We start from the raw sequence: 57339 nt of genomic DNA, 5'->3' as shown, positions 1-57339 counted from the left end.
CCGTGGTCGGCCATGTACTCGTGGGCCACCCGGTCGATCTCATCCGTCGTCACTCCGGGGGCGATGATCTCGCCGACCGCGGCCAGCGCGTTCGCGGCGATCGTCCCGGCGGTGCGGACGCGCTCGATCTCCTCCGGCGTGTAGTGGTTGCCGCCGCGGCCCTCATCGGCATCGGCGCGACCGACGTATTCGGGGCGGGTGATCGAAGCGGGGACCCGACGTTCGGGAGAGAGCGTTCCGGGCGTGATGAGGCGAGGCTGGACAGTCATGATGGTCACGATTCTAGAGCCCCGGCGTGTCGATATTCCACCGCGCACCCGCACCCGTGACCCCGGGTGGAGGCGCGGAAGCATAGACTCGAGGGTGAGCAATGACGACGGAATCGACGCAGGAGGTGTGATGAGCGAGCGTTCGGATGTGTCCGGTGGGGAGTTCTCCGGACTGAGCGAGGTGGTGAGCCTGACGAGCGCCCCTCAGCAGATCGCCGACCACATCCTCTCCGGCATCGCGGTGGGAGCCCTGCCGGAGGGCACCCTGCTGCCCGGCGAACGGGCTCTGGCCGCTGACCTGCAGGTGTCGCGCTCCAGTGTGCGGGCGGCTCTCGAGCGGCTCGAGCGCCTCGGGGTCGTCGAACGTCGTCGAGGTCGCGGCGGCGGCACCTTCGTCGCCAACGTCGAACCGGCCACCCTGGCCCCGATGGCCGGACGCATCGAGGAGTTCTACGCCGAGCGCAAGAATCTCCTCGACGCTCGCGCCGTGTTCCAGAACGGTCTGGCCGCGACGGCGGCGACGCGGCGGACGGAGGACGAGCTCGCCGAACTCCGGGAGCTCGCGGCGGTGTACTCCGAACGCGCCGAGGCGGCCGCCGCCCGCACGGCCGATGCGCGGTTCCATTTCGCCATCGCCCGGGCCGGACACAATCCCGAACTCGTCCGCATGGCCATCGACATCGACACCCGGATCAACGCCGGCTTCCGCCACGACCCCTTCTCGCACGAGCTCTTCGACCGTGCGGTCATCGACCATGCCGCGATCGTCGAGGCGATCGCCAACGGGGACGCCGAGGCGGCCGGGCGGCTGTGCGAAGAGCACTTCCGCTCGACGACGATGCCCGACCAGGGCTGACCGCGCCGCCGGAATACTGCGGACATCCTCGGGGCGCCGCCGAGTGCGCCGGCGGAACGCCGTAGAGCGCCGCCGAGTGCGCCGCCGGACCTCCGTGGGTCGTCGCGGACAACCTCGGGGCGCCGCCGGGACTACGCAGAGCGCCGCGGACAACCTCGGGGCGCCGCCGGGACTACGCACAACCTCGGGGCGCAAGAACAACCCTGAGCGCGCCGCACACCCCATCGCTCGACACACACCCCTGAGCACAGCGAAAGGCACCCGCAGCTCCACATCCACCGCGTGCACGGGGAGGGTGTGGAGCCGAGGGTGCCTTTCGGGACAACCGCCGCCGGACCGCGCGCCGCTGTCGGGCCCGAGCGAGGCCCGACGCCGGCGCGAGCAGCCTTCGCCGCGCCGTCAGCCGGCGCGCAGCCTGAGGCGACCGCTCAGCCGGCGAACGCTCAGTTGGCGAGTCGTCAGCTGGCGAACGCTCAGTTGGCGAGTGCGTGCTCGACGGAGACGGCCTCGAGGCCGAACGCCTCGGCGACGTTGTCGTTGGTGACGTGACCGTTGTGGACGTTGAGTCCGCGGGCGAGGCCGGCGTCGTTCGACAGTGCCTTGTGCCAGCCCTGGTCGGCGAGCTTGACGGCGAAGGGCAGGGTCGCGTTCGTCAGGGCCGCGGTCGCGGTGTTCGGCACGGCGCCGGGCATGTTCGCCACGCAGTAGAAGATCGACTGGTGGACGACGTAGGTCGGGTCGTCGTGCGTCGTCGGGTGCGAGCCCTCGAAGCAGCCTCCCTGGTCGATGGCGATGTCGACGAGCACCGAGCCGGGCTTCATGCCGGCGACCATCTCGTCGGTGACGAGCTTGGGAGCCTTCTTGCCAGGGATGAGGACCGAGCCGATGACGAGGTCGGCGGTCGAGAGCGACTTCGTGATCTCGTACTTGTTCGACACCTTCGTCGCGATCGCTCCGCCGAAGGTCTCGTCGATCTGGCGCAGACGCGGGATGTTGATGTCGATGACCTCGACGTTGGCGCCGAGTCCGAGGGCCATGCGCGCGGCGTTCGTGCCGGCCACACCGGCGCCGATGACGACGACATTGGCCTTGTCGGTGCCGGGGACGCCGGAGAGGAGCACGCCGCGGCCGCCTTCGGCCTTGAGCAGGCTGTGAGCGCCGACCTGCGTCGAGAGGCGTCCGGCGATCTCGCTCATCGGCGCGAGCAGCGGCAGGCCGCCGCCGTCGGGCTGGACGGTCTCGTAGGCGATCGCCGTGGTGCCGGCCTCCATGAGCGCCTTCGTCAGCGCTTCGTCGGCGGCGAGGTGGAGGTAGGTGAAGAGGATGAGGTCCTGGCGGAGGAAGCCGTACTCGGAGGCGATGGGCTCCTTGACCTTGAGGACCATGTCACCGGCGGCCCAGGTGGCGGCGGCGTCGGGGGCGATCTTCGCGCCGGCTGCGATGTACTCATCGTCGGTGATGAATGATCCTTCGCCGGCTCCGGCCTGGACGGTGACCTGGTGACCGCGGGAGACGAGCTCGTGGACGCCGGCGGCGGTGATGGCGACGCGGAACTCGTTGTTCTTGACCTCTGTGGGCACTGAGATGCGCATTGGGATTCCTTCTTTCATGGCGCCCCATGGGACGGGACAGATTCGGCTCTGCGGGGCAGCGACCGAGGGTACATCTCACTCTAAGCTCGTGAAGGTTCGCGAGGCAAACCTTTACGTGCCCATTTCGTCATCAATCTTGCGGAATCGGTTGTCCACAATGCGAAAGAATGGGGAAATCCGCGGAACTGGTACCACCTCGAGGCATCCTCGGTGGACCCCTCGCAGCCGCCGGGGCACTCCGGGGAATCGGCAGCGGTCACCGGCCGACACCTCGGCGAACTCCCTGTCAGGAGGCCCGTGAACCGGTAAGCTGGCCGGTGTCAGGGCATCATCTCACCGACGACGAAAGGCCTGTCATGGGACTGTTCAAGGATATCGACGAAGCGAACGCGAAGTGGTACTTCAACACCGCGACCGGTGAGGTCGAGCAGGGGCTCGTCAGCGATTGGACCCATCGCATGGGCCCCTACGACACCGAGGCGGAGGCCCGCGACGCCCTCGAGCAGGCGAAGAAGCGCAACGAGGAGTGGAACGAAGCCGACGAGAAGTGGAACGGCTGATCGATGTCGAAGCAGGAAGAGTTCGTCCTCCGCACCGTCGAGGACCGTGACGTCCGGTTCATCCGGCTGTGGTTCACCGACGTCCTCGGCGGTCTGAAGTCCGTGGCCGTCGTCCCCGCCGAACTCGAAGGCGCGTTCTCCGAGGGCATCGGCTTCGACGGGTCGGCGGTCGAGGGGCTCTCCCGAGTCTATGAGGCCGATATGGTCCTCAAGCCCGATCCGTCGACGTTCTCCCTGCTGCCGTGGCGCGGGGAGACGGAGCCGACGGGCCGGATGTTCTGCGACATCCACGTGCCCGGCGGGGAACCGGCGAAGGCAGACCCCCGCTACGTCCTCAAGCGCACGCTGGAGAGCGCCGCGAAGAAGGGCTTCACCTTCTACGTCCACCCCGAGATGGAGTTCTACCTCTTCCGGTCCGGCAACCTCGACCTCGGCAACGGCACGCTCGGCGCCCCGGTGCCCGTCGACACCGCCGGATACTTCGACCACGTCAACGGCGGGACCGCGAACGACTTCCGGCGCTCGGCGGTGACGATGCTCGAGGCGATGGGTCTCTCGGTCGAGTTCTCCCACCACGAGGCGGGTCCGGGACAGAACGAGATCGACCTGCGCTACGCCGATGCGCTGACGATGGCCGACAACATCATGACCTTCCGCTCGGTCATCAAGGAGGTCGCGATCGCCCAGGGCGTCTACGCCTCGTTCATGCCCAAGCCGCTCGCCGACCACCCGGGCAACGGCATGCACACCCACGTGTCCCTCTTCGAGGGGGAGAACAACGCGTTCTTCGAACCGGGTGCGACCTATCAGCTCTCGAAGATCGGACGCCAGTTCATCGCCGGCCTGCTCCACCACGCGGCGGAGATCACGGCCGTGACGAACCAGTTCGTCAACTCCTACAAGCGCTTGTGGACCGGCCACGAAGCCCCGTCCTACATCTGCTGGGGACACCGGAACCGGTCCGCGCTCGTGCGGGTTCCGCAGTACAACTCGGGCAAATCGTCTTCGGCCCGCGTCGAGTACCGCGGCCTCGACTCCTCGGCGAACCCGTACCTGTCCTACGCGCTGCTCCTCGCCGCCGGGCTCAAGGGGATCGAGGAGGACTACGAGCTGCCGGAGGAGGCCGAGGACAACGTCTGGCTGCTCTCCGACACCGAACGCCGGGCGATGGGCATCCGCGCCCTCCCCGCGAGCCTCGCCGAGGCACTCGAGATCATGGAGGGCTCCGACCTCGTCGCCGAGACCCTCGGCGAGGAGGTCTTCGACTTCTTCCTCCGCAACAAGCGACAGGAATGGGACGGCTACCGCGCTCAGGTGACTCCGTACGAGCTCAGCAAGCACTTCTCGTCGATGTGATCCCATGGCGCGCCTGACCTCCCGCACCCCGGCGACGACCGCCTCGGCGAATCGCTTCCTCGGCGACATCGACGACCTTCTCGGCCAGCCCCTGGCCACGGATTCCCGCTTCGTCGATCTCCTCGAGGCCACACCGGATCCGCACGCCGGCGCGCTCGGTCTCCTCCGGGTCCTCGAGGAAGCCGAGAAGGACGCTGAGAAGAATGCGGCGACCGACACCGACGTCCCGGGGCCGGAGACGACGACCGCCGAGGCGGAGGCGGGTTCATCCGTCGGCGCCGAGGCGGGGGAGGGCTCGCCCGCTGGCACCGAGGCGGCGGCGAGCGGGATCGCCCGCTTCGTCGACGCGGCCCGGGTCGACGGCACGGGCACGGTCGCCGAGGACGAGCTCGACCGGCCGATGCTCGCCCGCCTGCTCGGGGTCTTCGGCACCTCGGAGGCGATGGTCGACCACCTCGTGCGGCATCCGGATTCGCTGCCGCTGCTCCTCGAACGCTCTCCGTACCTGATGATCTCGACCCCGCAGGCCTCGGCGAGTGCGCTGCGGGCGACCCTGCTCGAATCCGTCGGCGCCGATCCCGACTCCGACGCGCCGGTGGCCGCCCGGACGGGCAATGAGGGGATCGCGCGGATGCGGCGGGCCTACCGCGACGTGCTGCTGCGGCTCGTCGCCGATGACCTCTACTCCGATCAGCCCGAGCAGATCGTCGACCTCGTCACCGCGGTGCTCTCCGATCTCGCCGCCGCGGCGATCGAGACCGCCCAGGCGATCGCCCGGGCCGAACTCGACCCGGAGTCGACCGTACGCATGGCGGTCATCGCGCTCGGCAAGACCGGGGCGCGGGAGCTCAACTACGTCTCCGACGTCGACGTCGTCTTCGTCCAGGACTCCGAGGCGACCGAGGAGCAGCGGACACTGGCCACCGAGGTGGCCCAGCGGATGCGCTCGATCCTCTCCGATCCCGAGGCCGAACCGGCCCTCTGGGAGCTCGACACCGCCCTGCGACCCGAAGGCAAGGCCGGGGCGCTCGTGCGCACGCTCTCGGAGTTCGAGCACTACTACACCGACATCGCGAAGAACTGGGAGTTCCAGGCCCTCCTCAAGGCCCGGGCGGTCGCCGGCGACCCCGCGGTCGGCGCCGCGTTCACCGAGACCCTCTCACCGCTGGTCTGGGAGGCCGCCGGGCGGGAGGGCTTCATCGACGGCATCCGGGCGATGCGCCGTCGTGTCGTCGACCTCATTCCCGCCGCGGAGGCGCCGAGGCAGATCAAGCTCGGCCGCGGGGGACTGCGCGACGTCGAGTTCTCCGCGCAGCTCCTCCAGCTCGTCCACGGGCAGAGCGATGACGAGATCCGCTCGCCGAACACCCTGCGCGCCCTCGACGAGCTCGGGGAGCACGGGTACATCGGCCTCGACGACGCCCTCGTGTTCTCCTCGGCCTACCGGTTCATGCGCGTCGTCGAACACCGGGTGCAGATCCCGCGGATGCTGCGCAACGCCCTCATCCCCGATGACGAGGCGAAGCTGCGGACCCTCGCCCGCTCCGTCTTCCCCTCCGGCTCGCGCACCGGCACCCGACTCGAGGAGAACCGGCGCGACTTCGCCAAACAGGTCACCCGGCTCCACGAGCAGATCTTCTACCGACCGATCCTCGACGCCGCCGTCGGCATCCACGGCGAGGTCGTCGACGCCCACCACCGCGGAACGAGCCTCAAGGCGGCCGCCGACCGCCTCCGCGCGTTCGGCTACCGCGACCCGCAGGGCGCGCTCGGCCACATCAAGTCCCTGACCACGGGGATGTCGCGCACCGCACTCGTCATCAAACAGGTGCTGCCGGCGCTCCTCGACTGGTTCTCCGACGGCGTCGACCCCGATGCTGCCCTGCTCTCCTTCCGCCGGCTCACCGATTCGCTCTCGTCCTCGGGCTGGTTCCTCAAGATGCTCCGCGACTCCGGGCTCGCCGCGAAGTCCGTCGCCGAGGTGCTCACGCTCTCCGGCTACGCCACCGAACTCCTCCTCCGCCAGCCGGCAGCGGTCGCGTGGCTCGACGACTACGCCAGTCTCGCCGCGCGGGATCAGCAGGTGCTCGCCGCTGAGGTCGACGGCCTGCTCCACCGCCACGGCGCCGAGGCGATCACCCGGATCCGTGAGACCTACAGTCGCGAACTGCTGCGGATCGCCCTGCGCGACGTCCTCGACGTCGGCGACCGCGCCGCGGTGCCCGGCGACCTCTCCGACCTCATGGACCTCACCGTCGACGGCGCCCTGCGCGCCGTGCGCCTCGACCTCGACGACGCCTCGGTGCCGGAGTACGAGTTCGCCGTCGTCGCGATGGGACGGTGGGGCGGCCGGGAGATCGGGTACTTCTCCGATGCGGACGCGATGTTCGTCTACCGCGCGGTGTCCGACGACCTCGACGCCGAGGCCCGCGCGAAGCTCGCGAAGCACGTCACCAAGGTCGCCCTGCAGCTGAGCTCCCGGCTCAAAGCCAGCGAAGGCGCCCGCGGCATCGAGCTCGACGCGGATCTGCGACCCGAGGGGAAGAACGGTCCGCTCGTGCGCACGTTCGCCTCCTACGAGTCCTACTACGCGAAGTGGTCGCAGCCGTGGGAGGCCCAGGCCCTGCTGCGGGCGCGGCCGATGGCCGGCGACGCGGGGCTGAGGGACGACTTCACCGCGCTCATCGACCCGCTGCGCTACCCGGCGGAGATGCCGTCGAAGGCGCTCACCCAGGTCCGCACCCTCAAGGCGCGGATGGAGGACGAGCGGCTGCCGAAGGGAGCGGACAAACGCCGACACCTCAAGCTCGGCCGAGGCAGTCTCTCCGACGTCGAGTGGACGGTCCAGCTCCTCCAGCTCCAGCACGCCCACACGGTTCCCGGCCTCCGGACGACCTCGACGCTGGGTGCCCTCGACGTCGCTGCGCAGGAGGGCCTCATCCCCGTCGAGGACGCCGCTGAACTCGCCGCGGCCTGGCAGCTGGCGACGAATGTCCGCTCGGCCGTCATGCTCTTCCGCGGCCGCACTGCCGCAGCCCTGCCCGACGAGCACTCGGAGCTCGAGGCGACGGCGCGGCTGCTCGGCTATCCCGCCGGCGGGGGTCGCGAGCTCGAAGACGACTACCTGCGGGCGACCCGCCACGCCCGCGCGGTCATGGAGCAGCGCTTCTACGGATTCTGACCCGCCGCGGGCGCTTGATCCAGCCTGTCCGCCTCGGCGGCGTCAGCGAGGCGTGAACTCGAGCCCGAGCAGAGCGTTCTCGATGACCTCGGGCAGCGCCGGGTGGATCCAGTACTGACCCCTGGCCACCTCGTCGGCGGGCTGGTCGAAGGCCATCGCCTGGATGAGCGGCTGGATGATCATCGACGCCTCGGCCCCGACGATCTGCGCGCCGAGGATGAGCCGGGAGTCCCGGTCGGCGATGACCTTGACGATCCCGGGATCGTCGGCCATCGCCCACCCGTAGGCGACATCGGAGTACTGCTGGACCTTGACGGTGACGTCGTGTCCGGCCAGCCGGGCTTCGTCCTCGGTCATGCCCACGGTCGCGACCTGCGGAGAGGTGAAGACCGCAGCCGGCACGGCCTTGTGGCTGGTGCGCTCGAGCGCGTCCTCCGCCGCGGCCCCGGGGGCCCCGGCGGCGACGTCGACGACGAGGTTGTCACCGACGACCCGGGCCTCGTGGTTGGCCACGTGCTTGAGCTGGTGCTCGGAACTGATGTCGCCGAGGGCGAAGACCCCGGGCACGGGTTCTCCGCCGGCATAGACCCGCTGGAACGCGTCGACGACGAGCCTGCCGTCGGGCGTGAGGTCGTAGCCGACCTCGGCGGCGTCGAGGCCAGCGGTGTTCGGGTGGCGACCGATGGCGATGAGGACGATGTCAGCGTCGACCGCGGCGGGAATGTCGACGTCGTCGACCCGACCGCTGGGCTCGAGGTCGATCGTCACCGGTGCGCCCTCCCCGTCGCCGAGGCGGAAGGCGGCAGGCTGGGCACCGAGGATGACGTTGTGGTCGGCGGTGAAGATCGTCGTGAACTCCGCCGAGGCGGTGCCGTCGAGGTCCTGGAGCAGCCGGGGTCCGCGGGCGATGACGGTGACGTCGGTGCCGAAGCTCGCGAAGATGTGGGCGAACTCCATGGCGATGACGCCGGAGCCGACGATCGCCAGCCGCTTCGGCTGCTCCGGCAGGCGCATGATCGAATTCGAGGTGACGATCGGGTAGCCCGGAGTGTCGACCTGCGCCGGGTCGAGGCCCGGGGTGTCGGGGAGGGTGGGCGCGGCCCCGGCGGCGATGACGATCCGATCCGCGGTGATCTCCTCACCCGAGGCGGTGACCACGGTCTTCTCATCGACGAAGCGGACGTGCTCGGGGATGACGGTGTTGTTCGGCTGACGGTCGCCCGACCTGTACTCCCGACCGCCGGCTTCGATCGCGTCGACGCGGGAGAAGATGCGCTCCTGCAGAGCCGACCAGTCGACGCCCTCGAACGCGGCCTCGACGTCGTAGCGACGGGCGTGTGCGGCCTCCTCGGCGACAGTGGCCGGGTAGACGAACATCTTCGTCGGGATGCACCCGACATTGAGGCACGTGCCCCCGAAATGCCATTCCTCGGCGATCGCGGTCTTCAGTCCCGCGAACCTCTTGTCGAGGAACATGTTCCCCGAGCCCGTGCCGATGAGCAGCAGATCGTAATGCGTCATAGTCCGTCCTCGCAGATGGTGATGTCGATACCGTGCGCCCGCGCGAGAGGGTTCCGGCAGGAACGCAGCGGGGGCGCCACCGGAGAAACCGGTGACGCCCCCACTGTATTCCCTGCGAGCCGATTCCCTGGGGAACGGTCCGCCGGTCGGGTCAGATCGAGTAGTAGAGCTCGAACTCGGTCGGAGTCGGACGCAGACGCGCGACGTCGATCTCGTTCTCGCGCTTGATCCTGATCCACGTCTCGATGAGGTCGGGGGTGAAGACGTCACCGGCGGTGAGGAAGTCGTGATCCTTCTCGAGCTCGTCGAGCGCCTCGTCGAGGGAGGCCGGGACGAGCTTGATGTCCTTGGCCTCCTCCGGGGGCAGCTCGTAGAGGTCCTTGTCGATCGGCTCCGGCGGTTCGATGCGGTTGCGGATGCCGTCGAGGCCGGCCATGAGCTGCGCGGAGAACGCGAGGTAGGGGTTGCTCGACGGGTCGGGCACACGGAACTCGAGGCGCTTGGCCTTCGGCGAGGAGCCGGTCACCGGGATGCGGATGGCGGCCGAGCGGTTGCGCGCCGAGTAGACGAGGTTGACGGGGGCCTCGTAGCCGGGCACGAGGCGGCGGTAGGAGTTGATCGTCGGGTTCGTGAACGCGAGGACGGCGCCGGCGTGCTCGATGAGGCCGCCGATGTACCAGCGGGCGAGGTCGGAGAGACCGGCGTAGCCGTTCTCGTCGTAGAACAGCGGCTCGCCGTTCTTCCACAGCGACTGGTGGCAGTGCATGCCCGACCCGTTGTCGCCGAAGAGGGGTTTGGGCATGAAGGTGACGGTCTTGCCGTACTCGTCGGCGGTGTTCTTCACGACGTACTTGAAGTCGAGGAGCTGGTCAGCGGCGTGCTGGAGGGTGTTGAACTTGTAGTTGATCTCCTGCTGCCCGGCCGTGCCGACCTCGTGGTGGGCGCGCTCCATCTCGAAGCCGATCTCCTCGAGCGTCATCGACATCTCGTCGCGGATGTCGGCGAACTTGTCCTGCGGGGAGACGGGGAAGTAGCCGCCCTTGTAGGGCGTCTTGTAGCCGAGGTTGCCCTCGGGCTCCTGCGCACCGGTGTTCCACGCAGCTTCGATGGAGTTGACCTCGTAGAAGCTGTGCCCGGGGGTGTTCTGGTAGCGGATCGAGTCGAACATGTAGAACTCGGCCTCGGCGCCGTAGTAGACGGTGTCGGCGATGCCGGTGCTCTGCAGGTACTTCTCCGCCTTCGCCGCGACCTGGCGGGGGTCGCGGGAGTAGGGCTCGTCGGTGAAGGGGTCGACGATCGAGTGCGTGACCACGAGCGTCTTCGCCTCCCGGTAGGGGTCGATGAACGCCGAGGCGACATCGGCGAGGAGCTTCATGTCCGATTCGTGGATGCCCTGGAAGCCTGTGATCGAGGACCCGTCGAAGAGGAGACCTTCGGTGATCTCATCCACGCCGTACGAGGCGGCGGGAAGGTTGAAGTGCTGGACGACACCGGGCAGGTCGCAGAAGCGGACATCGACGAAACGCACGTCGTTCTCCGCGATGTAGTTGACGAGTTCTTCAGCAGACGAGAACACTTAGGTCTCCTAGTTAGACGTATGGTCGGTTCTTCGTGACCGAGATCAATCCTAGTTCGTGCTCGGTGAAGCCGTGATGACAGTCATGTTTCGGGGATGTTTCCTGATGATTCACTCAGGGACGACTTCGGTACCCTGGGGGAGTGATCAATCGCGACGACCTCGGGTCCTGGCTGCAGGGACCACAGACCAGCCGAGACGAGGGTGACTGGCCCGGACGCCGACTCGGCCTCCCGGAGACCGGCCGCCATGCGGTGGCACCGGCGTGGAAGCGCCTGCTCGCCCTCATGGTCGACTGGTTCATGTGCCTGGCGATCGCCGGTCTCTTCGCCTCGACCAACCCGTTCCTCGCCCCGGGCATCTTCCTCCTGGCGAATATCCTCCTCGTCTCGACCCTCGGCTATACCGTCGGCCATCGGATCTTCGGGATCGAGGTTCGCCGCCTCGACGGCCGCGTCCCGGGATTCGTGCCCGCACTCATCCGGTCTCTCCTCGTCGTCCTCGTCATTCCCGCGCTCATCTTCGACCGCGACCACCGCGGACTCCACGACCTCGCGGCGAAGACGGTGATCCTCCGCCGCTGAGCAGACGGCTGGCGCGAACGACAGCGGCCCCGTCACCGGGATTCCGGTGACGGGGCCGCGTGCGTTCTCGGGAGCGCCGATCAGCGTCCGCGCATCGCCTTGTGGTTGGGGCGCGCCTTGTTCGGGTCGATGCCCTTGGGGATGGGCGGACGCGTGCCCTGGGTGCCGAGGGCGGAGAGGCGGTTGCGCACGGCGAGCACCTCGGCGCGATTGAGCTTGCGGGGCAGCTTGTGGACGGTCGAGACGACCTGCTTCATCTGCAGCTGGCCGTCCTCGTTGCCGCCCTGGAGGGTGTGGACGGGGACGTTGGGGAGGATGCGCTCGTGGCGCTTCTTCTCCTTGGCGAGCAGCTTCGCGCTGCGGGCCTTCGGTCCCTCACTGAGCAGCACGACACCGGACCGGCCCGTCGAGCGGAACACGAGGTCGCGGCTCTTCGGGTCGATGGCGATCGGCTTCTCGTCCATGAGGTAGCCGCGACGCGCGGTGTTGAGGACCGCGCCGAAGGCACCGGGCTGGCCCTCCATCTGCGCGAACGCCGCGGTCTCAGCGAAGCGGCCGAGCATGAACATGCCGAGCAGCAGACCGACCATGAGACCGAGGATCGTCGTGAACACGGCCCCGCCGAAGACGAGTCCGGCGAGCAGGCCGAGGAGCGTGAAGCCCACGACAGCGGCTGCCAGGAGCCACGGGGTCGCCTTGTTGTGCTTCGCGGCGAGCTCGTAGACCTGACGCATCTGCGCCAGACGGCCCGGCTTCTTGTTCGGATCCTTCGGCTTGCGACGGAACAGTCCCTTGCGCGGTTCTTCGCTCATTCTCTCACTTGCTCTTGACGGGCCGACGGGTCCCGAGGACAGGCCCGCGGAACCACTCATTGCTCAGCAGACAAGTCTACCTCTTCGCCTGCGCCGAACATATCCACAACGGCCTGCGCCTCCTGCTTGGCCGGGGTGTGCTTGTCGAGATGCGCGAGGTGGGCGGGGATCTCCTCGCCGCGGTGGCGCATCGCCGTGGCCCAGAGGCGACCGGCGCGGTACGACGAGCGCACGAGCGGACCGGACATGACTCCGAGGAACCCGATCTCCTCGGCGGCGTCGCGGAGCATGACGAAGTCGGCGGGCTTGACCCAGCGGGTGACGGGATGGTGGCGCGGGGACGGGCGCAGGTACTGGGTGATCGTGATGAGGTCGCACCCGGCGTCGTGGAGGTCCTGGAGTGCGGAGATGATCTCGTCGTTCGTCTCGCCCATGCCGAGGATGAGGTTCGACTTCGTGATGAGTCCGGCCTCACGGGCCTGGGTGATCACCGACAGGGAGCGCTCGTAGCGGAAGGCCGGGCGGATCCGCTTGAAGATGCGCGGCACCGTCTCGACATTGTGGGCGAGCACTTCCGGCCGGGAGGAGAACACCTCGGCGAGCTGGTCGGGCTTCGCGTTGAAGTCGGGGATGAGGAGTTCGACCCCGGTGCCGCGGCCGTCGACGTAGTCGAGGTCGTGGATCTGGCGGACGGTCTCGGCGTAGAGCCACGCGCCGCCGTCGGGCAGGTCGTCGCGGGCCACGCCGGTGATCGTCGAGTAGCGCAGGCCCATCTCGCCCACCGAGGCGGCGACGCGGCGCGGCTCATCGGCATCGAAGTCGGCGGGCCGGCCGGTGTCGATCTGACAGAAGTCGCAGCGGCGGGTGCACTGTTCACCGCCGATGAGGAAGGTCGCCTCGCGGTCCTCCCAGCATTCGAAGATGTTCGGGCAGCCGGCCTCCTCGCACACGGTGTGGAGGTCCTGTTTGCGCACGAGGGACTTCAGGGAGGTGTACTCCGGTCCGATGTGGGCCTTCGCCTTGATCCAGGCCGGCTTCTCCTCGATCGGAACTTCCGAGTTCCGTGCCTCGACACGGAGCATGCGGCGGCCTTCGGGTGCGATCGTCACGTCGGTTCTCCTAAGCGGTGATGGTCTCGTGCAGGATCTCGTCGAGCCGGGGGGCGACCTCTTCGGGCGTCACGGTCCGGCCGAGTTCGGCACTGATGGTGGTCGTGTCGGCATCGGTGATGCCGCAGGCGATGATCGATTCGTAGGCGCCGAGGTCGTTGCTGCAGTTGAGGGCGAGACCGTGCATCGTCACGCCGTCGTGGATGCGGATGCCGATCGCCCCGATCTTGCGGTCACGGCGGGCGCCGTCGCCGAGGATCCACACGCCCGCGCGGCCCTCGATCGTCGTGGCCTCGATGCCGTATTCGCTGAGCAGGCGGATCATCGAATCCTCGAGCTGGGCGACGAAGAGGCGGACCTCTTTGGGATCGTTGAGCCGGTAGATGAAATAGGCGACGAGCTGTCCCGGGCCGTGCCAGGTGATCTTGCCGCCGCGGTCGACGTCGATGACCTCGGTGCCATCGGTCGGGCGTTCGTGGTCCTCCGTGCGTTTGCCGGCAGTGTAGACCGGGGGATGTTCGAGGAGCAGGATCGTCGACTCCCTGTTCCCGGCGAGCACGTCTTCGTGATACTTCTTCTGCAGGTCCCACGTGGTGCGATAGTCCGAGAAGACCGGCGCGAAACCCAGAATCTCTGTGGCCAGTGGCATGTGTCCAGACTATGCCCGTTGACCGGGGTGTTCAATTCATCTCCCCATGACCCTCGACACGTTCTCCACAGGCCGGCCATTGACTTATCACAGTGCATCACTCATCATCAAATGACATCCAACAGGATTCACAGTCATTGACGGGGATGACGAACTATGACATGGCACTTCGAAGCGACGATCGCCGACGACATCCATCGCGTCGGCGACGACACGGGGGAGACCCGCTGGGGTGTCGTCGGCGGAGAGCAGACCCGCAGCGCCGACGCGCGCGCCGATGATCCGTCCGATGATGCCGGAGTGCTCGGAACGGCCGAGGTCATCCTCCCGACCGGGGAGGCGAGGCTGCTCCTCGTCCCGGTCCTGCCCGGGGGCCTCGTCATCGACGTCGTCCGCGCCTTCCACGGTCTCACCGAGGGCGAAGCGCACACCCTGCTGCGCGGCGTCTTCGCCGAACTCGCCGAGGTCGAGGCGGCGACCGAGCGGCTCAGCCTCGCGTGCTTCGGACTCGACGCGGAGGGGCGCCCGCGGGTCATCCCCGGCGTGCGCCGAACCCTGGAGACCCCGGTTCGGCGCGCGGTGGGGGAGCTGCTCTATCACGCCCTCCACGGGGTGCCGTGGACCGAGAGCCTGCTGCCCGTCGGCGTCGCCCTCGAGTCGTGCAGCGCCGAGCTGCAGGCCCTCGTCACCGATCTCCTCGACGAGTCGAGTCCCGCAGCGCAGGATTCCCTGCCGGCCGTCATCGCCGAGGTGACCCCGCGGCTCGGTCGCCTCGGCACTCCTGCCGTGCTTCCGCTCGTCCCGGCCTCCCGTGATCTCGACCCGGCGCTGGCCCTCACGGCCCGCCTGCGCGCGACCACGCCCCGGGCGGCCCCGGACCGCGTCCTGCCCTCTCCGGATGCGGGGGAGGGAGCCGGCCCCGGGGCGTCGCGGCGAGGGCTGTCGACGGTGGCCGCTCTCCGCTCGCGCCCGACCGGTCGCTCGCGCTCGAGCCGGCGCGGCGAGGGCGCCGAGGGCCGAGGCGACGCGGCCGCCCCGACCCGCCGCCGTACCGGCGGTCGCGGCACTGATGGTCGCCATACGGACGATCACCGCCCCGGCACCCGCGGACGCGGGCGGACACGGGGACGCGCCGCCGCCTCGGCGGTCGCCCTGCTCAGCGCTGCCGTGACCTCGCGGTGGGCCAGGCGCGCCGCGCTGGGGGCGGCGATGGTCGTCGTGCTCCTCGGCGGAGTGCTCATGGTCCGCGCGTGGTCGGCCGGTGAGGACGCGTCGCCCTCGCCGGTCGCCGCCGACGACCCCGCCGCGGAGAGCGCGGACAGGGGCGGGAGAGCTCAGCCGCTCAGTGACACGGCCGTCGCCGAGCGCCTCGGCGAACTCTGCGCCGAACGCGCACGGGCGCTCGGAGCCGGTGACGGTGAGGGGCTGGCCGGGCTCACGGTGCCCGGATCGACGGCGGCGGCAGCCGATGAGCTCATCGACCTCGCCGCGTACTCCGGCGGGACGTACACGATCACCGTCACCGATGTCGTCGTCGAGTCGCAGTCGGACGCGGAGATCGTCGTCAGCGCCACGATGACGACGACGGCGGAGAGCGGGGGCGAGGAGGAGACGTTCGACGCGAAGGACGTCGTCGTCACGCTCGGCCGGCATGCCGGGCAATGGCGGATCGCCGAGGTGGCCGAGGCGTGAATGCCGCAGGGGGCCGGTCGATGACCGGCCCCCTGCGGGCTGCTGAGATCGCGGTGACTCAGAGTTCGAGGTCGGCCTCGAAGTTGCCATCCTCGAGACGCGCCTTGATCGTCTGCAGGAAGCGTCCCGCATCCGCACCGTCGACCAGCTGGTGGTTGTAGGTGAGCGGAAGGTAGACCATGTCGCGGATCGCGATCGACTCCTCGCCGTCAGCGGTCTTGACGACGATCGGGCGACGCACGATCGCACCGGTGCCGATGATGCCCATCTGCGGCTGGTTGATGATCGGCGTGTCGAAGAGCGCACCCACGGAGCCGATGTTCGTCACCGTGAAGGTGCCGCCCGACAGCTCGTCCGGCATGATCTTGTTGTTGCGGGTGCGATCGGCGACATCGTCGATGGCCTTGGCGAGGCCCGCGATGCTGAGATCCCCGGCGTCCTTGACGACCGGCACGAGCAGACCACGCGGAGTATCGACTGCGACCGCGAGGTTCTCGTGGTCGAAGTACGTGATCTCCTGGGACTCGAGATCGTACTGGGCGTTGACCTTCGGGTGCTGCTTGAGCGCCTCGACGATCGCCTTCGCGAAGAACGGCAGGTAGGTGAGCTTGACGCCGTGCTTGTCGAGGAACGCGTCCTTGTTCGCCTTGCGCAGCTTCGCCACCCGGGTCATGTCGACCTCGATGACCTGCGTGAGCTGTGCCGAGACCTCGAGCGATTCGCTCATCCGCTTCGCAATGGTCTGGCGGATGCGCGAGGCCTTCTCGGTGGTGCCGCGCAGCTTCGCAGCCTCCTCCGGGATCTCGAGCGTGAACGGCTTCTTCGCTTCGCCGGAGGCAGCCGGTGCGGGGGCCGACGATCCTGCGGCAGGACGGTTCGCCGCTGCGGCGATGACGTCCTGCTTGCGGATGCGGCCGCCGACTCCCGTGCCGGTGACGGTCGAGAGATCGACACCCTCATCCTTGGCGAGACGACGGACGAGCGGCGTGACGTACGCGGAGTTCTCTCCGACGGTGTCAGCCGCCGCCGACTCGGACTTCGCCGGTGCCGATTCCGACTTCGCCGGAGCGGACTGCGCGGCGGCAGCCGACTGCGCTGCCGGGGCGGAGGCAGAGGCCGTCTCCTGCTTCGGAGCCTCCTCCTTGGGGGCCTCTTCCTTGGGAGCTTCCTCCTTGGGAGCTTCCTCTTCCTTCGGCTCTTCCTTGGGAGTCTCCTCCTTGGGAGTCTCCTCCTGCTTCGGTTCCTCGGCGGCGGGGGCCGACTCCGCCGGAGCTCCCGATCCGATTCGCGCCAGGGGAGCGCCGACCTCGACGGTCTCGTCCTCCTCGGCGAGGTGCGCCTGGACGACACCGGCGACGGGGGAGGGGACCTCGGTGTCGACCTTGTCGGTCGAGACCTCGAGGAGCGGTTCGTCGACCTCGACCTCTTCGCCGACTTCCTTGAGCCAGCGGGTCACAGTGCCTTCGGTGACGGATTCGCCGAGCGCCGGCATCGTCACCTCGGTGCCCTCACCGGACGACGACTGCGAGTCAGCGGCGGGCGCGGACTCTGCGGACGTCTCGGTCTTCTCGGACTCGGACGACGAGCTGGTGTCCTCGGCCGCCTCGCTCGCCGGCTCCTCCTCGGGAGCCACCTCGGCGGATCCGGAATCGCTGCCGTCGCCGATGTACGCGAGATCGCCGCCGACCTCGACGACATCGTCCTCGTCGGCGAGGATCTTCTCGAGCACACCGGCGAAGGGGCTCGGAATCTCCGTATCGACCTTGTCGGTCGAGACCTCGAGCAGGGGCTCGTCGACCTCGACGGTGTCGCCGACGGACTTCAGCCACCGGGTGACTGTACCTTCGGTCACCGACTCACCGAGAGCCGGCATCTGAACGGAATTCGACATGTCTTTCGTCTCCTCGGATCTTATGAGTGGAAGTGCAGGGGTTTGCCGGCGGCGGCCAGGTGAGCCTCGCCGATCGCCTCATTCTGCGTCGGGTGCGCATGGATGAGCTGTGCGACTTCCTCAGGGAAAGCCTCCCAGTTGACGATGAGCTGTGCTTCGCCCGCCTGCTCACTGAGACGCGCGCCGATGCCGTGGATGCCGACGACCGGGCCGTCCTTCTCCCGGATGACCTTGATGAAGCCGGTCGTGTTGAGGATGACCGACTTGCCGTTGCCGCCGAGGTTGTACTCGAGCGTCTCGACGTTGTCCGCGCCGTACTTCTCCTCGGCCTGCTTCGCCGAGAGCCCGACGGAGAAGATCTCCGGTTCGCAGTACGTGACACGCGGGATGCCGCTCTCGACGATCGGTGCCGGGTTGAGGCCGGCGATCTCCTCGGCGACGAAGATGCCCTGACCGAACCCGCGGTGGGCGAGCTGGAGGCCCGGGACGATGTCGCCGATCGCGTAGATGTTGCCGACCCCGGTGTGCAGGCGCTCGTTGGCGAGGACGAAGCCGCGATCCATCGGGATGCCCTGCTCCTCGAAGCCGAGGCCCTCGGTGACGGGACCGCGTCCGACGGCGACGAGGAGGTACTCGGCCTCGAGCGTCGTGCCGTCCTCGAGCGTCACCTTGACGCCGTCGGCGGTCTCCTCGACGCCCTTGAACATGACGCCGAGCTTGAAGTTGATCTTGCGCTTCTTGAATGCGCGCTCGAGCGCCTTCGAGATCGACTCGTCCTCGTTGGCCACGAGGTGGGGCAGGCCCTCGACGATCGTGACGTCGGCACCGTAGGAGTTCCACACGCTGGCGAACTCGACGCCGATGACGCCGCCGCCGAGGACGATGACCGACTTCGGCACGGTCGCCAGCTGCAGGGCCTCGGTGGAGGTGATGACCCGGTCGGTGACGTCGAGGCCGATGGTCTTCGACGTCGAACCGGTGGCGAGGATGATGTTCTTGCCCTTGAGCGTGTAGTGCTCGTCGTCGCCGGTGACCTCGACGGTGTCCTCACCGACGAGCTTGCCCTTGCCGATGTAGGTGTCGATGCCGCGGGCCTTGACGAGGCCCTGGAGACCCTTGTAGTTGCGGTTGATGACGTTGTTCTTGTAGTCGAGCACCTTGTCGATGTCGATGCCCTTGAACTCCGCCTGCACGCCGAACGTCTCCGAGTCCTTCGCGGCATCGGCGATCTCCGCGGTGTGGAGGAGCGCCTTGGTCGGCACACAGCCACGGTGCAGGCACGTCCCGCCAACCTTGTCCTGTTCGATGAGGGCGACCTTCATATCGAGTTCTGCGGCGCGCAGAGCAGCGGCATAGCCGCCGGGTCCGCCGCCGAGGACGACAAGGTCATAGGTCAATGCGTCACTCACGGATTACTCCTCGTAGCTGTGGTCAAGCCTGCCAAGGGCAGCTTTCCCTCTTATCTTTCCACTTTTCTCGCCAGGGGCGAAAGCAAACGGTGTCTGTTGCGCCACAGGTGGGGAGCATCACTCCCGACCCGCCCCGGGCGCAGAGCTCTGCGACCGGGGTCAGGCGCGGGGATGCTGGTCAGTCGGCGTCGCGGGCGATCTCGACGAGCGTGCGCACAGCGGCACCGGTCGCCGCGGCCGGGGTGTAGCCGAAGGCCGAACCGGTGTTGAAGCTCGGTCCGGCGATGTCGATGTGCGCCCATTCGGCGTCATCGGCGACGAACTCCTGGAGGAAGGCGGCGGCGGCGAGCATGCCGCCGGGGCGCGGACCGGAGTTCTTGAGATCGGCGGCGGTCGAGTCGAAACCGGAGAGCATCTCCTCGGGGATCGGCATCGGCCAGACGTCCTCACCGGCCACGGCGGCCCGTTCGGCGACCGTCGTGCGGGCCGCGGGAGTGCCCATGACCCCGGAGGTGCGGTTGCCGAGGGCGACGATCTGCGCACCGGTCAGGGTGGCGACGTCGATGAGGAGGTCGGGGTTCTCCGCCCCGGCGTCGGTGAGCGCGTCGGCGAGGACGAGACGACCTTCGGCGTCGGTGTTCGTCACCTCGACGGTCTTGCCGCTGCGCATGGTGAGCACGTCCGAGGGACGCTGCGCCGAGGAGCCGGGCATGTTCTCCGCGAGCGGCAGCCAGGCGGTGGCCCGGACGGGCAGTCCGAGGTCGGCGATCGCGAAGACCGCTTCGACGACGGCGGCGGCGCCGGCCATATCGGACTTCATGTCCTCCATGCTCGCGGCCGGCTTGAGGGAGAGACCGCCGGAGTCGAAGGTGATGCCCTTGCCGACGAAGCTGATGTGACGGCGGGCCTTCTTCGGGTTGTACTCGACCTTGACGAGGCGCGGTCCGCGGGTCGACCCCTGACCGACGCCGATGAGTCCGCCGTAGCCGCCGGCGGCGAGCTCTTTCTCACCGAGCACGGTGACCTTGACCTTGCGGGACTTCGCCTGGTCCTTGACGAGCTGGGCGAAGGACTCCGGGTAGAGGTCGAGCGGGGGCGTGTTGACGAGGTCGCGGGCGGCGTTCGTCGCCGCGGCGATGATCGTGCCGGCTTCGTGGGCCGCTGCGTACGTCTTGCCCTTCGGGCCGAGCACCGTGACGGGGCCGGGCACGCGGTCGTCGTCTCCGGAACGGTACGTCGTGAAGCGGTAGGCGCCGAGGGCGGCCCCGACGGTGACGGCTTCGACGGCGGCGGGGGAGTCGACGGGCAGGGCCACGGCGATCGAGGAGGCGCCCGAGAGTGCGCGCAGTGCGGCACCGGCGGCCCGGCGGAGGACTTCGTTCGCGGCCGCGGCATCGTCGTCGGCGCTCGCTGCATCGATGTCGCCGAGACCGACGAGGAGGATGCTCTCGGCGGTCACGCCCTTCGACGCGGGGATGCGCGCGGTGGATCCGGCCTTCCCGGTGAATTCGATGGCCCGGGCCGCGTCGTCGACAGCGGTGCGCACCGTCTTCGCGGAGTCGAGGCCGCGGACCGAGCCGTCGGCCACGCCGAGGACGAGGACGGCTGCACTCACCTTCGTGGGGGTCGTCGAAGCGTAGCTGCTGGGGGTGGTGGCACCGGGCATGGAATCCCTTTCTTCGTCGTTGAGCGTTGTCTCGATCCTAGTCGCAAAACCCGCCGAGGTCGTGTTCGGAGCACGTCGGGCACCGGGCACTGGCCTATTGTTGAGGCGTGTACCGACTCATCTTCTCTCTCGTCTTCCGCCCGATGGACGCCGAGCGCGCGCACCATCTCTCGTTCTCCGCACTCCGGATCCTCGACCGGATCCCGCTGCTCGGCCGGCTGCTGCGCCTCGTCGTCGCCCGGGGCACCAGCGCCCCCGTCGAGGTCCTCGGCCTCCCCTTCCCCAACCGGGTGGGCCTGGCCGCCGGCTTCGACAAGAACGGCGTCGGCATCCGCGCCCTGTCGGCGCTGGGCTTCGGGCACATCGAAGTGGGCACGATCACCGCCCACGCCCAGCCGGGCAATGAGCGGCCGCGGCTCTTCCGGCTCCTGCGCAACCACGCACTGCTCAACCGGATGGGGTTCAACAACGACGGGGCCCGGCAGGCGTCGTTCAACATCACCGCTCAGCGTCGAGCCCTCACCGCGCTGCCCGCCCGGCACCGTCCGATCATCGGCGTCAACATCGGCAAGACGAAGGTCGTGCCGGCCGCCGAGGCGGTCGCCGACTACGTCGCCTCGACTCGGGAGCTCGCCCCGCTGGCCGACTACCTCGTCATCAACGTCAGCTCCCCGAACACCCCCGGTCTGCGCGACCTCCAGTCCGTGGCGAGCCTCGAACCGATCATCACCGCGGTCAGGGAGGCCGCCGCCGAGGTGGTGGCCACACCCCGGTCGACCCTCGGTCATGTCCCGCTGCTCGTCAAGATCGCCCCGGACCTCTCCGACGAGGACGTCGTCGACATCTGCGACCTCGCGGTGCGCACCGGCGCCGACGGTCTCATCGTGACGAACACGACGATCGACCGCGATGTGCTCACCGGACCGGAGGCCGAGTTCGCCCGCTCCCAGGCCGGAGGCATCTCCGGGCGCCCCCTGGCTCCGCGCTCCCTCGAGGTGCTCCGCCTCGTGGCCGCGACGGTGAGCGGGGAGCTGACGATCGTCTCCGTCGGCGGCATCGGCGACGGAAACGACGTCGACGCCCGCCTGGCAGCGGGCGCCGATCTCGTTCAGGTCTATTCGGAGATGATCTACTCGGGCCCGTTCTGGCCCGGGAGGATCATCCGCTCCGGCGGGCGGACCCGCCTGCTCACTCGGGGTACTGGCGGCGCTTGACCTGCGGCTTGGGCATGCGCAGCGGCCGCAGCTGGACGCTGCGCATGACCGCGTAGAACGGCAGGCCGCGCTCGACCGTGCCGAACTTCGCCCGCAGGCGTCCCTTGAGGATGTAGTTGAGGATGAAGCCGTCGAGGATGACGAGCGCGAGCAGACCCCACACCGCGTACGTGAAGTACTGCTGGATCGCCACGGGCTGGGTGAAGGCGACGACGAGGATGAGGATCGCAGCGGGGATGAAGAGCTCCCCGATCGAGAAGCGGGCGTCGACGAAATCGCGGACGTAGCGGCGCTGCGGGCCCCGGTCACGGCGGGTGAGGTACTTCTCCTCACCGTTCATCATCCCGATGCGCGCCCGGTCGCGCTCCTTGCGCTGCTGCTCCTTGGCTCGTTGGTTCGCCACCTTGCGATCCTTCGAGACCAGCGGCTGGCGCCGCATCGATTCCTGCTGGCTGCGCTTGGGGGTGGGACGTCCCTTCTTCGCTTCCGCATCACGAGGGCTGGCCTCGCCTGCGGTGAGGTCGTCGTCTGGCGTCGTGGAGGAGTCGTTGTCCTCGTGAGTCTTTTTGCTTCCGAACACCCTTTCAATACTACCGTTGGACCATGACCGAATCGACTTCCGCGCTTGACGGCGCCTCCCTGCACACCCGCGTCGACGAGATCTTCGACGACATCCTCGACACGCTCACCGACCTCGTGGCGATCCCGTCCGTGGCCTGGCCGAGCTTCGATCCCGCTGCGGTCACGGCCAGCGCCGAGGCGGTCGCCGCCCTCGCCCGCGACCTCGGCCTCGACGTCGAGATCCTCACCGCCGACACAGCGGACGGCACCCCCGGCTACCCCGCCGTCGTCGCCTCGGCGCCGGCGCCTGCGGGCGCACCCACGGTGCTCCTCTACGCCCATCACGACGTCCAGCCGCCCGGCCGCGACGAGGCCTGGGACACCGAGCCGTTCGTCGCGACGCGGAAGGGGGACCGTCTCTTCGGTCGCGGCGCCGCCGACGACAAGGCCGGGATCATGGTCCACCTCACGGCTCTGCGGCTGCTCGCCGACCGCCTCGGCGTCGGGGTGCGCCTCTTCATCGAAGGGGAGGAGGAGGCGGGCAGCCCGAGCTTCCGGAACTTCCTCGAACGCCACCGCGACAAGCTCGCCGCCGACGTCATCGTCGTCGCCGACTCGGGCAACTGGGCTGCCGGCACCCCGGCCCTGACGACGAGCCTGCGCGGGATGTGCGCCCTCGAATTCGAGGTCTCCACGCTCGACCACGCCGTGCATTCGGGCATGTACGGGGGAGTGGTGCCCGATGCGATGCTCGCGATGACGAAGGTGCTCGCGAGCCTCCACGACGACGACGGTGCGGTCGCGGTGGCCGGACTCGCCGCCGTTCCCGAATCCCCGATCGACTACGCCGAGGCCACGGTCCGGGAGGACTCCGGTGTCCTGCCCGGCACCGCGCTCATCGGCACCGGGAGCCTGGCCTCGCGGATGTGGACGCAGCCGTCGATCACCGTCATCGGCCTCGACATCCCCGACGTCGACGTCTCCTCGAACACCCTGCAGCCGAGCCTGCGGGCCAAGCTCTCCATCCGCCTCGCCCCCGGGGACACCCCGGAGAGCGCTGTCGCGGCGGTGACGAAGCACCTCGAGGACAATCTGCCCTTCGGCGCGACCCTGAGCATCGGGGCGACCGAGGGCGGCAGCCCCTGGCAGGCCGACCTCGACGATCCCGCCGTCCGGGTCGCCCGGGCCGCGCTCACCGAGGCGTGGGGGACCGAAGCGGTGACGATGGGCATCGGCGGCTCGATCCCGTTCATCGCCGACCTCCTCGAGGTCTTCCCGCAGGCCTCGATCCTCGTCACCGGCGTCGAGGACCCCGACGCCCGGGCCCACAGCGCCAACGAATCCCTCTACCTGCCCGACTTCAAGGCCGCGATCGTCGCCGAGACGCTCCTCCTCGACGCTCTCGGACGTCAGGGTCTCGGCACCGGCGACACGGCGCAGGACACGGCAGCGCAGGCGTGAGCGCCGAGGATTTCGGCACGCGGGGGAATAGGTCCCGGATGATCCGCGTTGAACGCGGTGTAGCCTGGGCCCAGGAACTATGAAGGAGTACCAATGACAGCGACGAACGAAGCCACTGCCACGCACGAGGTCGAACTCTCGACGACCGCTGCGGACAAGGTGCGCAGCCTCCTGCAGCAGGAGGGCCGTGACGATCTGCGCCTGCGCGTGGCCGTCCAGCCCGGCGGCTGCTCGGGTCTGATCTACCAGCTCTACTTCGACGAGCGTCACCTCGACGGGGATGCCGTGCGCGACTTCGACGGCGTCGAGGTCATCGTCGACCGGATGAGCGTGCCCTACCTCAACGGCTCGACCATCGACTTCTCCGACACCATCGAGAAGCAGGGCTTCACGATCGACAACCCGAATGCGGGCGGATCGTGCGCCTGCGGCGACTCGTTCCACTGAGCGGAACCGCCCACCCGGCAGCCGCACCGCAGCACTGACGAAATGGACCTGGAGGATCTGCGCGCCGTCACGACGACGGCCACAGATCGCCAGGTCCTTTCCGCATATCGGGCCGGACTCTTCCCGATGGGCATCGGCCGCGGCGGCAGCGGTCGCATGGGGTGGTGGGGCCCGCGCCGTCGCGGTGTCCTCCTGCCCGGCGACCTCAGGGTGAGCAAGAGCCTGCGCAAGTCGCTGCGCGGATTCGAGTTCACCGTCGACGAATCCTTCGGCGAAGTCATCCGCGGCTGCGCCGAACCGAGCCGTCCCGGCGGCTGGATCACCCGGGAGATCATCGGCCTCTACGAGGGCCTCTTCGACGACGGCTGGGCGCATTCGATCGAGGTGCGCCGGGACGGCCGCCTCGTCGGCGGACTCTACGGCGTCGCCATCGGATCCCTCTTCGCCGGGGAGTCGATGTTCCACCGCGATCGCGACGCCTCGAAGGCCGCACTCGTCCATCTCGTCGCCCTCCTCGACGGCGAGCAGGAACCGGATCCGGCGCGGGTCGCAGGCGGCCCCCGAACCGACGGCGCCACCTCGGACGATGGTCCCGATTGGCTCATCGACACACAGTGGCAGACACCACATCTGGCGACCCTCGGCGTGTCGGAGATCAGCGGTCTCGACTACGCCGCGCGCCTAGAATCCGCGCTCCGCGGCAATCGTGCTCAGCGAATTCTCAACAAATGAACATCTGCATGTGAATTTCTACCGTGTGTAGCGGTAGTCTGTTAGATGACAAAGTACGTACTCGTCTTTCGGCCTGCCGAACGGCGAAGATGGTTGTGAAAGGCTGCACGTGGATTCTCCGAATCAGCCAGGACCGCGCCGGTCCTGGGCGAAGCGGCTCGGCATTCTGGGCGCCGTGGTTCTGCCGGTGTTGCTCTCGGGATGTACGAAAGAGCAGATTGCCAACGGTTTCTTCCCCCTTGAGTCGAAGGGCGCGACCAACCACACCGAGGCCTACACCTCGCTGTGGAACGGGGCGTGGATCGCTTCGATGATCGTGGGGCTCATCGTCTGGGGTCTGATCCTGTGGGCCATCGTCGCCTACCGTCGCCGCAAGAACGATCGCGGCCTGCCGGTGCAGATGCGCTACAGCATGCCCATCGAGATCCTCTTCACGGTGACCCCCGTCATCCTCGTCCTCGGATTCTTCTTCCAGAACGTCCAGGTCATGGCGAAGACGACCGACGACCGGACCCCGGGCACGCAGGTCATCGAGGTGGCCGCCAAGCAGTGGGCGTGGGACTTCAACTACGTCAACCAGGACGTCTACTACGCCGGCACGCAGGTGCCGCTGGACGGCACCGCAGCACCGGGCGAGAACGCCCCCACTCTCTACCTCCCCGTCAACACCGACCTGGAGATCAAGCTCCACTCGCGTGACGTCATCCACTCCTTCTGGGTCCCCGCCTTCCTCGAGAAGCGCGACATGATCCCCGGCAACGACCAGAGCCTGTATCTGCGTGCCGAGAAGGAAGGCGACTTCGTCGGCAAGTGTGCCGAACTCTGCGGTGAATACCACTCCGAGATGCTCTTCAACGTCAAGGTCGTCTCGCAGGCGGAGTTCGACGAGTACACGCAGTCTCTGGCTGATCAGGGCAACACCGGTCAGCTCGGGCCTGAGTACGATCGCAACTGGTACCCGAAAGAAGGTGCTCAAGAATGACCGCGACAGCTGAGAAACCGGCTCTCGACGCTCCGGTCGTACCCCGGAGCAAGGGCAAGATCATCGTCGACTGGATCACGTCGACGGATCACAAGACCATCGGGTACATGTATCTGATCGGCTCGTTCTTCTTCTTCTGCATCGGCGGCGTGATGGCGCTCATCATCCGTCTCGAGCTCTTCGAGCCCGGAATGCAGATCGTGGAGACGAAGGAACAGTACAACCAGCTGTTCACCATGCACGGCACGCTCATGCTGCTGATGTTCGCCACCCCGCTCTTCGCCGGATTCGCGAACGTCATCATGCCGCTGCAGATCGGTGCGCCCGACGTGGCGTTCCCGCGACTCAACGCGTTCGCCTTCTGGCTCTACCTCTTCGGCAGCCTCGTCGCGCTGTCGGGCTTCCTCACCCCGCAGGGTGCGGCGGCATTCGGGTGGACAGCCTATGCGCCATTGAGCAATACGACATTCACACCAGGCGCCGGCGGCAATCTCTGGGTCCTCGGCCTCGCGCTGCAGGGCTTCGGCACGATCCTCGGCTCGGTCAACTTCATCACGACGATCATCACGATGCGCGCCCCGGGCATGACGATGTTCCGCATGCCGATCTTCAGCTGGAACGTCCTCATCACCGGCATCCTCGTGCTCATGGCCTTCCAGCCCCTGGCTGCGGCCCTGCTCGTCCTCGCCTCCGACCGCATCCTGGGCTCGCATGTGTTCAGTCCGGGCAACGGCGGACCGATACTCTGGCAGCACCTGTTCTGGTTCTTCGGGCATCCGGAGGTCTACGTCATCGCCCTGCCGTTCTTCGGCATCATCACGGAGATCATCCCTGTCTTCAGTCGAAAACCGGTGTTCGGCTACAAGGAGCTCGTCTTCGCGACGATCTCGATCGCGGCCCTGTCCGTGACCGTGTGGGCGCACCACATGTACGTCACCGGCGTGGTGGCGCTGCCGTTCTTCGCCTTCATGACGATGCTCATCGCGATTCCGACCGGTGTGAAGTTCTTCAACTGGATCGGCACGATGTGGCGAGGCTCGATCACGTTCGAGACACCCATGGTGTGGGCGATCGGCTTCCTCGTGACCTTCCTCTTCGGTGGTCTCACGGGCGTCATCCTCGCCAGCCCGGCGCTCGACCAGTCGGTGTCGGACTCGTACTTCGTCGTCGCGCACTTCCACTACGTCGTCTTCGGCACGGTCGTGTTCGCGATGTTCGCCGGCTTCTACTTCTGGTGGCCGAAGTGGACGGGCAAGATGCTCAACGAGAAGCTCGGACACATCCACTTCTGGATGCTGTTCATCGGCTTCCACGGCACCTTCCTCGTCCAGCACTGGCTCGGTGTCGACGGCATGCCCCGTCGTTATGCCGACTACCTGCCGCAGGACGGCTTCACCTGGATGAACCAGGTGTCGACGGTCGGCGCGATGCTGCTCGGTCTCTCGATGGTTCCGTTCTTCTGGAACGTGTGGATCACGGCGCGCAACGCGCCGAAGGTCACCGTCGACGACCCGTGGGGCTACGGCGGTTCGCTCGAATGGGCGACCTCGTGCCCGCCCCCGCGCCACAACTTCACGTCGCTGCCCCGCATCCGCTCGGAGCGTCCGGCATTCGACGTCAACCATCCTGAGCTTCTCGAATACGCCGGACACGGCCACGCTGAACCTCAGCTCACCGGAGGTGCTGCCAAGTGAAGGCTTCGATCAATCTCTTCGTCTACTGCGGCATCTTCTTCATGATCATGGCTGTCATCTACGGCTTCGTCACCCATTTCAACGAGATGGTGGGCTTCCCGGCCCTCCTCCTCGTGGGCGTCATGTCGATCATGATCGGCGTGTACCTGTGGCTGACCGACCGTCGCGTCGGCCGTCAGCCCCAGGACACCGAGACCGCCGAGATCTCGGATGCGGATGCCGACTACGGCTTCTTCAGCCCGTGGAGCTGGTGGCCGATCGTCTGTGCCGCTGCCGGTGCCGTCTCGTTCTACGGCATCGCCATGGGCTGGTGGATCTTCCCGTTCGGTGCCGTGCTCGGCATCATCGCGCTCGTCGGCATCTCGTACGAGCACGATCGCGGCGGATTCGCCCACTGATCGCCACTTGAGCGGCACGCATCGCTGATGCTCCGCTCAGACGTCAAGGCCCGGACTCTCACGAGTCCGGGCCTTCGCGCATTCACGCCACCGCCGCCTCGGTGGGGTGGTGAGACGGCGAGAGAGCGACGGAGCGTCATCTCCTACCCGTCCAGGGCGGTGAACATCGTGCTCCGCGTAGTGGTCGGCACGACGGTCGCCGTAGTCGTCGACGCGTTGGCCGATGACGGGGTGGCGGATGGTCGGAGGCGCGCGTCGGTCGAAAGCGGTGCGGTCGCGCCGTCTGCTTCGCTGACCCTGCGCCGAGGCGGTCGCGCGGATCCGTCGCACCGTCGTTGAGGTGGACCGCCTCAATGACGGTGGGATCGCAAGAGCACCGTTCGCAGTCGGCGCACCCTCCTTTGGAGTGATCGTTCACGCCACCAGAGCACCTCCGAGGAGGACGGGCCACAGCGATCTCGTGCGACGGTCAGTGAACAGCGTACACAGCGGCGAACGAACCATCCCTACGAGGAAACCGGCGTCCTCAGCAGTACCGTTGAGAGAGTCCCAGCCCACCGGTTCCTTCGCGTCGACGAGGGAGTCCGTCGTGGTCAGGGGAGTGGTCTCGCCGGCAACGCGGCCTTGAGATTGTTCAGCCGCGGGGTTCACCACCGCGAAGGATCGTGCCGGCCGCACTCCGCGCCGAAATCGCCCCGCTCGTTCAACACTGAGCGCGTTTGTCATCGCTTCGGCGACTCACCGGCCGCTCATTCAACACTTGGCGTGAATATCTCGCCTTCGGGGACCACATTTTCAAGCGAACTGTTGATTGAGGGGCCGCCTGGCTGTTCGGCCGCCTGCGGTTCACCGTGACGGCTCGCGCAGGACAGGAGAGATGAGCGCAGGGGAGATGAGCGCGGGGAGATCGCGGACGCCGTCGATCAGCCGAACGCCAGGTGCACCCGCCGGCAGGGCGTTCTCGCGGCCGTGAAGCCGGGGGAGCGGGACGGTGGGCGGGTGTACGCGAGAGGGCCCAGCACGCGATGTGCTGGGCCCTCTTGAGTCCGACCGGAGTCAGCGGGTCAGGATCCGACTCTCACCGGAGTCCGAACCGTGACGATCAGTGGCTGATCGACTTCTGATCCGCGCCTTCGACCGCTCCGTGGTCGTGGTGCGAGGCCTCGAGCTCGGTCTTCGTCACCGGTGCCACACGATCTTCGAAGAAGAACTTCGACAGGCGGGCGCGGAACTTCTCGAGCTTGGTCACCTTGCCCTCGGCGTTCGGCTGCGGCGGGATGTAGTGCGGCGATTCGAACGCGGTGAGCTTCCACAGCTTGTTCGGCGGGAGCGCCTCGTGACGCTCGAGGAACTCGCCGTGGGGGAGGCGGATGATGTTCGCCGTCTCCCGACCGTGCAGAGCGACCTCACGGTCCTTGCGCTGCAGTGCGAGGCACATGCGCTTGGTCACGATGTAGCCGATGACCGGGCCGATGAAGAAGAGCGCGCGGAAGATGTAGATCATGTCGTTGAGCGACATGTGGAAGAACACGGCGATGATGTCACCCGACGCGGCAGCCCACATGTTGCAGTAGAAGATGATGCCTGCGACACCGATGGCGGTGCGGGTGGGGTTGTTGCGCGGACGGTCGAGGATGTGGTGCTCGCGGTTGTCCTTGAGCAGCCAGGCCTCGAAGAACGGGTAGACGAACATCGCGGCGAACACACCGCCCATGACGAGCACGGCGCTGTTGATGTTGAACGAGATCGGCCAGCCGGCGATGTAGAACTCGAACCAGCCCGGCACGATGCGGAGGAAGCCGTCGGCCCAGCCGATGTACCAGTCCGGCTGCGTGCCGGCGGAGACGGGGGAGGGGTCGTACGGTCCGTAGTTCCAGATCGGGTTGATCGTGAACAGTGCCGAGATGACGGAGATGAGACCGAAGATGAGGAAGAAGAATCCTCCGCCCTTCGCAGCGAACGTCGGGAGGACGGGTTCGCCGACGACGTTCTTCTCGGTGTGTCCGGCGCCGGGCCACTGCGTGTGCTTGTGGACGACGACGAAGATGAGGTGGATGCCGATGAGCGCGATGAGCAGCGCCGGGACGATCATGATGTGCAGCGAGTACAGTCGCGACACGATGTCGACACCCGGGAACTCGCCGCCGAAGAGGAAGAACGAGATGTAGGTGCCGACCAGCGGCAGCGACTTGAGGATGCCGTCGATGATGCGCAGGCCGTTGCCCGAGAGCAGGTCGTCCGGCAGCGAGTAGCCGGTGAAGCCGGCAGCCATCGCGAGGATGAGGAGCAGCACGCCGACGACCCAGTTGAGCTCGCGCGGCTTGCGGAAGGCACCCGTGAAGAACACGCGCAGCATGTGGAGGCTCAGTGCCGCAACGAAGAGCAGGGCGCCCCAGTGGTGCATCTGGCGGATGAAGAGCCCGCCGCGGATCTCGAAGGAGATCGCCAGCGTCGAATCATAGGCCTCGGAGATCTGGACGCCGCGCAACGGCACCCAGGGTCCCTCGTAGTGGAGCTCGCCCATCGCGGGCTGGAAGAAGAACGTGAGGAACGTGCCCGAGAGGACGACGATGACGAAGCTGTAGAGGGCGACCTCGCCGAGCATGAAGGACCAGTGCGACGGGAAGATCTTGCGCCCGAACTCGCGGACGAGGACGGATGCCCCGACGCGCTGTTCGGTGAAGTTCGTCAGCTTCCCGACGGTTGTTGTGGGCTGTGTAGTACTCATGGGTGATTGATCTCCCAGAACGTAGGTCCGACAGGCTCAGGGAAGTCCGACTGCGCGACCAGGTAGCCTTCGCTGTCCACCCGGATGGGCAGCTGCGGCAGCGGGCGCTTCGCCGGGCCGAAGATGACCTTGCAGTGCTCGGTCACGTCGAACGTCGACTGGTGGCACGGGCAGAGCAGATGGTGGGTCTGGTGCTCGTAGAGGGCCACCGGGCAGCCGACATGGGTGCAGATCTTCGAGTACGCGACGATGCCGTCGTGCGACCAGTCGGCGCGTGCCGGATCCTCTTTGAGCTCCTTGGGGTCGATGCGCATGAGGAGAACGGCGGCCTTCGCCTTCTCGTCGAGCGCGTGACCGGCGTTGGACTCGTCGCCGATGCCGGAGGGCAGCACGTGGTAGGCGGAGCCGATCGTGACGTCCTCGGCCTTGATAGGGCGCTCCGAATCGGGGCTGGGAATGCCGCCCGGATCGCGGATGAGTCGCACGCCCTCACCCCACAGGGTCTTGAACAGGGCGTCGCCGGGCAGCGGCCCGAGGTCGCGGAAGACGAGGATCGCGGGCAGGGGAGCGATCGCCAGCGCTGCGATGAGCGTGTTGCGCAGGAGCGGACGACGGGCGATGCCCGACTCCTCCTTGGCCTGGTGGAGGATCTCGAGCGCGATCGCCTGATCCTCTTCGCTGCCGCTGATGTCGTGACGTTCGTCGATGCCCTCGTGATCGCTCATGAGGTTCTTCGCCCACAGCACCGCGCCGGCACCGAGGGAGAACATCGCCAGGGCGGCACCGAGGCCGACCATCATGTTGGCGATGCGGATGCTCTGCATCTCCTCACCCAGGGGGAAGAGGAAGTACGCGACGATGAACCAGATCGTGCCGACCATCGACAGCATGAACCAGAAGGCGACCTGACGCTCCGCGACCTTCTGGGCGCGGGGGTCCGAGTCGGACAGACGCGGCTTGTGTTCGGGCAGGCCCGGGTTGGTGAACCCGTTCAACTCCTCGAGCTGGCTGCCGCCGCCGGAGTGCTCTTTCGAGGTCATCGAATATTTCCCCGTCTAATCTCGTAATGGAATGTGGTCAACAACGCTGTGCTCATTTCGCTCTCGATGAGAGCCATACGGTCAGACCGATGACTGCTGCGAGTCCGAAGAACCAGATGAAGAGGCCCTCGGCCACTGGTCCGAGCGAACCGAGCTTGAAGCCGCCGGGGGACGGGTTCTCAGAGACTTCCCGGACGTAGGAGATGATGTCCCGCTTGTCCTCGGGAGTGAGGTTCGCGTCGTTGAAGATGGGCATGTTCTGCGGTCCGGTCTGCATCGCCTCGTAGAGGTGCTTGGGCGAGACATCCTGGAGGTTCGGGGCGTACTTGCCCCGGGTCAGCGCGCCACCGGCGCCGACGACGTTGTGGCACATCGCGCAGTTGGTGCGGAAGAGGCCGCCGCCGACGGCGGGGTCGCCCTTCTCGGGATCGATGTACTGGGCTTCGGGGATCGCCGGTCCCGGTCCCAGAGAAGCGACGTACGCTGCCAGCTGCCCGGTCTGCTCCTCATCGAACTGGGGTTCCTTGACTGGGGCCTGCGGGCCGTTGGCCTGCAGGGGCATGCGACCGGTGCCGACCTGGAAGTCGACGGCCGCCGCGCCGACGCCGATGAGACCGGGGCCGGCCTTCGTGCCTTCGGCATTGAGGCCGTGGCACGTTGCGCAGTTCGCGGCGAAGAGCTTCTGGCCCTCTTCGATGTCAGAGGCGCTGGCGGTCTGTGCCTTGGCGCTCGAGGTCTGAGTGAAGAGAGCATACGCTCCGCCGGTCAGCAGCAGGCCCACGAGGAGCAGCACGACGAGTGCCATCGGGTGTCTGCGGCGATCTGCTAAAAGCTTCACGGGAAAGTCCTTTGCTTGAAGTTTCTGATGTCCGGGTGACCGTGTCGGCGGTGGACTACTGGAGGAGGTAGATGACGCCGAAGAGGCCGATCCAGACGACATCGACGAAGTGCCAGTAGTAGGACACGCAGATCGCGAATGTGGCTTCGTGGTGGCCGAACTTCTTCGCCCCGTAGGCGCGTCCGATGACGAGCAGGAAGCAGATGAGTCCGATGGTGACGTGGAGGCCGTGGAAGCCGGTGGTCAGGTAGAAGACCGAACCGTATCCGTCGGTGTCGATCGACAGACCCTCGCGCACGAGCTCCGCGTACTCCATGACCTGACCCGAGACGAAGACCGCGCCGAGGAGGAACGTGAGGTAGAACCACTCGATCATGCCCCACTTGGCGATGTTGAACAGCCCTCCGGTCCGGCGGGGCCGGAACCGCTCAGCCGCGAACACGCCCATCTGACAGGTGAAGGACGACGACACCAGGATGATGGTGTTGCCGAGCGCGAACGGGACGTTCAGCAGCTCGGTCTGCGTCTCCCACAGACCCGGGACGACGGATCGGATGGTGAAGTACATGGCGAAAAGCGCGGCAAAGAACATCAGGTCGCTCGCGAGGAACACGATGAAGCCCACCGTGGTCACATTCGGGCGATTGACTACCGGATGCGCTGGCGCTGTCTGGGATGCAGTGGCAGTTGACACCCCACCATTATTACCCGTCTCGGGGTGAGTTTTCACCTTTTACCCAGGTTTCGGAGGAGAAATTTCTACACGATGTAGCGAAATCCCCGGATTGGTGCCCCAATCTCGTGATTCTGTGATCTCCACCCCGCGTGTCGAAGACGCGATAGGATGCCGCAGGTAAGGTCCGCCTCCTGTTCGGAGGCGGTGCACGCGCCCCCAGATGGAGAGCACTGAGCAATGACGGATCACCCGCGCACGACAGCCCCGGCGACCACGGTCACCGGGACCGAATCGACAGGTGCGGACGTCACTGCGAACTGGCCCGACCTGCTCATGACCCTCATGCACGGTCAGGACCTCACCGAGGCCCAGGCCTCATGGGCGATGGATCAGATCATGTCCGGCCAGACTCCCGATGTGACGATGGCCGCATTCCTCGCCGCACACCACACGAAGGGCGAGACGGTCGCGGAGATCGCCGGTCTCGTCGCGGCGATGATGGAGCACGCCGTGCCCCTGCCCGGTCTCGAGGACTCCGTCGACATCGTCGGCACCGGCGGTGACCGGGCGAAGACGGCGAACATCTCCTCGACCGCGGCGATGATCATCTCCGCCACCGGGCAGCGGGTCGTCAAGCACGGCAACCGGGCGACCTCCTCGGCGTCGGGGTCGGCGGACGTCCTCGAGGCCCTCGGCGTCCGGTTCGACATCACGCCCGAGCAGACGGGCATCGTCGCCGCCGAGGTGGGGCTGGCGTTCTGCTTCGCCAACGTCTTCCACCCGTCGATGCAGTTCGTCGCCGCCGTGCGGCGCCAGATCAGCGTGCCGACGGCGTTCAACATCCTCGGTCCGCTGACGAATCCGGCCCGCGCCCGGCACACCGCGATCGGCGTCGCCGATGCGCAGATGGCCCCCCTCGTCGTCGGCACCCTCGCCAAACGCGGTCACCAGGCGGTCGTCTTCCGCTCCCGGGACGGTCTCGACGAACTGAGCAACACCGACGTCAACGACGTCTGGGAGGTCCGGCACGGCGAAGTCGAACACACGACGTTCGATGCCCTCGACCTCGGGTTCGAACGGGTGACGAAGGACGACCTGCGCGGCGGCGGACCGCTCGAGAACGCCGCGATCACCCGGTCGGTGCTCGCCGGTGAGAAGTCACCGGTGCGCGACATCGTCCTCATCAACGCCGCCGCTGCGCTCGTCGCCGCCGACGAGGCCGCTGTCGGGTCGTTCACCGAACGCCTCGCCGCGAAGCTGCGCATCGTCGAGGACACCGTCGACGCCGGGCTCGGGGCCCAGAAGCTCGATCAGCTCGTCACGGTCTCACGACGCATCGCCGAGGCGAACGGCGCCTGAGGCCCGGGCGTGGAAGACCGCGCCCTCCCGCGGCAGCGCCCACTCCCCGGTCACCGACCACGGCACGGCCGTCTCCAGCCAGTGGGCGAGCATCCGCGTCTCCTCGGGCAGCGGATCACCGGGGGAGGGGAACAGGCCCGGGGCCGGCACCCACTCCGCGGTCGCCGCGAGTGCTGCGAACGCCTCGTCGAGGCCGGTCGGCGTCGACCGGTGGCCGGCCGCGGCGAGCCGACCGCGGCGGATGACAGCGAGGTCGATCCCGCCTTCGGCGCCCGGAGCCCACGCCTGGATCTCCTCGACGGCGGCCAGGCGTCCCACGGTCTCCGCGCGGGCGGCCGTCGACAGTGCCGCCCGCATGCCGTCGCGGACCTCGGCGGCCGTCTCGTAGCGGGCCTCACCGGCCAGCCGCGCCATCCGCTCCCGGCTGTGCTCGCGCAGCGAGGTGAAGTCTCCTGACAGCGCGCCGATGAGCCCGGCGATGGCCGCCCGGTACGCGCCCGGATCGGTGACCCCGGCGCAGGGACCCCCGCACTGTCCGACCTGGGCGCTCACGCACGCCCGGTGGGCTGCCAGCGTCGCCGGACTCACCTTCGCGGTGCACCGTTTGACGGGGTAGAGGGTCTCGAGGAGCTCCTTGACCGCCTGAGCCCGCTTGCGGGACCGGAACGGGCCCAGCGGCGGTGCCGGTGAGCGCTCGAGTGCCGAGCGGGAGCGGGCGACGGAGAGCCTCGGGTAGGCCTCGTCGCTGAGGACGACCCAGGCGTTGCGCTCGGGGTTCTTCGACCGCCGGTTGTACGGCGGGGCGAGTTCGCCGATGAGACGGACCTCGCGCACCTCCGCCTCGAGGACGTGCGCGCAGGGCAGGGCGGTGACCTCCTGCGCCGCGGTGATCATCTCGGCCATCCGCCCCCGATTCTCCGAGGCGTTGAAGTAGCCGCGCACGCGGCGGGCCATATTGCCGGACTTGCCGATGTAGAGGACGCGGCGGGTGCCGTCGACGAACATGTAGACGCCGGGTTCGGCCGGCACGCCCTTGGCGAGATGCGCTTTGGCCTGGCGTCGCGCCCACCCGGCCTGACGGACCGTCGCGAGCTCTTCGAGGGTGGTGATGCCGAAGCTCCCGAACCGCTCGAGGAGGCGGTGGAGCACCTCGCCGGTCGCCCGCGCGTCCGACAGCGCGCGGTGGTCGGGTTCGACCGCGGTGCCGAAGTGTGCGGCGAGCGTGCCGAGCTTGTGGTTGCGGACCTCGTCGCGACCGAGCACCCGGCGCGAGAGCGTCACCGTGTCGAGCACCTGGGGGTTCGGCCAGTGGTAGTCGAGGCGGTCGCACGCGGAGCGGAGGAAGCCGATGTCGAAGGGGGCGTTGTGGGCCACGAGCACGGTGCCGGCGGCGAATTCGAGGAAGCTCGGAAGCACCGAGCGGATCGTCGGGGCGTCGTCGACCATGGCGTGGGTGATGCCGGTGAGCCGGGAGACGAACGGGGTGATGACGGAGTGCTCGGGCTTGACGAGGGTCTGGAACTCCCCGACGACCTCCCCGGCGCGCAGCTTGACCGCGCCGATCTCGGTGATCTCCGCCGTTCCCGCGTGCGTGCCCGTCGTCTCGAGGTCGACGACTACGAATGTGACGTCGTAGAGCGGGGTGCCGATGTCCTCGAGGCTCAGCTGCGTGTGCTCGAGGCGGGTCGGCGCCCGATCGAAGGGGGTGGCGGGAGACGTCATGGTCGCCAGTGTGCCAGGCGCCCCTGACACGCGCTCACACCGAGGCTCCGCTGTCGCCGCCCTCGGTGCGCGACTGCTTGGGCAGGTGGAAGAACAGCCCGATCGCACCGCCGATGCCGACGGCGAGTCCGACGAGGAGGAACCATTGGGGCAGCGGACGGAAGAGGACCGCACCGATGATGAGGAGGACGACGGCTCCGAAGGTCGCGACGACGGAGAGCATGAGCGTCGGGGGAGCAGTGCGCCACCCGATCGGGGCCGCCGGCTCGGGTTCCCAGTGCTCGGCGTCGGCCAGCCGCTCCCGGATCTCCTCGACGGGCATCTCGCTCATCGGCGCATCCGGTTCGGAGAGCCGGGCCACGACATCCTCCCAGTGGCTGTCGCTGACCCGGGAGGAGTCGCCGATCGTCTCGGACTCCGGCACCTGCCGGCGCCAGTCCTCGGTCTCGTCGTCGCTCATGTCATTCATCAGCAATCACCGCTTGCGCGATATTCCCGGGGCGGGCGAATCCGTCCCCGACCGCGGGGCCCCGGCCGCGCGCGGAGCAGGCGTGCGGTGAGCGGCGGCGGCGACCGCCTCGGCGATGACGTCGGCATCGTAGTCGAGGGTCGCCACGTGTCGACTGCGCCGCAGCGGCACGATGTCGGGGTGCACGCCGAGGCGGGACCGGAGCACCCGCAGACTTCGCGGTCCGACGACGCTGTCCTGACCGGACACGAGCACCGTCGTCGGCGTCGCCACCTGCCAGAGGTTCTCCCGGAGGTCGGTCAGCGCCGCGGCGAACGAGGCGACCGCGGCCACAGGTGTCCGGTCGCCGGCATACTCGTCCCGGTCGGGATGGGCGATGTCGTTGCCGATCGCCGGGACGAAGGGGACGACGTGCCTGAGCACGGGCAGGAGGGGAGTGAGCGGGGAGTCGATGTGGAGGCCGGGGTTGACGAGGACGATCTCATCCGGTGGGTTCGCACCCGTCGCCAGTGCCAGGGTGAGTGCCCCGCCCATCGAGAGTCCGGCGACGACGACCCGGGTGTGGCGGGCCTGGAGCTCACGCAGCTCCGCCTCGGCGGCGGTCAGCCAGTCTGCCCACGTCGTCGCCGCGAGCTCCCGCCACGTGCCGCCGTGGCCGGGGAGGAGGGGAACGGAGACGCTGAGGTCGTCGGCTGCCAGGGCCCGTGCGATCGGCTGCCAGGCCGCCGGTGAGCCGGTGATGCCGTGGAGGAAGAGGACCGCGGTGTCCGCGGTCGGGGCGATCGCCGAGTACGCGGCGCGCGGTGCGGCAGAGGGGGTGAAGTCGATGTCCATTCCACCAGCATCGCACGTCGGCCGGCGGCGCACGGTTCGACAGTGCGGTTGGATATATGATGACCGGGGACGTTCAAGCGTCGTGACATGGAAGGGTGCGCGTGTTCTACTGGTTTCTCAAACGGGTCCTGGCCGGACCCATCCTGCGGATCCTCTTCCGTCCGTGGGTGCGCGGTTTGGACAACCTGCCGCAGGACGGCCCGGCGATCATCGCCGGCAACCACATGCACTTCATGGATTCGATCTTCGTTCCGCTGCTCGCCCCCCGCCCTGTCGTCTACCTCGCGAAGAAGGACTACTTCACCGGACGCGGCATCAAGGGCGCGGCGACCCGGTGGTTCTTCAAACTCAACAATCAGCTGCCGATGGACCGCGGCGGCGGCTCCGGGTCGCAGGCGTCGCTGGAATCCGGACTCAAGGTCCTCCGCGAGGGCAACTCGCTGGGCATCTACCCCGAGGGGACGCGCTCTCCCGACGGCAAGCTCTACCGCGGCCGGACCGGCATCGCCCGCCTCGTCCTCGAATCCGGGGCCCCCGTCATCCCCGTCGCGATCATCGGCACCGACAAGATCCAGCCCGCCGGCCGTCTCATCCCGAAGTTCCGGCGCGTCGGGGTCGTCTTCGGCTCGCCGATGGACTTCTCGAAGTACGAGGGCCTGCCCGTCGACCGCTTCCTGCTGCGGTCGATCACCGATGAGATCATGTACGAGATCATGCGCCTGAGCGGCCAGGAGTACGTCGACACCTACGCCTCGACCGTGAAGACGAAGCTGCTGACCTCGGCGAAGCCGAAGAAGGCGGCGGAGGAGCCCGACGACACCAACGCCGGCTGAGGACCCATCGTCCGAGGTCACAGCCCGTGTCTGCCGAGTGTTCCACGGGCAGGGATCGGTGTTCGATTCCTCCCATAACGGCGACACGCGCAAATCGTTACCTTGGGGTGTTTGTCGCGGCCTCCGCGGCAGAATAGTTTGGAGTTGTTGAATCCCACTGTAGGTTCGCTGCGAAGAGCGGTAGAATGATTCCATTCTCTGACCCTTCGAAGCGGCCTCGCTTCCCCCAGGGACTATAAGGAGGAGTCGGTGTGAACCGCTCAAGTCACGAAAGCGTCGAGTCGACGCCACTGCCGTCGGCAGCACAGGGTCTCCTGTTCGACGACGACCTGCCCGTCCTCGATGAAGAGGCCGGCTACCGCGGTCCCACCGTGTGCAAGGTCGTCGGCATCAGCTACCGGCGCCTCGACTACTGGGCACGCACCGACCTCGTCACTCCCTCGATCCGCAACGCCACCGGCTCCGGCAGCCAGCGCCTCTACAGCTTCCGCGACATCCTCGTCCTCAAGATCGTCAAGCGCCTCCTCGACACCGGTGTCGGGCTGCAGTCGATCCGCACCGCCGTCGACCACCTGCGCTCCCGCGGCGTCGAGGACCTCTCCCAGATCACGCTGATGTCCGACGGCGCGAGCGTCTTCGAATGCACCTCGCCCGATGAGGTCGTCGACCTCCTCCAGGGCGGACAGGGAGTCTTCGGCATCGCCGTCGGCCGCGTGTGGAACGAAGTCGAAGGCAGCCTCTCGGAACTGCCGAGCGAGCGCTTGCCCGAAGACGATTCCGCCGTCCTCGCGATGGACGAGCTCGCGCAGCGCCGCGCACAGAAGCTCGGCTGAGCACACACCCCAGGGGGAATGGCGAAGGGCCCAACCGATCCGGTTGGGCCCTTCGTCGTTCTGCCGCACTCCGGCGGGGAGAGTCACTCCGGCAGAGAGAGCCTAGGACTGCTTGGCCGACTTCCGGCCGCGGATGTTCTCCGAGCGCAGGGCGCGCTCGAGGAGGGCGTCGAAGGAGGAGGCGACCTCCTCGGCGGGTTTGCCCGGCCACGAATGGATGGGTCGAGCTGAACCCTGCGCCTGCTGCATGACGGCGCGTTCGGCGAGCGGGGGATTGAGGACGAGCGGGCCGAACATCTCCCGCATCTCCGTGATCCGGTAGTCGTGCTCGGTGGAACCGGCGCGCACGCGGTTGACGACGAGACCGAGCGGCTGGATGTCGGAGGTGCCGCGTTGGCGCAGCTCGTCGGCGGCGCGCAGCGCGCGATCGGCGGCCGCGACGGAGAAGAGACTCGGCTCGGTGACGACCGCCACCCGGCTGCTCGCCGTCCACGCGGTGCGGGTAAGTCCGTTGAGGCTCGGCGGGCAGTCGATGAGGACGAGCCGGTAGCCCTTCGCGATTCGGCTGAGCGCATCCTCGAGCCGGCGCAGGTAGCGCTCGGACAGGGAGGGGCGATCGAACTCCGCGGCCCGCGGCGAGCCGGAGATGACATCGAGGTGCCCCAGCTTGTCACCGACCCACCCCGAGGGGATGATCGCCTCGGAGAGGATCTTCTGCGATTTCGGGGCGGCGAGGACGTCGGCGATGTCGACCCGCGTCGAGGTGGGGACGTCGAGTCCCGTCGACGAGTCCGCCTGCGGGTCCATGTCGACGACGAGCGTCGGGATGCCGCGGTTGTACGCGGCCGACGCGAGACCGAGGGTCACGGACGTCTTGCCGACGCCGCCCTTGAGACTGCTGATACTGAGGACAAGCACCCTCCTACGGTAACGTATCCTCCCCGTTCGGGCAGGGTCGACCACGCCGAGGTGAGCGCGGTGTCCGAATCGGGGACCCCCTGCATTCAGTGGCCCACGTCACTGAGTAGAGTGGTCTCTCGACAGCCAGTCGACTGTTCGCCGCTCGGCGACCGATACAGAAGCGAGAAACACGGATGTTCTCTAAAGTGCTTGTGGCCAATCGCGGGGAGATCGCCGTCCGCGCGTTCCGCGCGGCGTACGAACTCGGCGCCTCGACCGTTGCTGTCTTCCCCTACGAAGACCGCAACTCCGAACACCGGATGAAGGCCGACGAGGCCTACATGATCGGCGACGAGGGACACCCTGTCCGTGCCTACCTCAACGTCGAGGAGATCATCCGCGTCGCCAAGGAGTCCGGCGCCGACGCCGTCTACCCCGGGTACGGCTTCCTCTCGGAGAACCCCGATCTCGCCCGCGCGTGCGCAGAGAACGGCATCACGTTCATCGGCCCCAAGGCCGATGTCCTCGAACTCGCCGGCAACAAGGTCCAGGCGCTCTCGGCAGCCCGCGGAGCAGGCATCCCCGTTCTCGACTCGACCCGTCCCTCGGCGGACATCGCCCAGCTGCTCGCCGACGCCTCAGCGATGGAGTACCCCCTCTTCGTCAAGGCCGTCGCCGGCGGCGGTGGCCGCGGCATGCGCCGGGTCTCGGACCCCGACCAGCTCGAGGACGCCCTCAAGGCTGCGATGCGCGAAGCCGAAGGCGCCTTCGGCGACCCCACGGTCTTCATCGAACAGGCCGTGCAGCGCCCGCGCCACATCGAGGTCCAGATCCTGGCCGACAACGATGCGAACGCGATCCACCTCTTCGAACGCGACTGCTCCGTCCAGCGCCGCCACCAGAAGGTCATCGAGATCGCTCCGGCGCCCAACCTCGACCCCGAGATCGCCGCGGCGCTGCACTCCGACGCCCTGAAGTTCGCCGAGGCGCTCGGCTACCAGAACGCCGGCACCGTCGAGTTCCTCCTCGAGACCGACGGCCCCCGGGCGGGCAAGCACGTCTTCATCGAGATGAACCCCCGTATCCAGGTCGAGCACACCGTGACCGAGGAGATCACCGACGTCGACCTCGTCGCCTCGCAGATGCGCATCGCAGCGGGGGAGACGCTCGCCGACCTCGGACTGCGCCAGGAGGACATGCGGATCAAGGGCGCTGCCCTGCAGTGCCGCATCACGACGGAGGACCCGGCGAACTCGTTCCGGCCCGACACCGGCACGATCACCGCCTACCGGTCCGCCGGCGGCGCGGGCGTCCGCCTCGACGGCGGCACCGTCCACGCGGGCGCCTCGGTGAGCGCGCACTTCGACTCGATGCTCGTCAAGCTCACGTGCCGCGGACGCGACTTCGCCCAGGCCGTCTCCCGCGCCCGCCGCGCCCTCGCGGAGTTCCGCATCCGCGGCGTGTCCTCGAACATCGGCTTCCTCCAGGCCGTGCTCGAGGACCCCTCGTTCGTCGCCGGCGACCTCGCGACCTCGTTCATCGAGGAGCGCCCGCAGCTCCTCGACGCCCGGGTCAGCGCCGACCGCGGCTCGAAGATCCTCGACTACCTCGCCGACGTCACCGTCAACCGGCCCCACGGCGAGCCGACCGTGCGCCTGCGCCCGGCCGACAAGCTGCCCGTCCTCGACCTCGGCCAGGCTCCGCCTCCCGGCAGCCGCGACCGCCTCCTCGAGCTCGGTCCCGAGGCCTTCGCCCGGTCCCTGCGCGAGCAGGAGGCCCTGGCGGTCACGGACACGACGTTCCGCGACGCCCACCAGTCCCTTCTCGCCACCCGGGTGCGCACCCGCGACCTCCTCGCCGTCGCCGGCCATGTCGCGCGGATGACCCCGCAGCTGCTGAGCATCGAAGCCTGGGGCGGGGCGACCTACGATGTCGCCCTGCGCTTCCTCGGCGAGGATCCGTGGGAGCGGTTGGCCCAGCTGCGCGAGGCCGTGCCGAACATCGCCCTGCAGATGCTCCTGCGCGGGCGCAACACCGTCGGCTACACGCCGTACCCCACCCAGGTCACCGATGCCTTCGTCGACGAGGCGGCCCGCACCGGCATCGACGTCTTCCGCATCTTCGACGCCCTCAACGACATCGAGCAGATGCGTCCGGCGATCGAGGCGGTGCGCGGCACGGACACGACGATCGCCGAGGTGGCCCTCTGCTACACCTCGGACATCCTCGATCCCGCCGAGGAGCTCTACACCCTCGACTACTACCTCCGACTCGCCGAGCAGATCGTCGAGGCCGGAGCGCATGTGCTCGCGGTCAAGGACATGGCCGGCCTGCTCCGCCCGGCCGCCGCAGCGAAGCTCGTGACCGCGCTGCGGGAGAACTTCGACCTGCCCGTCCACGTCCACACCCATGACACGGCCGGCGGTCAGCTCGCGACCCTCTTCGCCGCGGCCGGCGCCGGGGCCGACGCCGTCGATGCCGCCTCGGCGGCGATGGCCGGCACGACGAGCCAGCCGAGCCTCTCCGCCCTCGTCGCCGCGTTCGAGCACACCGACCGGGACACCGGCATCAGCCTCACCGCCGTCGAGGACCTCGAACCCTACTGGGAGTCGGTGCGCAAGGTCTACGCGCCCTTCGAATCGGGTCTGCCCGGGCCGACGGGTCGCGTCTACCGGCACGAGATCCCCGGCGGTCAGCTCTCGAACCTGCGGCAGCAGGCCGTGGCCCTCGGCCTCGGGGAGCGGTTCGAGGAGATCGAGAAGATGTACGAGGCCGCCGATGACATCCTCGGCCACCTCGTCAAGGTCACGCCCTCGTCGAAGGTCGTCGGCGACCTCGCCCTCCACCTCGTCGGAGCCGGCGTCGACCCGGCCGAGTTCGCGGAGAACCCCGAGAAGTTCGACATCCCGGATTCGGTCATCGGCTTCCTCTCCGGCGACCTCGGTGACCCTCCGGGCGGCTGGCCCGAGCCCTTCCGGACGAAGGCCCTCGCCGGTCGCACCCACAAGCCCGTCACCGAGGAGCTCGCTGCGGCGGACGCGGAGGCGCTTGAGACCCCCGGGCCCGAGCGGCAGGCGAAGCTCAACGAACTGCTCTTCCCCGCCCCGACGAAGGAGTTCGAGCGGATGCGCTCGAGCTTCGGCGACCTCTCGATCGTCGAGACCGCCGAGTACCTCTACGGCCTGACCTCGGGTGAGGAGGCGACCGTCGAACTGTCCAAGGGCAAGAACCTCCTCATCGGCCTGCGCGCGATCGGCGACACCGACGAACGCGGCATGCGCTCGGTGATGTTCACCCTCAACGGGCAGCTGCGTCCGCTCGAGGTCCGCGACCGGTCCGTCGAGTCCGACGTCAAGACCGCGGAGAAGGCCGACCCGTCGAAGCCGGGGCACGTCTCGAGCCCGTTCGCCGGTGTCGTCACCCTCCAGGTCGGCGTCGGCGACACCGTCGAGGCCGGCGATGTCATCGCGACGATCGAGGCGATGAAGATGGAGGCCTCGATCACCGCGCCCGTGGCCGGGCCGATCTCCCGGATCGCGATCGACTCCGTCTCCCAGCTCGAGGGCGGCGATCTCGTGGCGGTCATCGATGCCTGAGCGGGACATCCGCCTGTGGGGTGACCCCGTGCTCCGCAGCAAGGCCGACCCGATCACCGTCTTCGACGACTCCGTGGCGGCACTGGCCGCCGACCTCGTCGACTCGTCCCTGCCCGAGGGGCGGGCAGCCGTCGCCGCACCGCAGATCGGGGTGGGGCTGCGGGCCTTCGGCTACGACCTCGACGGGCGCACCGGGTACGTCATCAACCCCGAGATCGTCGAACTCGGCGGTGCGCTGCGCGACATCGACGAAGGCTGCCTGTCCGTGCCGGGGCTCTTCTTCCTCACCCCGAGGTGGGAGTTCGCCCGGGTGCGCGGTGTCGACGCGCAGAACAACCCGATCGAGATCTCCGGCACCGAGGTGTTCGCGCAGATGCTCCAGCACGAGGTGGCGCACCTCGACGGGCAGGTCTACATCCAGACGCTGCCGGGGGAGCGCCGCCGCGAGGCGATGAAGGCCATCCGCAGCGCGGACTGGTTCCTCGCCTCATGACAGTCACCGAGGCGCCCGCCCGGGGTGCCGAGAACGAAGGGAAGTCCATGGTCATCGCCCGCACCGCTGTCATCGGCAGCGGACTCATGGGAGCCGGCATCGCCGAGGTGCTCGCGAAGTCCGGTCTCGACGTCATCGTCTCCGAGGTCAGCGACGAGGCGGCTGCCGCCGGTCAGGCGCGGATCGAGAAGTCACTGGCCCGGGCCGTGGAGAAGGGCAAGCTCACGGCCGCCGAGAGCGAGGCGGCCAAGGCGCGGCTGCGATTCACCACCGACATCACCGAGCTCGCCGACCGGCAGCTCGTCATCGAGGCGGCGAGCGAGAACGAGGAGATCAAGAAGTCGATCTTCGCCCGCCTCGACGAGGTCGTCACCGATGAGGAGGCGATCTTCGCATCGAACACCTCGTCGATGCCGATCATCCGCTTCGCACAGGCGACCTCGCGACCCGAGCGGGTCCTCGGCATCCACTTCTTCAATCCCGCACCCGTCCAGCCGCTCGTCGAGGTCGTGTCCTCGGTGCTCACCGACCCGGGCGTGGCCGAGTCCGTCACGGAGTTCGTGTCACAGGTGCTCGGCAAGACACCGGTGCAGGCCCAGGACCGGCCCGGGTTCATCGTCAACGCCCTCCTCATCCCGTACCTGTGCTCGGCGATCCGCATGCTCGAGTCGGGGGCGGCGACGAAGGAGGACATCGACGCCGGCATGGTCGGCGGGGCCGCCCACCCGATGGGTCCGATCGCCCTCGCCGATCTCGTCGGGCTCGACACCTGCCTGTTCGCGGCTCAGAGCATCTTCGATGAGACCGGGGATCCCGCCGCGAAGCCTCCGGTCCTCCTCTCCCGCATGGTCGATGCCGGTCTCCTCGGGAGGAAGACCGGCCGCGGCTTCTACGAGTACTGAGCCCGCACACGCCGACGGGGCTGTCTGCGCATCGTGCGCAGGCAGCCCCGTCGGCGTCGAACGGCGGGGCCCTGAGCTCAGCCGGCGAGGAGCTTCTCGTAGCTGGCGAGCTTGACGCAGGCGACGAGTCCCTCGGCGGCGAGTTCGACGTCGGCCAGGGTCGGCATCGTCGGAGCGATGCGGATGACATTGCCCTGCGGGTCGAGCCCGTACGGGTGCGTCGCCCCGGCCGGGGTGAGCTTGACCCCGGCCTCGGCGGCGAGCTTGACGATCCGATCGGCCGTGCCCTCGAGGGTGGTCAGGGTGATGAAGTAGCCGCCGTCGGGCTTCGTCCACGTCGCGAGGTCGGTTCCGCCGAGTCCGGATTCCAGAGCGTCGAGCACCGCGTCGAACTTCGGGGCGATGATCTCCGCGTGCTTGCGCATATGGTCGATCACGCCCTGGCTGTCCTTGAAGAAGCGCAGGTGACGCAGCTGGTTGACCTTGTCGGGCCCGATCGCGATGTTCGCGAGGTTCGAGGTGAACCAGCGCATGGTCTCCGGACCACCGGCGAAGAACGAGACTCCGGAACCGGCATGGGTGATCTTCGAGGTCGAGGCGAAGATCCAGGGGCGTTCGGGATGGCCGGCGGCCGCGCAGAGGGAGAGGATGTCGATCGTCTCCGGGTGTTCGTCGCGGAGGTGGTGAAGGGCGTACGCGTTGTCCCAGAGCAGCGTGAAGTCCGGGGCGGCAGCGGGCATCGCCGCCAGCGCGGCGGCCCGGTCGGGAGTGATGGTGATCCCCGTCGGGTTCGAGTACATCGGCACGAGCCACATGCCCTTGACGGTCGGGTCCGCGGCGAGGCGCTGCGCCGCGTCGAGGTCGGGGCCCTCATCGTCCATCGGAATGCTCAGCAGCTCGAAGCCGAGGGATTCGGCGAGAGTGAAATGGCGGTCGTAGCCGGGGACCGGGCAGATGAGCTTGTGGGTGCCCGCCCCCCACGGGGTGGAATCGGCGGCTGTGCCGTGGAGGAGGGCGAAGGTGAGCGCCTGCGCCATGAGGGTGAGCGAGGCGTTGCCGCCGGCGAGCAGCTGCTCGGCGGGCACCTTGAGCAGCGGCGCGAAGATCTCCCGGAGTTCGATGATCCCGTCGAGGCCACCGTAGTTGCGCGTGTCGACACCCCCCGGTGTCCGGTAGTCGTCCCCGGTCACCTGCGTGAACAGGTCGACCGCGAGGTCGAGCTGGGCGGGACTCGGCTTGCCTCGGGTGATGTCGAGGTCGAGGCCGCGCGAGGCGAACTCCTCGTACGCGCGGGAGGCCTTCTCGAGTGCGGACTCGAGATCGGGGGTGGGGGTCATCGATGCTCCTTCTCGCCGCGCTGCGGCGGTGGTGACTGCCGGTGCCTCCATCCTAGTCACAGGGCGGGCCGGGCGTGTTCGTTAGAGTGTGTTCCTGAGACGATCGGCCGCAGAGTCGCAGAGGAGGACAGCGCCATGGTCAGACCCCGGGCTCAGGCCGCGCATGGGACTCGGTTCGGCACTCAGGCCCACCTCTACGACGCCGTCCGCCCCGACTATCCGCAGGCGGCCCTCGACCTCCTCGACGCCGGCTGGGCCGGGCTGCGGGTGTGCGACCTCGGGGCGGGCACGGGAATCCTCAGTCGGAGGCTGCTCGCCGCCGGCGCCGAGGTCGTCGCCGTCGACCCCGACGCCGCGGCCCTCGAGCACAATCCGGCACCGTCTCTCGTCGGGTCCGCGGAGACGACCGGCCTGGCGACCGGCAGCGTCGACGTCGTCACGGTCGCCCAGGCCTGGCACTGGTTCGACGAGGCGGCGGCGGGGGAGGAGATCGCGAGGATCCTCACGCCCTCCGGTCGGCTGCTCATCCTCATCAACCAACTCGACGTCCGCGTCGACTGGGTGCTGCGGCTCAGCCGCATCATGCACGCCGGGGACGTCTACCGGCCCGCGTACGTGCCCGCGCCGCGCGGCTTCAGCCTCCACGACCGGGCCGTCATCGACTTCTCCACCCCGCTCGACGTCGACGGCATCGTCGATCTCGCGCGCACCCGGTCGTACTGGCTGCGGTCGAGCGAGGCGACCCGCAGCCGCGTCGAGGCGAACCTGCGCGGCTATCTCACCGAGGAGCATCCGATCACCGGCACCGTCGACCTGCCCTACATGTGCCTGGCCTACCTGCTCGCGCGTGAACGCTGAACGGCGGGCAGGCACGCGCTCATGCTTCTCTGCCCGCCGGTGCGGATCAGCCCTGGCTCAGAGGGGCCGGTCGTCCTCGGTCTCGACCACCTCGGTGGATTCGATGACCTCGGTCTGCTTCGGCGCCTGATGGGAGACGCTGATCTTGCGCGGTCGTGCCTCCTCGGCGACGGGGATCGTCAGGGTGAGCACCCCGTCCTCGTAGTCGGCGCGGATCCGGTCGAGGGCGACGCGGTTGCCGAGGGTGAGCTGGCGGGCGTACGTGCCCGAGGTCCGCTCCCTGGTCAGCCACTTGACGTCCTTGTCCGCCACCGGTGAGGTCCGCTGCGCGCGCACCGTGAGCGTGCGGTCCTCGACATCGACGTCGATGCTCGAGGGGTCGACCCCGGGCATGTCGATCTGCGCGACGAACACCTCGCCGTCGCGGTAGAGGTCCATCGGCATGGTCGCGGCGTTCGGGGTGCGGGTGACCTCGGTGAAGAAGCGGTCGAGATCGCGGATGGGATCGAAGCGAGTGGCCATGATCGTCCTTTCATTGGGGGAACCGGTCCTGTATTGAGTCAAACACACTCAATTTTGAAATCAATCCTCACACATGGAACTCTCAAACAATATGAGCCTGTCTCCGATCCTCGCCGCCCTCGTCCCGGTCACAGCACTCATCGTGCTCGGCCTGGGACTGCGGAGGACTCCGCTGTTCTCCGGCGAGGACTTCTGGGCGGGGGCGGAGAGGCTCGCGTACTACTGTCTCCTGCCCGTCCTCCTCTTCACCTCCGTCGCCGAGGTGGACGTCACCGCCGTCCCCGTGCTCCGACTCGCCGTCGCCCTCGTCGTGCCCACGCTCATCGTCTCGCTGTTCATCATCGTCCTCCGCCGCGTCGTCGCCGCGGATCTGCCGGCGTTCACCTCGGTGCTCCAGGGCGGGATCCGCTTCAACACGTACATCGGCCTCTCGATCTCCGCGAGCCTGCTCGGACCGACCGGGGGAGCGCTGGCGGCGATCGTCGCGGCCATCCTCGTGCCCACGGTCAACATCGTCTCGAGTCTCGGGTTCGAGTTCCTCCGCACGGGACGACGGTCGGTCCTCGGCCTCCTCCGCGTCATCGTCCTCAACCCCCTTGTCATCGGGTGCGCCCTCGGGGGACTGTGGAACCTCAGCGGGTGGGCGCTGCCGGAACTCGTCTCCGGTGTCCTCGATCCGCTCGCGGCTGCGGCCCTGCCGATCGGCCTCATCTGCGTGGGAGCGGGACTGCGGTGGTTCTCCCTGCGGGAGCACGGCGCCGGCCTCGTCTGGTCGACGGCGGTCAAGCTCGTCGTCCTGCCCGGGCTCAGCCTCGCCGCGCTCGTCGTGCTCGACGTCCCCGCCGAGGCGGCCGTGGTCGGACTGATCTTCCAGGCGATCGCGACGGCGAGCTCGGGTTATGTCATGGCCCGGCAGCTCGGCGGCAACGCCGAGCTCATGGCCGCGCTCATCGCCGCCCAGACGGTGCTCATGCTCGCCACCCTGCCCCCGACGCTGCTCCTCGCCCAGCTCGTCTTCGGGGTCTGAGGAGTCCGCCGCAGGGGCCGGAAGTCGGCCCGGCGTGGGGAAGCACAACGGCCGGCTCCCCGCGGTGGGGAACCGGCCGTGTCAGCGGAGTCTCATTCGCTGTCAGCGGAGTCTCACTCGCTGTCGGCGGAGATGTCCGGGTGACGCGAACCGAGCGCGTTGTCGATCGAGAGCAGACCCGAGCCGCTGTCGCCGACGATCTCGAGGCGACCGATGATCTCGGAGATGCTCGCCTCTTCCTCGACCTGCTCGTCGATGAACCAGTTGAGCAGGGGAAGGACGTCGAGGTCGCCCTCGGCCTGGGCGGTGCGGTAGATGTTGCGGATCGACTCGGAGACCTTCTCCTCGTGGGCGAGCGCGGCCTTGAAGAAGTCGAGCGGACGGGAGCCGGAGACCTTCGGGGCGGCGATGTCACCGATCTGCGGGGCGAAGCCGCGGTCGACGCAGTGCTGGATGAACTTCGCGGCGTGGACCTGCTCCTCCTCCGACTGGGCGCGCATCCACCGGGTCATGCCGGTGAGCTCGAGGTCGTCGAGCTGAATGGACATCTGCAGGTAGACCATCGAGGCCTCGAGTTCGAGCGTGACCTGCTCGCCGAGGACCTTCTGCATTGCGGGGCTCAGGTGCATGTGAATCTCCTAATGCGTTGTCAGGCAGCGGACTGCCGCCTGCGTCGTGACCAGCTTGACACCATTTCTGGAATCATTCCAGTGTGGAAAGGCTCGGCAAACAGTGCTGAGGCAAGCCGAACCATCACTCGCCGATCTCCGGGTGGCGCTCATTCCACCGGGTGGCCTGTTCGAAGGCGTGGGCGATCTCGAGGAGGCGGACGTCGTCGCCGGGCTTCGCGACGAGTTGGACCCCGACGGGCAGTCCCGCGGCGGAGAACCCGGCGGGCACGGAGATCGCGGGGCAGCCGGTGGCGGTGATGAGGCACAGCGCCCGCATCCAGTCGAGGTAGGTCTCGAGCTGGGTGCCGTCGATCTCCATGGGGTATTCGATGCCGACGTCGAAGGGCAGGACCTGGCACGTGGTGAGGACGAGGAGATCGTGATCGGCGAAGAACCGCTGCACCTCGCCGCTCAGCCTGGCGCGGGCGGCCTCGGCGGAGACGATCTGCGGGCCGGTGAGCCGCTGCCCGGCTTCGATGTTCCAGCGCACGGATTCCTTCATCCGGTCGCGATCGGTCTCGTAGAGCCCGCCCCAGGAGGCGAGGAAGTCCATGGCCCGGCGCACGCCGAAGACCTCGTCGCCGTCGGAGAGATCGGGGATGACATCGTCGACGGAGGCACCGAGGTCCGCGAAGACGGGAGCGGTGGCCGCGACGATGTCGACGACCTCCGGCTCGACGGGCAGGAGGCCCTTGAGGTCGGGGCTGAACCCGATCCGGACGCCCGTGAGGTCGGGGGCCTGCCCGCCGAGGCGGAACTGGGGACGGTCGAAGACGGACCCGGGTTCGGCCAGGATCGCCGGCAGTCCGGGTTCGGGACCGGCGGCGATGCTCATGAGGAACGCGATGTCGGAGACGGTGCGCGCCATGAAGCCGGTCTGTCCGAGCCAGGAGAACGGCGAGGGGGAGGAGTTGGGGATCCGCCCGTTCGTCGGACGGAAGCCGGCGACGTTGTTGAAGGACCCGGGGGAGCGCAGCGATCCGCCCATGTCGGACCCGTCGCCGGAGGCCTGGATGCCCGCGGCCAGGGCCGCTCCGACGCCGCCGGAGGAGCCCGAGGCGGACTTGTCGAGATCGTACGGGTTGCGGGTGACGCCGAAGACGGGGTTGAACGTGTGGGAGCCGGCGGCGAACTCGGGGACGTTCGTCTTGCCCGTCGTGATCACCCCGGCACGGCGCAGCCGGGAGATGATGAGGGAGTCGGACTGCGGCACGCGGTCGGCGAAGATCGGCGACCCCCACGTCGTCCGCATGCCCGCGGTGTCGTTGGTGTCCTTGTGGGTCATCGGCACTCCGTGGAGCGGGCCGATCTCGGCTCCGGCCGCGAGCGCCTCGTCGGCGGCTGCGGCTTCCGCCCGCGACCGGTCGTCGTCGCGGGTGACGACGGCGTTGAGCGCGGGGTTGACCTCGTCGATGCGGCGCAGCTGATCGTCCAGCGCCTCCCGGGCCGAGATCTCCTTGTCAGCGATCCTCGCGGCGAGTTCGCGGGTGCTCATCCAGCGCAGGTCCTCACTCATCCCTCCGCCCTCCCGAGGTCGGAGAGCACGGCCGTCAGGGCGGCGCGCAGGCCCGTCTCCAGGGTGGTGGGCACATCGTCGGGGGCGAAGTGCGGGGAGTGGTTGCCCGCCGGCGGTTCGTCGCCGTCGAGGATGGCGGGGGAGTAGCCGCCGAAGAACCAGTAGACGTAGGGCACTCCGAGCGCGTCGCCGAACGCCCCGAAGTCCTCACTGCCGGTCACGGCGGGCACGACGTGGACGTGGTCCTCGCCGAGTTCGGCGCCCGCGGCGGAGACGAAGGCGGCCGTGCGATCGGGATCGTTGACGCAGCGGGGAAAGGAGTGCATCGGTTCGATGAGAGGCTCGGGGGCGCCGGAGGCCTCGGCTTCGGCGCGGACGATGCGGTGGACCCGGTCGAGGACGACGGCGCGGACGTCCTCGTCGAAGGTGCGGATGTTGAGGGTGAAGACCGCGGTCTCGGGGATGATGTTCTCCTTGAGTCCGCCGTGGAACGTGCCGACGGTGACGACGGCGGTGTCGCGGCCCGAGATCTCCCGGGACACGATCGACTGGAGGCGGGTGATCATGAAGGCGCCGAGGACGATCGGGTCGATCGCGTTCTCCGGCTGGGAGCCGTGCGCCTGCTTCCCGCGGACCGTGACGCGCAGGGAGTCCGACATCGCCATCGCCGTGCCGGAGGAGACGTAGACGTCTCCGGCACGTCCGGGCCACACGTGCTGACCGTAGACGACCTCGGGATTGACCACGGTCTCCCACAGGCCGTCGTCGAGCATCGCCTGCGCTCCCGCAGCGGTCTCCTCCCCGGGCTGGAAGAGGAGGACGACGGTGCCGGCCCACGCTTCCCGGTGCTCGGTGAGGAACCGGGCGAGGTAGAGGCCGACGGTGATGTGGGTGTCGTGGCCGCAGCCGTGCATGACCGGGGTCGTCGTCCCGTCGGGCAGGGTGCCCTCGGCGTGGGAGGCGTAGTCGAGTCCGGTGTCCTCGGCGATCGGCAGTCCGTCCGTGTCGGCGCGGTAGGCGACGACGGGTCCCTCGCCGTTCTCGATGACGGCGACGACGCCGGTGCCGCCGAACGTCTGGGGTGCGAGGCCGAGTCCGGTGAGGAACTCGGCGATCGCTGCCGCCGTCTGCGTCTCGGCCATGGAGAGCTCGGGGGTGCGGTGGAACTGCTGGTAGTCGGCGACCGCCTCGGCGAGGGAATCGGTGACCGCGGTGCGCAGGCGCGTTGTCAGCGGCATGGCGTCCTTTCGTGCTCGGTCGGGAGCTCAGTTGATCCCGACGGTGTCCTCACCGGAGTCATCGCGGGTGTCGGTGACGGCCCGGTTCCGGGTGAACCACGTGATGACGATGGTGACAATGACCACAATAGCGACGTCGCCGGGGGCGAGGACGGGCACGACCGGAATGAGGACGAGGATGACGAGGGCGGCGACGGCCAGCGCGATGATCGTCGACTTCACCTGCCGGAGTGAGACGATGAGCTGGACGGTGACCCCGCCGAGGATCGCCGGGAGGATGTAGAGCTGGGCGATGAGGGTGATGTTCTCCGGGATGACCGTGACGAGCCAGGTGCCGAGGACCCCGACGAAGAGGACCATGGAGACGACGTGGATCATCGCGGCCCCGCAGATCGCCATCGTCGCCGCGTACTCGCCCTTCCGGGTGCCCGGCTTCGCCCCGATCGTGTCCTGGGCGACGATCGCCGAGGGCAGCAGCTTGTTCGCGACGTTGCCGATCATGAACGCCTGGTACATCCCGGCCGGTCCGAGGATGGGGAAGTACGTGAGCGGTTCGACGACGTAGAAGACGCCGTAGACGGCGAAGACGGCGAGGAACGCGGTGAGGATGTCGCCGAACCCGATGTCGGCGTCGGCGACGACGAGGAGGTAGAACGGCACCGAGGTGGCGATGAGGAACCCGATGAAGAGCGTGATCGAGCCCCACTTCGTCGTCGTGGCTTCGAATGCCTCATGCGAGGGCGAGGGAATGACGGACATGAGGCCTCCTTCAGGCGTCGGGCATGCCGAGGCCGGCGTAGTGGGCGAAGTAGGCGGCGACGAGACCGGCGAGCACGGAGATGCCCAGTCCCCATTCCTTCAGCCACGACTGGCGGAGGACGTGGGCGGCGGCGAGGCAGATCGCCATCGTCACCGCGGACACGGCGATCGCGATGACGTGGGTGGGCGACTTCGGGATCTCGCGGAACGTCAGCGCCGCGAACGCCGCGAGCAGCGCGGCACCGGGCACGAGCGACATGAGGGCGGGATTGATCTTCTCGAGCTTGTGGGAGCTGCGTTTGAAGATCGGGGTGAGGATGAGCGCCGAGAGCATCCAGCCGGCGCCGGAGAGGCTCATCGCCATGAGCGCGACGATGAAGACGCCGCGGGTGAAGGTCGCATCGCCGAGGTTGGCGTCCATCGTCCCGGCCGCGATCGAGGCCGAGGCCACCTCGGTGGCGGCGGAGCCGATGAGGCCGACGCGGACGATGACCGGGGGAGTGCCGAAGAGCGGCAGGAGAGCGATGGCGACGAGGACGACGGCGAGCGAGGGGCCGATCGCCGCGACCCCGCCGGCCCGGAAGGCGGCGGTGACCTCGGCCTGGCTCATGTCGGCCGAGGCGGCGTTCTGCCGCACCGCGCGCATGTAGATGAGGGATTGGATGACGACGACGCCCATGACGGACAGCGCGAGGATCCACAGGACCGGGGCGTTGGCCAGGGGCAGATAGTCGGCGGAGGCACTTGCCGTCACCATGGTCGGACTCCTCACCTCGGGTGATTCTTCTCGTGTGAGCAAGATAACCCCAAACGCCGAGGCGGCCCAGAGGCAGCGCGAAACTTCCCATCAGATGAGAAGCCGGTGGTCGTGGCAGAATCGGTGACATGCTCGAGCCCGTCATCGCCGAGAATCTCGACCGCGCCGAAGCCTGCTGGGTGCAGGCGCTGCGGCGTCTGGGACCGCCCGAGGCGAGTGCGCACTATGCCGCGCCGAGCGGCTGCGGGGGCTGGTCGAACCGCGATCTCGTCAACCACCTCATCGGCGGGGGACTGCGGTACGCGATGCTGCTCGCCCAGGACCCGCCCGCCGAGGTGGAGGCGACGAGGGACCGGGACCACCTCGGCGAGGATCCGCTCGAGGCGTTCTGGACCCATGAGCACCGCTTCCGCCGGCTCGCCGCCGAGGTCGATCTCAGCGTCTCGGTCAGCCACCGCATCGGGGATCTGCCGGGCACCCAGCTCGTGCGGATGCGGATCCTCGAACTCGCCCTCCATGCCGCTGACCTCTCCGCCGGCACCGGCGATCCGTGGCCGGTCGATGAGGCGCTCGCGGAGTTCATGGCGACCGACCTCGCCGCGCTCATCGTCGACCTCGGCGACACCGGCGGCTATGCGCCGCCGCGCACCGACGCGCCGGCCGCGAGTGCGGCCGACCGGGTGCTCCTGCTGTCGGGACGCCCGGTCAGCCGCCGCGGATGATCATTCCTGGGCGGCGGCGCCGCGGACGATGACCTTGTCGCGTTCGGGATTGGCGAAGAGCAGAGTGAGCACCGCCGAGACCGCCGCGGCGACGCCGAGGACCTGGAAGGCCGTCGCATAGCCGAGGCCGGGGCTGGCGGCGGCATCGACGATGAGCCCGGTGACGTAGGGTCCGACGAGCCCGCCGATGGCCATGAGGGCGAGGAACACCCCCAGGGTGCCGGCGGTCTGCTGGGGCGGACAGATCTCGGAGACCGCGGCATTCGACAGCGGGAGGACGACGACCCCGACGCCGTAGCCGATCGCGACGATCGCGACCGCGGCGGCCGCGTTCTCGATCGAGGGCAGGAGGAAGAGGATGCCGCCGCCGACGACGACGAGCAGCGAGGGTCCGACGATGCGGACGAACCGCGACGACCAGCCGCGGGCGAGGAGGAAGTCGGAGAGCAGGGTGCCGCCGATGAGGCTGATGAGACCGACGATCGAGGGGATCGCGAGCATCGACCCGGCCTCGAGGCGGCTGAAGCCGAGACCGACCTCGAAGTACGACGGCAGCCAGGTGAGGACGACGGTGACGAGGGCGTAGATGCTCGCCACGAGCGGGACACCGGTGAGGAAGGTGCGGGTGAGGAAGATCCTCGCCCACGGCACGCGGGGCTCGTCCGAGTCATCCGCGGCGGTGTCCTCGGCTGCGGCGTCGGAGTGCGCCTTCTTCGCCGGTCCGGTCGCCTTCGCCGGGATGTAGGGGCCGACCTCCCAGAAGCGCAGCCAGAAGAAGCACCAGACGATGCCGATGACGGCCATCGTGATGAGCGCGCTGCGCCAGCCGAACGTCACCGAGAGGTAGGCGAGCAGGGGAGCGAGGACGATCTTCGCCACCGAGGCGGCGCTGGCGAGCAGCGCACCCGGGAAGCCGCGGCGTGACGAGGGGTGCCACGAATATGCGGCGGTGTGGATGAGGGCGGAGCTCGGGCCCTCGGCGAAGCCGAGGAGCATCCGGGAGGCGACGAGGACGGCGAAGGTCGCGGCGACGACGAGCGGGAGCATGGCGGCCGCCCACACGAGTGCGAGCACGAGGAGGACGGTGCGCAGCGACATCCAGCGGTTGAGGGCGCCGGCGAAGAAGCCGCCGACCGTGAAGGCGAAGAAGAAGAGGCTGCCGACGAGGCCGATCTGAGCGGCGCTGATGCCGAGTTCCTCCCCGAGGGCCTGGGCGATGATGCCGAAGGCGGCCTTGTCGCCGTAGTTGACGACGTAGAGGACGACGAGCAGACCTGTCAGCGACCAGGCCTTGCGGCGGGATTCCGACCCGGCTGAAGCGAGTGCGACAGGGGGAGTGGACTGAGGGTGAACCATGAAGCTTCCTTGCGTCGTGGTGACATCCGACCGATCTCCTGTGGCCGCGATCACACTCACCCTATTGAACGCTCGTTAGATAAGTCAACAGTCCGATGTCTGCTCCTTCCGTGGAGGCGAATCGACGCCGAGATCGGCTGAGCCCGGGGTGTGACTAGGGGAGTAGTCCGATGACTGAGAGTCGGGGCAGAGCATTCGGTTGGACGCTGGTGTCGCTCAGGCGAGTTCATCCGACCACCGAGCAGGTGGAGATGCCGGTGCGCGATGCGCTGGCCGGCAATGGTTCCGAGAAGTCCGGGCAATCCGAAAGCCGCCGTCGCACAGGCGGGCCGCAAGTCATGGTCGCGCAGGCCGGCGAAAGCGGCGATCAGTGAGTCGCGCGCAGCACGGGCCGACGCTGCGGACTCCGTGTCGACCCGCAGACTCCGGGATGGCCTGCACGCTCCATGTCGACCTGCGGGCTCCATGAGAGACACGAGATGAGGCCGGGGCAGTGGCTTCATCGGTTTAGTTAACATAATGTATATTATCGGCGCTATACGCTGGAAGGCCGGGACGCGGCAGTGCCGTGAATGTGCGTGTGGCCGCGAACAGCGTCCAGCTGTCCGCGGCCACACGATGATCCGACGGTCATCCGCTCCCGACGTAGCCGCCGAGGCCGACCTTGCCGGAGTCGTCCGAACCACCGGAGCCGCCGCCGTCGTCCGCGGCGCCGGTCTCCTTCGTCAGGCCGGCTTTCTCACCGCATGTCGGCCAGGCACCGGGTCCCTGTTCCGCGAGCGTCTTCTGGGCGATGCGGATCTGCTCCTGCTTGCTCGCCTCATGCGGCATGCCCTCACCGCCGAACGCCTTCCATGTCTGCTCCGAGAACTGCAGACCGCCGTAGTAGCCGTTGCCCGTGTTGATGCTCCAGTCACCGCCGGACTCACAGTCGGCGACGCGATCCCAGACGCTCTCGGATTCAGCGGCCTGGGCTGGTGGACTGAGGCCGACGAGTCCGGCGGCGGCGATCGCGCCGACTCCGGTGAGCAGTGCTGTTCTGCGCAGAGTGGTCGCAGCGTGTCTCACGAATGTCATCTCCAAAGATCGACTGCATTCGGTCAAGCGGTCCGGCCGTTACCGAACCGTTATCCACGCTAAC

At 68.2% G+C, this 57339-nt stretch carries 51 protein-coding genes (1 of these 51 only partly in view); 23 read left to right on the top strand and 28 right to left on the bottom strand.

From position 1 onward, the window contains the following. A protein-coding gene (map, locus tag J9315_RS08975; protein ID WP_211977596.1) for a type I methionyl aminopeptidase crosses the window boundary here: on the bottom strand, positions 1-269 show its 5' portion. It extends 646 nt beyond the left edge of the window; 269 of the gene's 915 nt are visible here — the first part of the coding sequence; the start codon lies at positions 267-269; its stop codon lies off the left edge, out of view. Between the two features lie 130 nt (positions 270-399). Between map and J9315_RS08970 the strand changes: the two genes are divergently transcribed. Further along, positions 400-1125, top strand: a complete 726-nt coding sequence (locus tag J9315_RS08970) for an FCD domain-containing protein (RefSeq protein WP_198498726.1) — start codon at positions 400-402, stop codon at positions 1123-1125. Between the two features lie 473 nt (positions 1126-1598). Here J9315_RS08970 and ald read toward each other — a convergent pair whose 3' ends face one another. Further along, on the bottom strand, positions 1599-2717 hold the full coding sequence (gene ald, locus J9315_RS08965) for an alanine dehydrogenase (RefSeq protein ID WP_211977587.1): 1119 nt from the start codon (positions 2715-2717) through the stop codon (positions 1599-1601). 356 nt (positions 2718-3073) lie between these two features. Between ald and J9315_RS08960 the strand changes: the two genes are divergently transcribed. Genes J9315_RS08960 through J9315_RS08950 form a run of 3 tightly spaced genes read left to right on the top strand, consistent with a single transcriptional unit; the run spans position 3074 to position 7814 of the window. Beyond that, a complete protein-coding gene (locus tag J9315_RS08960; RefSeq protein ID WP_211977586.1) occupies positions 3074-3277 on the top strand; it encodes a hypothetical protein in 204 nt (67 codons plus the stop codon). A 3-nt stretch (positions 3278-3280) separates the two neighbouring features. After that, positions 3281-4633: a type I glutamate--ammonia ligase gene (gene glnA, locus J9315_RS08955; protein ID WP_211977584.1), complete on the top strand. Its 1353-nt coding sequence runs from the start codon at positions 3281-3283 to the stop codon at positions 4631-4633. 4 nt (positions 4634-4637) lie between these two features. Next, positions 4638-7814 (top strand): bifunctional [glutamine synthetase] adenylyltransferase/[glutamine synthetase]-adenylyl-L-tyrosine phosphorylase, encoded by a 3177-nt coding sequence (locus tag J9315_RS08950; protein WP_249120857.1) that lies wholly within the window; start codon positions 4638-4640, stop codon positions 7812-7814. Positions 7815-7856: 42 nt separating this feature from the next. Here the strand turns inward: J9315_RS08950 and J9315_RS08945 are convergent, their stop codons facing one another. Together J9315_RS08945 and glnA (J9315_RS08940) are read right to left on the bottom strand one after the other, a co-directional pair. Then, complete coding sequence (locus tag J9315_RS08945) at positions 7857-9335, bottom strand: mycothione reductase (RefSeq protein ID WP_211977582.1); 1479 nt, start codon at positions 9333-9335, stop codon at positions 7857-7859. Between the two features lie 151 nt (positions 9336-9486). Beyond that, a complete protein-coding gene (glnA, locus tag J9315_RS08940; RefSeq protein WP_198498731.1) occupies positions 9487-10911 on the bottom strand; it encodes a type I glutamate--ammonia ligase in 1425 nt (474 codons plus the stop codon). 143 nt (positions 10912-11054) lie between these two features. Between glnA (J9315_RS08940) and J9315_RS08935 the strand changes: the two genes are divergently transcribed. Continuing rightward, the gene (locus J9315_RS08935; protein ID WP_211977580.1) at positions 11055-11495 is read left to right on the top strand and encodes an RDD family protein; all 441 of its coding nucleotides are present in this window, start codon (positions 11055-11057) and stop codon (positions 11493-11495) included. Between the two features lie 80 nt (positions 11496-11575). On the opposite strand, the gene J9315_RS08930 is transcribed toward J9315_RS08935, so the two are convergent. The 3 genes from J9315_RS08930 to lipB are packed head-to-tail and all read right to left on the bottom strand — an operon-like array spanning position 11576 to position 14065. Then, positions 11576-12307: a DUF4191 domain-containing protein gene (locus tag J9315_RS08930; RefSeq protein ID WP_198498733.1), complete on the bottom strand. Its 732-nt coding sequence runs from the start codon at positions 12305-12307 to the stop codon at positions 11576-11578. A 56-nt stretch (positions 12308-12363) separates the two neighbouring features. Continuing rightward, positions 12364-13416, bottom strand: coding sequence for a lipoyl synthase (gene lipA, locus J9315_RS08925; RefSeq protein WP_211977578.1), 1053 nt, complete (start codon positions 13414-13416; stop codon positions 12364-12366). 10 nt (positions 13417-13426) lie between these two features. Beyond that, positions 13427-14065, bottom strand: a complete 639-nt coding sequence (gene lipB, locus J9315_RS08920; RefSeq protein WP_198498734.1) for a lipoyl(octanoyl) transferase LipB — start codon at positions 14063-14065, stop codon at positions 13427-13429. Positions 14066-14221: 156 nt separating this feature from the next. Between lipB and J9315_RS08915 the strand changes: the two genes are divergently transcribed. Then, positions 14222-15757 (top strand): hypothetical protein, encoded by a 1536-nt coding sequence (locus tag J9315_RS08915; protein ID WP_211977576.1) that lies wholly within the window; start codon positions 14222-14224, stop codon positions 15755-15757. Between the two features lie 58 nt (positions 15758-15815). Here the strand turns inward: J9315_RS08915 and sucB are convergent, their stop codons facing one another. From sucB to J9315_RS08900, 3 genes are all read right to left on the bottom strand, one after another. Next, positions 15816-17648, bottom strand: a complete 1833-nt coding sequence (gene sucB / locus J9315_RS08910; RefSeq protein ID WP_211977574.1) for a 2-oxoglutarate dehydrogenase, E2 component, dihydrolipoamide succinyltransferase — start codon at positions 17646-17648, stop codon at positions 15816-15818. A 20-nt stretch (positions 17649-17668) separates the two neighbouring features. Continuing rightward, the gene (gene lpdA / locus J9315_RS08905) at positions 17669-19057 is read right to left on the bottom strand and encodes a dihydrolipoyl dehydrogenase (protein WP_137826129.1); all 1389 of its coding nucleotides are present in this window, start codon (positions 19055-19057) and stop codon (positions 17669-17671) included. Between the two features lie 178 nt (positions 19058-19235). Beyond that, positions 19236-20723 (bottom strand): leucyl aminopeptidase, encoded by a 1488-nt coding sequence (locus tag J9315_RS08900; RefSeq protein ID WP_211977573.1) that lies wholly within the window; start codon positions 20721-20723, stop codon positions 19236-19238. 107 nt (positions 20724-20830) lie between these two features. Here J9315_RS08900 and J9315_RS08895 point away from each other — a divergent pair, with 107 nt between their 5' ends. Beyond that, positions 20831-21937, top strand: a complete 1107-nt coding sequence (locus J9315_RS08895) for a quinone-dependent dihydroorotate dehydrogenase (protein ID WP_211977572.1) — start codon at positions 20831-20833, stop codon at positions 21935-21937. Here the strand turns inward: J9315_RS08895 and J9315_RS08890 are convergent. Then, a complete protein-coding gene (locus J9315_RS08890; RefSeq protein WP_137826132.1) occupies positions 21912-22517 on the bottom strand; it encodes a DUF3043 domain-containing protein in 606 nt (201 codons plus the stop codon). The genes J9315_RS08895 and J9315_RS08890 overlap by 26 nt on opposite strands. A 23-nt stretch (positions 22518-22540) precedes the next feature. On the opposite strand from J9315_RS08890, the gene J9315_RS08885 reads away from it, so the two are divergent. The 6 genes from J9315_RS08885 (at position 22541) to J9315_RS08860 (ending at position 28212) form a co-directional block, all read left to right on the top strand. Beyond that, positions 22541-23959 carry a M20/M25/M40 family metallo-hydrolase gene (locus J9315_RS08885; protein WP_211977570.1) on the top strand — a complete coding sequence of 473 codons (1419 nt, stop codon included), beginning with the start codon at positions 22541-22543 and terminating at the stop codon, positions 23957-23959. 93 nt (positions 23960-24052) lie between these two features. Next, a complete protein-coding gene (locus J9315_RS08880; RefSeq protein ID WP_140955028.1) occupies positions 24053-24406 on the top strand; it encodes an iron-sulfur cluster assembly accessory protein in 354 nt (117 codons plus the stop codon). Positions 24407-24448: 42 nt separating this feature from the next. After that, positions 24449-25138, top strand: a complete 690-nt coding sequence (locus J9315_RS08875) for a leucyl/phenylalanyl-tRNA--protein transferase (protein WP_211977569.1) — start codon at positions 24449-24451, stop codon at positions 25136-25138. 109 nt (positions 25139-25247) lie between these two features. Continuing rightward, on the top strand, positions 25248-26120 hold the full coding sequence (gene coxB, locus J9315_RS08870; protein ID WP_198498741.1) for a cytochrome c oxidase subunit II: 873 nt from the start codon (positions 25248-25250) through the stop codon (positions 26118-26120). Further along, entirely contained in the window at positions 26117-27814 is a 1698-nt protein-coding gene (gene ctaD, locus J9315_RS08865; RefSeq protein ID WP_198498742.1) for a cytochrome c oxidase subunit I, read from the top strand. The genes coxB and ctaD overlap by 4 nt, the downstream gene beginning before the upstream one ends. Then, positions 27811-28212, top strand: a complete 402-nt coding sequence (locus tag J9315_RS08860; protein WP_198498743.1) for a cytochrome c oxidase subunit 4 — start codon at positions 27811-27813, stop codon at positions 28210-28212. The genes ctaD and J9315_RS08860 overlap by 4 nt, the downstream gene beginning before the upstream one ends. A gap of 1102 nt (positions 28213-29314) precedes the next feature. Here the strand turns inward: J9315_RS08860 and J9315_RS08855 are convergent. The 4 genes from J9315_RS08855 to J9315_RS08840 are packed head-to-tail and all read right to left on the bottom strand — an operon-like array spanning position 29315 to position 33443. After that, positions 29315-30940, bottom strand: a complete 1626-nt coding sequence (locus J9315_RS08855; RefSeq protein WP_198498745.1) for a cytochrome bc complex cytochrome b subunit — start codon at positions 30938-30940, stop codon at positions 29315-29317. Next, entirely contained in the window at positions 30937-31980 is a 1044-nt protein-coding gene (locus tag J9315_RS08850) for a Rieske 2Fe-2S domain-containing protein (protein ID WP_198498746.1), read from the bottom strand. The genes J9315_RS08855 and J9315_RS08850 overlap by 4 nt, the downstream gene beginning before the upstream one ends. 52 nt (positions 31981-32032) lie before the next feature. Next, on the bottom strand, positions 32033-32818 hold the full coding sequence (locus J9315_RS08845; protein ID WP_198498747.1) for a c-type cytochrome: 786 nt from the start codon (positions 32816-32818) through the stop codon (positions 32033-32035). Between the two features lie 55 nt (positions 32819-32873). Further along, complete coding sequence (locus J9315_RS08840; protein ID WP_137826142.1) at positions 32874-33443, bottom strand: heme-copper oxidase subunit III; 570 nt, start codon at positions 33441-33443, stop codon at positions 32874-32876. A 288-nt stretch (positions 33444-33731) separates the two neighbouring features. On the opposite strand from J9315_RS08840, the gene trpD reads away from it, so the two are divergent. After that, positions 33732-34853 carry an anthranilate phosphoribosyltransferase gene (gene trpD / locus J9315_RS08835; protein WP_198498748.1) on the top strand — a complete coding sequence of 374 codons (1122 nt, stop codon included), beginning with the start codon at positions 33732-33734 and terminating at the stop codon, positions 34851-34853. On the opposite strand, the gene J9315_RS08830 is transcribed toward trpD, so the two are convergent. The 3 genes from J9315_RS08830 to J9315_RS08820 are packed head-to-tail and all read right to left on the bottom strand — an operon-like array spanning position 34821 to position 37878. After that, positions 34821-36575: a DEDD exonuclease domain-containing protein gene (locus tag J9315_RS08830; protein ID WP_211977568.1), complete on the bottom strand. Its 1755-nt coding sequence runs from the start codon at positions 36573-36575 to the stop codon at positions 34821-34823. The two genes, trpD and J9315_RS08830, sit on opposite strands and share 33 nt — an antisense overlap. 34 nt (positions 36576-36609) lie before the next feature. Then, positions 36610-37035, bottom strand: coding sequence for a hypothetical protein (locus tag J9315_RS08825; RefSeq protein WP_198498750.1), 426 nt, complete (start codon positions 37033-37035; stop codon positions 36610-36612). 15 nt (positions 37036-37050) lie between these two features. After that, on the bottom strand, positions 37051-37878 hold the full coding sequence (locus J9315_RS08820; RefSeq protein ID WP_211977567.1) for an alpha/beta fold hydrolase: 828 nt from the start codon (positions 37876-37878) through the stop codon (positions 37051-37053). 101 nt (positions 37879-37979) lie between these two features. On the opposite strand from J9315_RS08820, the gene J9315_RS08815 reads away from it, so the two are divergent. Next, a complete protein-coding gene (locus J9315_RS08815) occupies positions 37980-38711 on the top strand; it encodes a lysophospholipid acyltransferase family protein (RefSeq protein WP_198498752.1) in 732 nt (243 codons plus the stop codon). 251 nt (positions 38712-38962) lie between these two features. After that, complete coding sequence (locus tag J9315_RS08810; RefSeq protein WP_137826148.1) at positions 38963-39544, top strand: MerR family transcriptional regulator; 582 nt, start codon at positions 38963-38965, stop codon at positions 39542-39544. Between the two features lie 102 nt (positions 39545-39646). Here J9315_RS08810 and J9315_RS08805 read toward each other — a convergent pair whose 3' ends face one another. Beyond that, positions 39647-40462: a ParA family protein gene (locus J9315_RS08805; protein WP_137826149.1), complete on the bottom strand. Its 816-nt coding sequence runs from the start codon at positions 40460-40462 to the stop codon at positions 39647-39649. A 176-nt stretch (positions 40463-40638) separates the two neighbouring features. Between J9315_RS08805 and J9315_RS08800 the strand changes: the two genes are divergently transcribed. The 3 genes from J9315_RS08800 to J9315_RS08790 are packed head-to-tail and all read left to right on the top strand — an operon-like array spanning position 40639 to position 45435. Next, positions 40639-44040: a pyruvate carboxylase gene (locus J9315_RS08800; RefSeq protein WP_198498753.1), complete on the top strand. Its 3402-nt coding sequence runs from the start codon at positions 40639-40641 to the stop codon at positions 44038-44040. Further along, positions 44033-44533: a peptide deformylase gene (locus J9315_RS08795; protein ID WP_198498754.1), complete on the top strand. Its 501-nt coding sequence runs from the start codon at positions 44033-44035 to the stop codon at positions 44531-44533. Before J9315_RS08800 ends, J9315_RS08795 begins: the two co-directional genes overlap by 8 nt. After that, positions 44530-45435: a 3-hydroxybutyryl-CoA dehydrogenase gene (locus J9315_RS08790; RefSeq protein WP_269780022.1), complete on the top strand. Its 906-nt coding sequence runs from the start codon at positions 44530-44532 to the stop codon at positions 45433-45435. Before J9315_RS08795 ends, J9315_RS08790 begins: the two co-directional genes overlap by 4 nt. A 77-nt stretch (positions 45436-45512) precedes the next feature. Here the strand turns inward: J9315_RS08790 and J9315_RS08785 are convergent, their stop codons facing one another. Continuing rightward, positions 45513-46772: an aminotransferase class I/II-fold pyridoxal phosphate-dependent enzyme gene (locus tag J9315_RS08785; RefSeq protein ID WP_198498755.1), complete on the bottom strand. Its 1260-nt coding sequence runs from the start codon at positions 46770-46772 to the stop codon at positions 45513-45515. Positions 46773-46907: 135 nt separating this feature from the next. On the opposite strand from J9315_RS08785, the gene J9315_RS08780 reads away from it, so the two are divergent. Then, entirely contained in the window at positions 46908-47630 is a 723-nt protein-coding gene (locus J9315_RS08780; protein ID WP_211977566.1) for a class I SAM-dependent methyltransferase, read from the top strand. Positions 47631-47687: 57 nt separating this feature from the next. Here the strand turns inward: J9315_RS08780 and J9315_RS08775 are convergent, their stop codons facing one another. After that, a complete protein-coding gene (locus J9315_RS08775; protein WP_198498757.1) occupies positions 47688-48152 on the bottom strand; it encodes an Hsp20/alpha crystallin family protein in 465 nt (154 codons plus the stop codon). A 91-nt stretch (positions 48153-48243) separates the two neighbouring features. Here J9315_RS08775 and J9315_RS08770 point away from each other — a divergent pair, with 91 nt between their 5' ends. Then, positions 48244-49179, top strand: a complete 936-nt coding sequence (locus J9315_RS08770) for an AEC family transporter (RefSeq protein ID WP_198498758.1) — start codon at positions 48244-48246, stop codon at positions 49177-49179. A 113-nt stretch (positions 49180-49292) separates the two neighbouring features. Here the strand turns inward: J9315_RS08770 and J9315_RS08765 are convergent, their stop codons facing one another. The 5 genes from J9315_RS08765 to J9315_RS08745 form a co-directional block, all read right to left on the bottom strand. Then, entirely contained in the window at positions 49293-49808 is a 516-nt protein-coding gene (locus J9315_RS08765; RefSeq protein WP_137824099.1) for a ferritin, read from the bottom strand. A gap of 124 nt (positions 49809-49932) precedes the next feature. Beyond that, on the bottom strand, positions 49933-51366 hold the full coding sequence (locus tag J9315_RS08760) for an amidase family protein (RefSeq protein WP_198498759.1): 1434 nt from the start codon (positions 51364-51366) through the stop codon (positions 49933-49935). Next, complete coding sequence (locus J9315_RS08755) at positions 51363-52604, bottom strand: amidohydrolase (RefSeq protein WP_198498760.1); 1242 nt, start codon at positions 52602-52604, stop codon at positions 51363-51365. The genes J9315_RS08760 and J9315_RS08755 overlap by 4 nt, the downstream gene beginning before the upstream one ends. 27 nt (positions 52605-52631) lie before the next feature. Beyond that, a complete protein-coding gene (locus tag J9315_RS08750; protein ID WP_198498761.1) occupies positions 52632-53363 on the bottom strand; it encodes a hypothetical protein in 732 nt (243 codons plus the stop codon). 10 nt (positions 53364-53373) lie between these two features. Then, complete coding sequence (locus J9315_RS08745) at positions 53374-54120, bottom strand: DUF5058 family protein (protein WP_198498762.1); 747 nt, start codon at positions 54118-54120, stop codon at positions 53374-53376. A 128-nt stretch (positions 54121-54248) separates the two neighbouring features. Between J9315_RS08745 and J9315_RS08740 the strand changes: the two genes are divergently transcribed. Beyond that, positions 54249-54842: a maleylpyruvate isomerase N-terminal domain-containing protein gene (locus J9315_RS08740; protein WP_198498763.1), complete on the top strand. Its 594-nt coding sequence runs from the start codon at positions 54249-54251 to the stop codon at positions 54840-54842. Here the strand turns inward: J9315_RS08740 and J9315_RS08735 are convergent, their stop codons facing one another. After that, positions 54843-56198 (bottom strand): MFS transporter, encoded by a 1356-nt coding sequence (locus J9315_RS08735; RefSeq protein WP_198498764.1) that lies wholly within the window; start codon positions 56196-56198, stop codon positions 54843-54845. A gap of 170 nt (positions 56199-56368) precedes the next feature. Here J9315_RS08735 and J9315_RS08730 point away from each other — a divergent pair, with 170 nt between their 5' ends. Beyond that, positions 56369-56572 carry a hypothetical protein gene (locus tag J9315_RS08730; protein WP_198498765.1) on the top strand — a complete coding sequence of 68 codons (204 nt, stop codon included), beginning with the start codon at positions 56369-56371 and terminating at the stop codon, positions 56570-56572. Positions 56573-56828: 256 nt separating this feature from the next. On the opposite strand, the gene J9315_RS08725 is transcribed toward J9315_RS08730, so the two are convergent. After that, on the bottom strand, positions 56829-57275 hold the full coding sequence (locus J9315_RS08725; RefSeq protein WP_269780023.1) for a transglycosylase family protein: 447 nt from the start codon (positions 57273-57275) through the stop codon (positions 56829-56831). Positions 57276-57339 lie beyond the last annotated feature (64 nt).

This window comes from Brevibacterium sp. W7.2 (genome assembly GCF_018137945.1).
GTDB classification, from domain to species: Bacteria; Actinomycetota; Actinomycetes; order Actinomycetales; family Brevibacteriaceae; genus Brevibacterium; species Brevibacterium sanguinis.
The sequence above is the reverse complement of the archived record's forward strand: the minus strand, read 5'-3'. Positions and strand labels throughout refer to the sequence as shown.

Bases quoted from the DNA above. Each gene is read 5' to 3' on its own strand.
- J9315_RS08730 (WP_198498765.1), top strand. From the start codon at position 56,369: ATGACTGAGAGTCGGGGCAGAGCATTCGGTTGGACGCTGGTGTCGCTC.
- J9315_RS08785 (WP_198498755.1), bottom strand. From the start codon at position 46,772: ATGACCCCCACCCCCGATCTCGAGTCCGCACTCGAGAAGGCCTCCCGC.
- J9315_RS08765 (WP_137824099.1), bottom strand. From the start codon at position 49,808: ATGCACCTGAGCCCCGCAATGCAGAAGGTCCTCGGCGAGCAGGTCACG.
- J9315_RS08760 (WP_198498759.1), bottom strand. From the start codon at position 51,366: ATGAGTGAGGACCTGCGCTGGATGAGCACCCGCGAACTCGCCGCGAGG.
- J9315_RS08855 (WP_198498745.1), bottom strand. From the start codon at position 30,940: ATGAGTACTACACAGCCCACAACAACCGTCGGGAAGCTGACGAACTTC.
- J9315_RS08875 (WP_211977569.1), top strand. From the start codon at position 24,449: ATGGACCTGGAGGATCTGCGCGCCGTCACGACGACGGCCACAGATCGC.
- J9315_RS08725 (WP_269780023.1), bottom strand. From the start codon at position 57,275: ATGACATTCGTGAGACACGCTGCGACCACTCTGCGCAGAACAGCACTG.
- J9315_RS08775 (WP_198498757.1), bottom strand. From the start codon at position 48,152: ATGGCCACTCGCTTCGATCCCATCCGCGATCTCGACCGCTTCTTCACC.
- J9315_RS08755 (WP_198498760.1), bottom strand. From the start codon at position 52,604: ATGCCGCTGACAACGCGCCTGCGCACCGCGGTCACCGATTCCCTCGCC.
- lipB (WP_198498734.1), bottom strand. From the start codon at position 14,065: ATGCCACTGGCCACAGAGATTCTGGGTTTCGCGCCGGTCTTCTCGGAC.
- sucB (WP_211977574.1), bottom strand. From the start codon at position 17,648: ATGTCGAATTCCGTTCAGATGCCGGCTCTCGGTGAGTCGGTGACCGAA.
- J9315_RS08745 (WP_198498762.1), bottom strand. From the start codon at position 54,120: ATGGTGACGGCAAGTGCCTCCGCCGACTATCTGCCCCTGGCCAACGCC.
- J9315_RS08780 (WP_211977566.1), top strand. From the start codon at position 46,908: ATGGTCAGACCCCGGGCTCAGGCCGCGCATGGGACTCGGTTCGGCACT.
- J9315_RS08900 (WP_211977573.1), bottom strand. From the start codon at position 20,723: ATGCCCGGTGCCACCACCCCCAGCAGCTACGCTTCGACGACCCCCACG.
- J9315_RS08770 (WP_198498758.1), top strand. From the start codon at position 48,244: ATGAGCCTGTCTCCGATCCTCGCCGCCCTCGTCCCGGTCACAGCACTC.
- J9315_RS08750 (WP_198498761.1), bottom strand. From the start codon at position 53,363: ATGTCCGTCATTCCCTCGCCCTCGCATGAGGCATTCGAAGCCACGACG.
- J9315_RS08820 (WP_211977567.1), bottom strand. From the start codon at position 37,878: ATGGACATCGACTTCACCCCCTCTGCCGCACCGCGCGCCGCGTACTCG.
- J9315_RS08830 (WP_211977568.1), bottom strand. From the start codon at position 36,575: ATGACGTCTCCCGCCACCCCCTTCGATCGGGCGCCGACCCGCCTCGAG.
- J9315_RS08885 (WP_211977570.1), top strand. From the start codon at position 22,541: ATGACCGAATCGACTTCCGCGCTTGACGGCGCCTCCCTGCACACCCGC.
- J9315_RS08800 (WP_198498753.1), top strand. From the start codon at position 40,639: ATGTTCTCTAAAGTGCTTGTGGCCAATCGCGGGGAGATCGCCGTCCGC.
- J9315_RS08880 (WP_140955028.1), top strand. From the start codon at position 24,053: ATGACAGCGACGAACGAAGCCACTGCCACGCACGAGGTCGAACTCTCG.
- J9315_RS08945 (WP_211977582.1), bottom strand. From the start codon at position 9,335: ATGACGCATTACGATCTGCTGCTCATCGGCACGGGCTCGGGGAACATG.
- J9315_RS08960 (WP_211977586.1), top strand. From the start codon at position 3,074: ATGGGACTGTTCAAGGATATCGACGAAGCGAACGCGAAGTGGTACTTC.
- trpD (WP_198498748.1), top strand. From the start codon at position 33,732: ATGACGGATCACCCGCGCACGACAGCCCCGGCGACCACGGTCACCGGG.
- J9315_RS08795 (WP_198498754.1), top strand. From the start codon at position 44,033: ATGCCTGAGCGGGACATCCGCCTGTGGGGTGACCCCGTGCTCCGCAGC.
- J9315_RS08915 (WP_211977576.1), top strand. From the start codon at position 14,222: ATGACATGGCACTTCGAAGCGACGATCGCCGACGACATCCATCGCGTC.
- glnA (WP_211977584.1), top strand. From the start codon at position 3,281: ATGTCGAAGCAGGAAGAGTTCGTCCTCCGCACCGTCGAGGACCGTGAC.
- J9315_RS08825 (WP_198498750.1), bottom strand. From the start codon at position 37,035: ATGAGCGACGACGAGACCGAGGACTGGCGCCGGCAGGTGCCGGAGTCC.
- ald (WP_211977587.1), bottom strand. From the start codon at position 2,717: ATGCGCATCTCAGTGCCCACAGAGGTCAAGAACAACGAGTTCCGCGTC.
- J9315_RS08850 (WP_198498746.1), bottom strand. From the start codon at position 31,980: ATGACCTCGAAAGAGCACTCCGGCGGCGGCAGCCAGCTCGAGGAGTTG.
- ctaD (WP_198498742.1), top strand. From the start codon at position 26,117: ATGACCGCGACAGCTGAGAAACCGGCTCTCGACGCTCCGGTCGTACCC.
- J9315_RS08735 (WP_198498764.1), bottom strand. From the start codon at position 56,198: ATGGTTCACCCTCAGTCCACTCCCCCTGTCGCACTCGCTTCAGCCGGG.
- J9315_RS08740 (WP_198498763.1), top strand. From the start codon at position 54,249: ATGCTCGAGCCCGTCATCGCCGAGAATCTCGACCGCGCCGAAGCCTGC.
- J9315_RS08950 (WP_249120857.1), top strand. From the start codon at position 4,638: ATGGCGCGCCTGACCTCCCGCACCCCGGCGACGACCGCCTCGGCGAAT.
- J9315_RS08970 (WP_198498726.1), top strand. From the start codon at position 400: ATGAGCGAGCGTTCGGATGTGTCCGGTGGGGAGTTCTCCGGACTGAGC.
- J9315_RS08790 (WP_269780022.1), top strand. From the start codon at position 44,530: ATGACAGTCACCGAGGCGCCCGCCCGGGGTGCCGAGAACGAAGGGAAG.
- J9315_RS08930 (WP_198498733.1), bottom strand. From the start codon at position 12,307: ATGAGCGAAGAACCGCGCAAGGGACTGTTCCGTCGCAAGCCGAAGGAT.